Below are 45,112 nucleotides of genomic sequence, written 5' to 3' on the forward strand. Positions count from 1 at the left end.
CTAACTTGTTTCTTTGGTGGGGATAATTCATTTTCACCAACTTGATTAGTTCTGAAATATTAATAGAAACGTTCTTTTTGTAGAAGCTTGGAATATGTTTTTTCCAAACGTTATACAGGAAGGATACGCTTTCTTCCAATTCTCCAAGGTGATGATTGTGTCGAGACTTTGGACGTAGATTGGATTGATTTTTATGGTAGATTTCTAATGGTAATAGAATTTCTTGAATGAGTAAGTTATGTACCACTTCTCCAAATACATGTGTACTTATCCCTAATTTCGCTACACCTTCGTTATGCCACTTTTGAGGGATTTCACATACCTTGTCTCCCCTTCGATCATCGGAGTCCATATAGGACAAAATAAAACAAGCATCGATGTATATAGACGCTTGTCCAAAATGTTCATCTATGGCATCTTCATATGTCATTACAAACGACATAATCGGCTACCGTCCTTGTTTGTAGATGTCCACTAATTTTTTGCCAAAGGGAGAAGGTTTGGCTATTTTTTTCCGTAATTCGGCAAATGAAAGATCCTTATCCGGTTTGTTGGCCTGTTCAGTGTAAGACAGTGTCACCTTCATTTTCGTTTCCAAAGCGGAGGGCATATCGATCACCTCATTGATTCTCCTTTCTAAAAATTATAATGCTGGCCAGAAAAAGTGTACAGATTTTTCTTTTACTACTATACCCTTGTTCATGAAAACATAAACAGGGAGAGAATCTCCCCTAAAGGGGTAATGGCTGAAAGAGAAGGATGTTTGGGACGGAGAAGAACTCTTCTCTAAGCTCACGAGCAGATGATTTGAAAGCAATGATTGATGGTTGTTTTCCTGCGGCTTGTAGAAAAAGAAAATGGAAAAATACTACCCATCCTTGTTATGATGGTAACGGGTTTAGCCAACAAGGCTCTTTGCTTTCATGGTTTGGAGTGCCTCGTTTTGTAGGCAAAAAGGTTGTTGGCAGGTGAAAACAATGAGAGATTTTCTCTCCCGCTGGCTCCCCGTCATTCTCTGGTGCCTCGTCATTTACAGCTTCAGCGAGTCTTCTTGGTTCACTGGGGCGAATACGGCGCATGTGCTGCAGGTGATTTTATCGTACTTGCCGTTTGGCGGCGGGGATGAAGAGGGGCCGTCATGGTTGAATTTTTTGATCCGAAAAGCGGCGCATTTGACTGAGTTTGGCATTTTGGCGGTGCTTGTGTGGCGGGCGCTTTCGCCAAAACGGTTTGCGTATGCGGGCGCCTGGCTGTTTGCGACCGTGTATGCGGCAACCGACGAGTGGCATCAATCGTTTGAACCGGGGCGGACGGCGACGCCGAAAGACGTGGCGATTGACTCGTGCGGGGCGCTCATGGCGCTTTTGATTGTATGGGTTTGCCGCCGTTGGTTCAGGACAGAGCATCGGGCGGTCAAACGCGGCGTATAATAGAACAAGCTCTCCCAATGTATAGGTCTATATCTAAAAGGAAAGAATGACAAATAACCAGTTTGCGAGAAAAGGGAGAGAGGGCCATGGTCGCGTTTATTGCGGGAATGTTTGTCGGTTCATTCGTGATGCTTGTCATCATGAGCATGATGATGGCGGCGAAACGGGCGGATGAAGCAAGCGAACGGTGGAGGGAAGAGTGAGAATTTTGGAGAGGGACGTTAGGCAATGAACGAATGTCCTAAATTTTCCAAGACGTATTGGTTGCTAGAAACAAAAATGATAGAATAAAGATGCACGGTTTGATGCAGGGTGGGCAGTGGCGACTCCCTTGATGAAAGGGGGTGCTGCTGGATGATGACTGTTGCGGAGGCACTGACGTTAATGATTTCGTTTGCATCGCTGATCGTGGCAGTCATTGCGGTATCAAAAGAAAAGTAACCCACCCTGCTCGGCCTAGGTAAGGGTGGGTTACTCCTGCCTGCTTCTGGGCCGCTGCATTTCTTGCGGCCACCGTGCGTGTTGGTCAGGGCATTGGCCGTTGCCAATGTCCTGTTTTTTATCGTATGCCTTTCCATTCTTAATTATAACCATAATCGAGGGAAAATCACAATACGGCTTGCATGGAAAAGAGCGTACACATTCCTGAGGATGTGCTCAAAAAATTGCTTGATGGCGCACGAAAAATAGGATATACTATGTGTAACCGGTTACACATATACAGATAAAGAAGGAATCGAACATGGCAACAATTCGAGATGTAGCAAAGCGTGCAGGTGTATCCGTCGCCACCGTTTCGCGGGTGTTGAATCAAAATGGATATGTCAATGAAGAAACAGAAAAACGGGTCAGACAGGCGATGGAAGAACTGAATTACAAACCGAATGAGGTGGCGAGGGCGCTATTCAAAAAAACATCCAAAACGGTCGGGTTGATTGTCCCGGATATCACCAACCCGTTCTTTCCGGAGCTCGTTCGCGCGGTGGAAGATGTGATGAATATTTATGACTATACCGTCATTTTATGCAATTCGGATGAGAAAGCAGAAAAAGAACGAGAATATATCGAGGTGTTAAAGCAAAAATATGTGGACGGCGTCATTTTGACCACGAATCAGTTCGCGCCGGAAGAAGTCGAGGAATGGGATGTTCCGATTGTCGTGCTCGATCGTCCGCTGCATGAGCGTTATCCGTCGGTGGTCGCGGATAATTACGAGGGAGCTCGTTTAGCGACGCGTCATTTGTATGAAGTGGGCTGCCGGCGGATCGCCCATATTCAAGGGCCGACCCACGTGGTGAACGCCATAGAGCGTTTTCGCGGCTATCAAGATGAAATGAAGGCGCTGGGGTTGGGAGATCGGCAGCTCGTCATTCAAGGCAATTACCAGCTGAAGCAAGCGAAAGAAGCGGTGATGGCCGCGTTGGCCGACCATGAGATCGACGGGATTTTTGCCGGCAACGACGTGATGGCGGTCGGCGCATTGAAAGCGGTTCAGCAATGCGGGCTGCGGGTTCCCGAAGATATTGCGATTATCGGCTACGACGGCATCCCGCTGACGGAAATGACAACGCCTGAACTATCGACCGTGTCTCAGCCCATTTATGAAATGGGGGCCATGGCGGCGAGAATTTTAATTAAACAAATTGAGGGGAAGCCGCTTGAGAAGTTCCATTATCAACTTCCGGTTCAACTGATTGTGCGACAGTCGACGTCAAGGAGGAGATCAACATGAAAAAACCAACTATTACGGTCATCGGCAGCCTCAACATGGACTTGGTCACCGTGGCAGCGCGGTTTCCAAACCAAGGAGAGACGATCTTAGGCGAGCGGTTTCTTACCACTCCGGGCGGCAAAGGGGCGAACCAGGCGGTGGCCGCCGCCCGCCTCGGCGCCAATGTGCGGATGATGGGCGCTGTTGGCGATGACTCGTTCGGCAAGGAGCTCATCCGTTCGTTACAAAACGAAGGCATTTCCGTCGACTGTGTGAAACCGGTTACACATCAACATACAGGCATTGCTTCGATTACGATTTCTGAACAAGACAACCGGATTATCGTCGTGCCGGGAGCGAACCATGCCCTGACGATAGAGGATATTAACGAGTGCGAATCGGCGATCGCCGAAAGCGATGTTTGTTTATTGCAGCTGGAAATTCCCATTCCGGTCGTCGAGCGGGCGGTCGCCATCGCCCATCGCCATGGCGTGCGCATCATCGTCAACCCAGCTCCAGCCCAGCCGCTGCCGTCGTCGGTGCTCGAGCAAGCCAGTTTCTTGACGCCCAACGAACATGAGCGGGTCATTTTGTTTGCCGGGATGGACGAAGAAACGTTTGTCGATCGGCTCATCGTCACCGAAGGGGCAAAAGGGGTGCGCATTTGGCAAGAAGGACAAGAACGGCTCATTCCAAGTTTCCAAGTTCCAGTCGTCGATACGACGGGCGCGGGCGATACGTTTAACGGGGCGCTCGCGGTGGCGCTCGCGGAAGGGAATACGCTTGAGGAAGCGTGTCGGTTCGCCAATGCGGCCGCGGCTTTATCGGTAACGAAACTCGGGGCGCAGGCCGGGATGCCGAGACGGCAAGAGGTCGAGTCATTTTTGTCCAAACAGAGGGAGAGTCAGTGATGAAAAAACGCGGGATTTTGAATAAAGAATTGAACACGCTGCTTGCCTCGCTAGGGCACACCGATACGATCGTGATTGCCGATTGCGGGCTGCCGATTCCGAACGAAAATGCGCGCATCGACTTGTCTATCGTCAAAGGGTTCCCGCCCTTCTTATCCGTATTGGATGCGGTTGTTGATGAGCTGGAAATTGAGGAAATCGTACTAGCTGAGGAGATCAAGAGCGAGAATCCGGATCTATACGAAAGCATCAAGGCAAGAATGGGGGATGTGCCTGTCCAATTTGTCCCCCATGAAGATTTCAAAGAGATGACAAAGCAGGCGAAAGCGGTGATTCGCACTGGGGAGGCGACTCCCTATGCCAATATCATTCTGCGTTCTGGTGTGAGTTTTTCATAGAAAGATTTCTGAAGGAAAAGGAGGGCAGAAACGATGAGGCCCTTGATTGAAATGCGGTCGATTCAAAAATCGTTTGGCGACAATACTGTTCTCAATGGCGTTGATTTTGAGGTGCTCCCTGGAGAAGTGCATGCGTTGATGGGAGAGAACGGAGCGGGGAAATCAACGCTCATCAAAGTGTTGACTGGCATTTATGAGCGGGATGGGGGAACGATTGTTGTCAACGGGCGCGAAGTGCATTACCGCCATCCGAAAGAGGCGGAACGCGACGGCATTGTCGTGATTCATCAAGAGTTGAACGTCATTCCGACATTGACGGTGGCCGAAAACATTTTCCTTGGGCGCGAGCCGAAAATCGGGAGAACGGGTGTCATTCGCCATAAAGAAATGGAACAACAGGCAGCTTCCTATTTGCGGAGATTAGGAATGGACCTTAACCCACGAGAACTTGCCGGTCGGTTGTCCGTCGGCAAGCAGCAAATGATCGAAATTGCGCGGGCCATTTCCACGAATGCGAAGTGTCTCATTATGGATGAACCGACAGCGGCGCTTACCGAGCGGGAAATTCAGGCTTTATTTTCTGTCATTCGCACCTTGAAGCAACAAGGTGTGGCGATCGTGTACATTTCCCACCGAATGGAAGAGATTTTCACCATTTGCGACCGGATTTCGGTTCTCCGGGACGGCCAGTTTATCGGCACGAAACAAGTAAAGGAAACGAACTTCGAGGAAATTGTGCAAATGATGGTCGGTCGGCAAATCGGGGAGCGCTTTCCAAAGCGGAATGTCGCGATCGGGGAAGAACGACTGCGCGTCGAGCGGCTCACGAGAAAAGGGTTGTTTGAGAATGTATCGTTTTCCGTGCGAGCCGGTGAAGTGCTTGGTGTGGCGGGACTGATGGGATCGGGGCGAACCGAGATCATGGAAGCGATTTTCGGCGCCAGATCATTCGATGAAGGAAACATCTATATCGACGGGCGCCCTGTGCGCATCCGTTCTCCGCGCCAAGCCGTAGAACATGGCATCGCCATGATTACCGAAGACCGAAAGCAAAAAGGGCTCGTTCTCGACATGAGTGTCCATGAGAATTTGACTTTGCCGAAATTGGAACAATTGGCGGCAGCGGGATTCGTCCAGTCATCGAAAGAGCGGGACGTGGTGTTGACATACATCCATCTGTTGAATATTAAAGCCTCCTCCCCAGATTTGCCGGTGAAAGCATTGAGCGGCGGAAATCAACAAAAAGTCGTATTCGGCAAGTGGCTGGCGATGAGCCCGCGCATCCTCATTTTGGATGAACCAACCCGAGGGGTCGATGTCGGGGCAAAGAAGGAGATTTACGACATCATCAATGAATTGGCCGCTCAAGGTGTTGCCGTTATTATGGTGTCTTCCGAATTGCCGGAAGTATTAGGGATGAGCGACCGGGTCATGGTCATCCATGAAGGGAAAGTGCAGGCGATCTTGGAGAATGACGGCTTGGATCAAGAAACCGTCATGCGCGCAGCGACAGGGGGGAATATCTGATGGAAGCGAAGCGAAAATGGGATGTGAAAAAACTAGGGCCGTTGATCGGATTGTTTCTGCTATGCATCGTGCTTTCCATATTGAGCGATGACTTTTTGACAATGGACAACTGGCTCAATCTTCTGCGGCAAGTATCGATCAACGCGCTGATTGCGTTTGGGATGACGTTTGTCATTTTAACGGGGGGCATTGATTTATCAGTCGGTTCCGTGTTAGCGCTATCAAGCGCCATCACAGCGGGAATGATGGCGCAAGGGGTCAGCGGATTTGTCGCGATATTCATCGGCTTATTAGCAGGCACGGCCATGGGCGTCTTGAACGGAGTCTTGGTCACCAAAGGAAAAGTCGCCCCTTTTATCGCCACACTGGCGACGATGACCGCATTTCGCGGCTTGACTCTCGTTTACACGGACGGGCGTCCGATTACAGGGTTTGCGTCTGATGACATCATGTTTCAGATGATCGGCCGCGGTTATTTCTTCGGCATTCCCGTACCGATTATATTGATGCTCGTCGTCTATATCGTGTTGTATATCGTCCTGAAAAAGACGACCTTTGGCCGTCATACGTATGCGATTGGCGGGAACGAAGAAGCGAGCCGTCTATCAGGACTTCGCGTTGATCGGCTCAAAATGTATGTGTATGCGCTAACAGGGACGTTATCCGCTTTGGCGGGGCTCATTTTAACCTCCCGATTGAATTCCGCGCAGCCGACAGCGGGAACGGCGTACGAGTTGGATGCTATTGCTGCCGTTGTCTTGGGCGGCACTAGCTTGTCGGGAGGAAGAGGCTGGATTTTCGGCACGCTAGTCGGCGCTCTGATTATCGGTGTATTGAACAATGGATTGAATTTGCTCAATGTGTCATCGTTCTACCAGCAAGTCATTAAAGGAGCGGTCATTCTTCTTGCGGTGCTGTTAGACCGCCGCAAAGAAGCATGATACATTTTATCAAAAAACAAGGGGGAAATCAGAATGAGAAAAGCAGTCGGTTTATTGGCGGCATTGTGGCTTGCAGGCGGCGTGTTGGCTGGATGTTCGCTCGACCAGAACAACGCATCGAGCGACAAAGGGAAAACGAAACAGGATGGAGAAGTCAAAATCGGTTTATCCATTTCCACCTTGAACAACCCGTTCTTCGTCACTTTAAAAGAAGGTGCTGAAAAAGCCGCCAAGGACGAAGGGGCAAAATTGATTGTCGTCGATGCCCAAAATGACTCGGCGAAACAAATTAACGATATTGAAGACTTGATCCAACAACACGTCGATGTGCTTTTGGTCAACCCGACGGACTCAAGCGCCGTCACTTCTGCGATTGAATCAGCCAACAGCGCCAACATTCCGGTCATTACGGTCGACCGCAGTGCGGACGGCGGGAAAGTGGTCGCCCATATCGCCTCCGACAATGTGGCTGGAGGAAAAATGGCGGCGCAATTTATTGTCGACCACTTGAAAAACGGTGGAAACATTGTGGAATTGGAAGGGATTCCTGGTTCGTCAGCAGCCCGTGAACGCGGAGAAGGATTCCACCAAGTGATTGACAAAGCAGCCAATATGAAAGTCGTCGCCAAACAAGCGGCTGATTTTGACCGGGCCAAAGGATTGTCGGTCATGGAAAACATTTTGCAAAGCCATAAAGACATTCAAGCGGTCTTTGCCCATAACGACGAAATGGCCTTAGGGGCGTTGGAAGCCTTGCAAGCCCATGGAATGAACAACGTCCTTGTGGTCGGGTTCGATGCGACAGATGATGCGGTCAAAGCGGTGAAAGAAGGCAAAATGGCGGCCACAGTAGCGCAAAAGCCGGCATTAATTGGCGAAAAGGCTGTAGAAGCAGCCATTCGTGTTCATAAAGGGGAGAAAGTGGACAAATTTATCCCGGTTCCGCTTGAATTGGTTCAAGGGCAATAATATGGAATTTTATCCGGTGGTGCTAGTTGAGCTCTGATGCTCAACTAGCACCATGGGTTTTTTTATAATTTCCCAAATCCTTTCATACGGCAACATAAAATTTCCCCCAACAGATAAAAATAACTACTAATAGCATAACGTGATGAACGCTTGTCCGATAAGAGGAAGTCGTAAAGTAAATGTTTTTCATTCGTATTTAATGAAAAAATAGGAAAAAGGGGTCCGCCATGCTTCACAAACTCGACTGGATGACGTACATCATGATCATTTTAGCCAGCTACCGGTTCACCCATTTGATCGTCTTTGATAAGATCACTGAATTTATTCGCAATCCGTTTATGAAAAAAGAGGAAATTCAACACGAGGACGGGAGTACGGAAATCAAGAAAGTGCCGAAATCGAAATTTGGTTATTTGCTGAATTGTTATTGGTGCGCGGGTGTATGGAGTGCGATTTTTCTCGCGCTTGGGTATTTATTCATCCCGACAATTGCAATGCCGTTTATTTTTATTTTTTCGATCGCCGGGGCGCAGGCGATTTTGGAGACGTTTGTCGGGGTGGGGACGAAGGCGATCGATCTGTTGTCGGCGGCGAAAAAACGAATGGACTAGAGCGTGTTGGCGGCGGGCAGAGAGCAGGGAACATTTGCGGGCGTGCGGCGGAAAAATGCCGCACGCTCGCTTTTCTTGCTTTTGTAGGTATATCGTTATTGACTTATATAAGCATTTAATTATATACTGATTGACAGAAACAATTTCGTTGGTCGGCGTGACTGTTTCAATGATGTATGTTCGTTTTTTTATAAGCAAATAATTATATGATGATGAATGGAGGGGTTATATGCCGCAACTCGCAATGGAGATGGAAGCGACAGCCCGGGTGTTGAAGCTGCTCGGCGATCCGACGCGGCTGACGATTTTGGCCATTTTACACAAGCGGGAGTGCTGTGTGTGTGAGCTGATGGAAGTGTTTTCGTCAAGCCAGCCGGCGATCAGCCAGCATCTTCGCAAATTGAAAGATGCCGGGTTGCTCCAAGAGGAGCGGAGAGGGCAATGGGTGTATTATTCGCTCCGTCCGCAAAGCGAATACTACTCGCTGTTGCAAACGATATTGTCGTACGTTCCCGATCAAGACGAAAACATTCGCAAAATCGAGGAAGCGAATCCGGCGTCCCGCTGCGGGTGCTGATTTTTTCAAACGAGGTGAAACATGGTGGATTGCTGTGAGCCAAAACGGTTGTCGTTTTTAGATCGGTATTTGACGGTATGGATTTTTTTGGCGATGGCTTTCGGAATCGGTTTAGGGATTTGGTTTCCGCAGGTTGTTGGCGGGCTGAACCGCTTGCAAGTCGGAACAACCTCGATTCCGATTGCGATCGGGTTGATTTTGATGATGTATCCGCCGCTGGCGAAGGTTCGTTATGAGGAGATGGGGCGGGTATTTAAAGACGTCAAAGTGCTCGTTTTGTCTCTCGTGCAAAACTGGGTGATCGGTCCGATTCTTATGTTTTTGTTGGCGATTGTCTTTTTGCCGGATAAGCCGGAGTATATGATCGGCTTGATTTTAATCGGCCTCGCCCGCTGCATCGCCATGGTCATCGTCTGGAATGACTTGGCGCGCGGCGATGCGGAATATGCGGCAGGGCTTGTCGCCTTCAATTCGCTCTTTCAAGTGTTGTTTTTCTCGCTGTATGCGTATGTGTTTGTCACGGTGATTCCAGAGTGGATTGGACTTGAAGGGGCGATCGTGAATATCACGATGGCGGAAGTGGCAAAATCGGTGTTCCTGTACTTAGGGGTTCCGTTTTTGGCCGGCATGGCGACAAGGTTTGTGCTTGTGAAAGCGAAAGGGCGGCAATGGTATGAAACAGTGTTTGTGCCGAAAATCAGCCCGCTGACGCTCGTTGCGCTCTTGTTTACGATCGTCGTGATGTTTTCGCTCAAAGGAGACATGATCGTCAGCTTGCCGCTTGACGTCGTCCGGATTGCGATTCCGTTGTTGCTGTATTTTGTTTTGATGTTTTTCGTCTCCTTCTTTTTGGCGAAAAAATTGGGAGCCGGCTACCCGGTGTCGACGACGCTCGCGTTTACGGCAGGAAGCAACAACTTTGAGCTGGCCATTGCCGTCGCCGTTGGGGTGTTTGGCATTCATTCGGGCGCGGCGTTTGCGGCAGTTATCGGTCCGCTCATTGAAGTGCCGGTGATGCTGGCGCTTGTCAACGTAGCATTGGCGTTTCAGCGAAAGTATTTTTCTTCGGGCAATCCAACATCAACGTAAAGGTGGGAACCAGCGATGAAGAAAAAAGTCATATACTTTTTATGCACCGGCAACTCGTGCCGCAGTCAAATGGCAGAAGGCTGGGCGAAACAACTTCTTGGTGAGGAATGGGAGGTGTACAGCGCTGGCCTTGAAGCGCATGGCCTCAATCCGAACGCGGTGAAGGTGATGAAGGAAGTGGGCATCGATATCTCGAACCAAACGTCTGATGTCATCGACCCGGATCTTCTCCACCGCGCCGATTTGGTTGTGACGCTGTGCGGCCATGCGGCTGACCATTGCCCGGTCACCCCGCCGCACGTGAAGCGCGTCCATTGGGGATTCGACGATCCGGCGAAAGCGGAAGGGACGGAAGAGGAGAAGCTCGCTGTGTTCCGCCGCGTCCGCGATGAAATCGGCGCGCGCATCCGCCGGTTTGCCGAGACAGGGGAATAAAGGCGATATGGCAAGACTGCAATATTGACGAAAACGGGTGAAAGCGAGCGGCTAGGACGTTGGTGGACGAACACGAGGGGTTGCCCGGCGGCCGGAACGATGCGGGCAACCTGTTCCCGTCCCGCTGGCGGAAACCACGCCGCCCTGGATGTTCGGGAAACCGCTATTAGGCAAAAAGAAGGTTCCAACCGGCTTGGCTTGAGCCGGTGTGGAACCTTTTTTGCTTATCGTTGATCGGCTGGGAACACGATGCCGGTTTGCCGGCGCGCTTCGTCCATCAGCTCGATTGTCCAAAGCGAATGGCGGTGTGAGTTGATTGCCGATTCGCGTTCTCCGTTTTCGATCAAACGGATAAACTCTTCCGCTTCATAATACATCGGCGGTTTGTCTTGCGGCACGGTGATGTCCTCGACGCGCCCGTCGCGGTAGCAGATTTCCGCCTTTGCCGGTGTATGAATGGCGTCAATGATCATGCTTCCTTCTTCCCCTTGGATTTCCGCCGGCAAGTAGGAATTGGCGATTTTCGAGTAAAAGACGATCCCATCCATCTCTCCGTAGTCCACGACGATCGTTCCTTCGCCGTCCACCCCCGATTCGAGCTTGAGGCTTTGCGCTTTGAGGCTCTTCGGCTTGCCGAACAGGACAACCATCGGGTACAGACAGTAGACGCCGAGATCCATAAGCGCTCCGTTGGACAAAGCGGGGTTGAAGGCGTTGAGCACCGTTCCTTGCTTATAGGCGTCATAGCGCGATGAGTATTGGCAGTAGCTCGCTACATAGCGGCGGATGCGGCCGAGTTTATGTATGTGCTGGCGGATTGCTTCGAAGTTCGGCATGAGCGTTGATTTCATCGCTTCCATCAACACGACGCCGTTTTGTTCGGCCGATTCGATCATCGCCTTTACCTCTTTGGCGTTGGAGGCGAGCGGTTTTTCGCATAAGACGTGTTTGCCGTGATTCATGAGCCAAATCGCCTGTTCGGCATGAAATGCGTTCGGGCTCGCGATATAGACGGCATCGATGTCACGGCTTTCGGCCAGCTTTTGCAAGTCGGTAAATGTGCGCGGCGCCCCGACTTTGTCGGCAAATCGCTTCGCTGTCTCGTCCGTCCGCGAGTAGACGGCGGCGAGTTCGAACGAGTCGACCAACCGCGCGGCATCAATGAACGCCTCGGTGATCCAGTTTGTGCCGATCGTCGCAAATCGAACCATGATCATTCCCCTTTCGCTCTTGTCGCCCTTCATTTTAGCACAATTTATCGAGAGAGTATGGGTTTCTGTGTGCGGGATTGGATCACTGCCTTGTCAAAAAGCAGTGAAGGAAGGAGTTGCTGAAATCGGTGGGAAACGAAGAAAAAACAATTATGATCACTATCCAGCATATATCTCGTATTTATAAACTTCATAAATTAATTGGCGGTGGTCGTTATTAAGTTGTGTAGTGTAAATAGCTGTGCCGAGCTTGATAGTGATCGCAATCCTTTAGATATAAAAAAAGTCTTCACTCCACTTGATAAATATTGTATTGTTCATTGCGTTGTTTCAAATGTGCAAAAAACAGATAGATTTGTTGAAATGATATGGCATCACCCGCATGGAGAAGCGATTTTTGGAGTTAAGATAGAACTTGATCAGAAAAAAGCTATACAAAAAGTATTTTCAATTGTACATTTTTCTTTTTTTCTTCATTTAGAAAAACCAGATGGTATTTGGGCGGTTCATATTATGCCCTTTGACTTCAAGTGGGATTTAGAGATAAGGACGTTTGGTTTCCGAGATAATGGTACTTTATCTACTTATGATTTTAAAGTTTGAAAGAGGAGGTTCACTACCACAATATACCAGATGTTTTGTATAGACTTGTATCCAAAATGATCTTTACTTATGACGTAAGAAGGACAAGTTCTGACGCAGCCAAACCCAAACTTTTGGTGGAGAGCTAAAGAGGAAGTGGCTATGAAAAAAAATTACATTGCATTCTTTGCATTTCTTGTGTGTCTTTTGTGTATAAGTTGGTTTAAAGAAGGATGGAAAGGCATTTCCCTTCTTTTTTTGAAAGGCGTCGTTATTTTTATAACGATCTATGTTGTGGTGTTTGTTATTGTCTGGTCGACTATGAAGTTAGTTGGTTTTTTTAAAAGACGTCTATAGTGAGCGATCATTTGAATGAAATATTTCGAATGTTCTGGCCATCCCGTATGGGGTGGTTTTTTATAGATGCATATAGGCAAAGAAGATGGAACTCATATTTCGCAACCTTCTTCGGTGTAAAACCATTTCGACCGTTCATAGTCTGAACAAATGATGGCCATGTGATGAATGCGGGCAATACGCATGTCCATTTCCTCCTTAGTGATCTTTTGTTATTTTGCAATAATGTCGATGACCGCCGATGATTGTCGAAAAGAATGAAACAAGTTTGGCTTCCGTCGAGTTGACAGTGAGATGATATGTATACTATCATAAAATTTGTAGATTAAAAAATTTAGAATATTCATTTGTTTTTATAAAAAATGCGCTTTTGTAAGCGCTTCACCTCTGTTGTCTCCCATTTGGCACCATCAACGCAGGCATCGTTCAAGGCGTTCATCCATACATGAGAATACAAGGGGAAGGGGATATCACATGATCTACGAATTTAAATTGCCCGACATCGGCGAAGGGCTGCATGAAGCGGAAATCATCCGCTGGCTCATTCGCGAAGGGGATGTGGTCAAAGCCGACCAGCCGATCGCCGAAATTCAAACGGATAAGGCGATGGTCGAAATGACGACGCCGGTCGCTGGGAAAGTCGTGGCGCTCGCCGGGCCGGAAGGAGCGACGGTCAAGGTTGGGGAGCCGTTGATTGTGGTGGAAACCGAGGCGGCGGTCGCGGGGGAAGCAGCGTCGACCGACAATTCAGTTCGGGAGCCTGCGCCTGTCGCGTGTGGAGAAGCCCCGCGTCCAGCGGCGGCGCGCAAGCGGGCGATCGCCGCGCCGTCCGTGCGCAAGCGGGCGCGGGAGTTGGGCGTTCCGATCGATGAGGTGGAAGGAACGGGCGAAGGCGGCCGGGTGACGCTCGCCGACTTGGAGCGGTATGTCAGGGAGCGGGAAGCGGCCGCGGCGGTGGCGGCAAGGAGCGAAGCGAAGGGAGACGTCCTGTCGACCGGCAGCGCGGCCGGAGGGCGGCAGGCGAGTATAGCCGCATGGACGTCCATCGCGAGCTTGGATGCGGTGTTCGAAGAAGAAGAGCGCATCCCGCTTCGCGGCTTGCGCAAAAAGATCGCCGAAAAAATGGTGAAATCGGCATACACGGCGCCGCACGTGACCGGCATGGACGAAGTCGATGTGACGAAGCTCGTTGAGATTCGCAAGAGCCTTGCCAACGAGCTGGCCAAAGAGCAGATCAAGCTGACGTATTTGCCGTTTGTCATCAAAGCGGTGACAAGGGCGCTGAAGGAATATCCGATGTTTAACGCTTCGCTCGATGAAGAGACGAATGAAATCGTGCTGAAAAAGCGCTATCACATCGGCATCGCGACGGCGACGAAAGCTGGGCTCGTCGTCCCCGTCATCCGTGACGCCGATCAAAAATCGATCCGCGAGCTCGCCATCGAAATCGCCGAACTGTCAGAAAAAGCGCACCGCCAGGCGCTTCGCCTTGAGGAGCTGCAAGGAAGCACGTTTACGATCACGAGCACCGGCGCGGGCGGCGGCTGGTTTGCGACGCCGATCATCAACTACCCGGAAGTGGCGATTTTAGGGGTGCATGCCATCAAACGGCGCCCGGTCGTTGTGGAGGATGAAATCGTCATCCGCGATATGATGGGGATGTCGCTCACCTTTGACCACCGCGTCATTGACGGCGAGCCGGCCGGGCGGTTTATGCGGACGGTGGCGCACTATTTGGAAAATCCGGAAGTGCTGTTGTTGGACGTGCGGTGACCGGCGGGCGGTTAGGAGGCCATGTCTTCGTGTTGGAAGAGAGCGAGCGCCAAAGAGAAGCAGCTGGGCCGTGATGGAAAAAACGATGAGGAGGGAAACCCATGTTTGACCCGGACAAATTGCCGGTCGAGATCGTGCAAATTCTCGATGAAAACGGAAACGGCGACGAGAAGAAGTTGGCGGCCTTTTCCGATGAGTGGCTGCTTCGTGCCTATCGGGAAATGCGGCGGGCGCGCGTCATTGATGAGCGGCTGCTTCGCATGCAGCGGCAAGGGCGGATCGGGACGTATGCCCCGTTTAGCGGTCAAGAGGCGGCGCAAATTGGCAGCGCCCTTGCGCTTCGAAAAGACGACTGGATTTTCCCGAGCTACCGCGAAGTGGCGGTCTGCTTGATGCACGGCATGCCGCTTGAGCAGTTTTTCCACTACGTGCAGGGCCGCTTGTCGGGGAAACGGATGCCGGAAGGATTGAACATTTTCCCGACACAAATCATTATCGCGGCGCAGACGCTTCACGCGGTCGGCTGCGCGTGGGCGTCGAAATTGAAAGGCGAATCGCAAGTATCGGTTGCTTATTTTGGCGATGGCGCGACGTCAGAGGGCGATTTTCATGAAGCGATGAATTTTGCCGCGGTGTACAACGTGCCGGTCATCTTTTTCTGCCAAAACAACCAGTACGCCATTAGCGTCCCGTACCGGAAACAGACGGCAAGCCGGACGATCGCGCAAAAAGCGCTCGCTTACGGAATGAAAGGGGTGCTCGTTGACGGCAACGATGTGCTGGCGGTGTATGAAACGATGAAACAGGCGGTCGAAGCCGCCCGCCGCGGCGAGGGTCCCATGTTGATCGAGGCGCTCACCTATCGGCTTGGGCCGCACACGACGGCGGACGACCCGACGAAATACCGCCGGCCGGAAGAGGTTGAAACATGGCGGACGAAAGATCCGCTTCACCGTCTGCGAGTGCTTTTGGAACGGCGCGGATTATGGACGGAAGTGCAAGAAGAAGCGCTTGTCGCCCAAGTGAATGACGAAGTGACGGCGGCGTACGAGGCGGCCATCGCCAGCAAGGCCGGTTCGATTGTCGATGTATTCGATTACGTGTACAGCGAGGCGCCAACATTGCTTGCCGAGCAAAAAGAAGAAGTGATGCGGCGCAAACAACGGAGCGGGGTGAGATAAATGGCCGAGCTGACGATGATTGAAGCGATCAATGAAGCGATGCGCCAGGAGATGGAGCGCGATCCGCGCGTCATCGTGCTTGGCGAAGATGTCGGCGAAAACGGCGGCGTCTTCCGGGCGACGGACGGGTTGCTTGAGCAATTTGGCGACCAGCGTGTGTTTGATACGCCGCTTGCGGAATCGGGCATTATCGGCACGTCAATCGGTTTGGCGATCAACGGAATGCGGCCGATTGCCGAAATTCAGTTTCTTGGGTTTGTGTACCAGGCGATGGACCAGCTTGCGGCCCAGGCGGCACGCATCCGCTTCCGCTCCGCCGGACGGTTTGCATGCCCCATCGTTGTGCGCAGCCCGTACGGCGGCGGGGTGCGGACGCCCGAATTGCATTCGGATGCGCTCGAGGCGCTGTTTACCCATTCCCCGGGCTTAAAAGTGGTCATGCCGTCCAATCCGTACGATGCGAAAGGGCTATTGATTTCCGCCATTCGCGACGAAGACCCGGTTCTGTTTCTGGAGCCGATGAAGCTGTATCGGGCGTTTCGCATGGAGGTGCCGGAAGAACCGTACACGATTCCGCTCGGCCAAGCGCGGGTCGTCAAAGAAGGAGAAGATGTGACGATCATTGCGTGGGGGCCGACCGTGCCGCTTGTCGCCAACATCGCCGCCGAGATGCAGGCGAAAGGGGTCGATGCGGAGGTGATTGATCTTCGCTGCCTGCAGCCGCTTGATATCGACACGATCATCGCCTCGGTGGAAAAAACGGGGCGAGTCATGATCGTCCATGAGGCGGTGAAAACAGGCGGGTTTGGCGCCGAAGTGGCGGCGCTGATCAGCGAGCGGGCGCTATTCTCTCTCTCGGCCCCGATCGTGCGCATCGCCGGTTACGACACGCCATACCCCGTGCCGTCGGTCGAGGATGACTGGCTGCCGAATCCCGCCCGCATTGCGGAAGGGATCGAAACGTTGATGCGATACTAGAAGGGACGGTGAAGAGCGGCTGTTTGACTCCCTTCGCTCCCTTTCGTTTGAAGAAAACAGGAGAGGCTGGGCGGATCGAGTGGCGACACAGCGTTTGCGGCTGTTCCACGCCATCGCCATCTCTTGCTGGAAGGCGGAGAATGAAAACAGACATTGCGGCGTAAAGAGAAAACGTTGGTTAGGGAAAAAAGGGTGCGTTTGTACGAACGTAACTGCAAGACCGGGCGGCGCATGGGCGGATCGCGCCGCTTGATCCGATCGGGTGAGGGGGAGAACGATGAATCTATATGAATCATTGCTTGCGTTGATCGGCGACCGCGAGCGGGTGAGCGTCAACGAAACGGTGCTTGAACACCATAGCAAAGGCATCGCCTACCATGCGCCGCATGCGCCTGATGTCGTCGTCTTTCCGAAGACAGCAGAGGAAGTGAGCCGGGTGATGGCGTTTGCCAACGAACACCGCATTCCCGTTACGCCGTTTGGCGCCGGCACGAGCTTGGAAGGGCATGTCATTCCGGTTGCGGGCGGCATCAGCTTGGATTTGACGCTCATGAACCGTATCATCGATATTCGCCCGGACGATTTTCTCGCCATCGTCGAGCCGGGAGTGACGCGGTTGCAACTGAATGAGGCGCTGAAGCGATATGGGTTGTTTTTTCCGGTCGATCCGGGGGCGGACGCGACGATCGGCGGCATGGCGGCGACGAATGCGAGCGGCACGAACTGCGTGAAATACGGCGTCATGCGCGATCAAGTGCTCGGATTAGAGGTGGTGCTCGCTGACGGTTCAGTCATGCAGACGGGCAGCTTGGCGGTGAAATCGTCGGCCGGATATGACTTGACCGGCTTGTTCGTCGGATCGGAAGGGACGCTTGGCGTGTTCACCCGCCTCATCGTCCGCCTGCACGGCATTCCGGAAGCGACGAACGCTATCAAAGTGTGCTTTCCATCGCTTGAGGCGGCGGCGCAAGCAGCGTTTGCGGTGTTGAAGGCCGGCGTCGGCCCAGGGAAAATCGAGCTCGTTGACGAAGCGACGATCGCAGCGGTCAATGCGTACAAAAAAACCGATTATCCGGTGAAGCCGACGTTGTTTATTGAACTGAGCGGCAGCCCATCAAGCGTCGAGGACGGAACAGAGCTTGTCAACGAATTGTGTGAAGCGGAGGGTGCTGTTTCATTCACGGTTGAAACCGACTCGCTCGCCCGCGCGAAGCTATGGGAAGCGCGCCATCATGCGGCGTTCGCCATTCAAGCGGCGTATCCAGGCAAGGCGATGCTGTCGACCGATGTGTGCGTCCCCCTGTCAGAACTGCCAGGGGCGATCGCCGATACGCGCCGGCTCGTTGACGAGCAGAATATGATTGCCGCCATTTTCGGCCATGTCGGCGACGGCAACTACCATACGGTGCTTGCCTTTGACCCGAACGATGCGGAGGAGATGGCGCGGATCGAACAGGTGCATACCCATATCGTCCGCTATGCCTTATCGCGCGGCGGCACGTGCACGGGAGAGCACGGCATCGGCATCGGCAAGCGGGCGTTTTTGCGCGAAGAAAAAGGAGACGCCGTCGTTTGGATGAAACGGTTGAAACAGCTGTTTGACCCGAACGGCATTCTCAATCCGGGGAAAATTTTTTGATCATAGCGGATCGCTCTGCATCCCTGCCTGTTGGCGGGGATTTTTCTGTTGATCGGCGGGCGGTGCCAAGGAGAAATCCGTGTAACACAGTGTTACAACATAGAAACAATTGTTTTTCGTTTTCCTTTTGTTACAACAGGACGCCATCTCCTTTACTTTTGCCATCAGGCGCGGTTTAGTAATAGTAGATGGGGCAACAGCAAGGTGATGGTGTTGCCGCGATCAGCGGAGCTGGGCTCAAACGGTTGGGCTACCGTCCTTTCCGATCGTTTCCGTCTTCCGTCCGCCCCAGCAGCCGATACATTTCTTTCGCTAACCGCTCAAGCAAATAGACGACCGGAAGCTGGGTCGTTACATCGGTCTGTCCGATTCGCTCGGCTGTCGCATAATACGTCAAGTTGTAGTCCGAGATGTTCGCGAGCGTGCACTGCTTCCGGTTCGTGATGCTGATGATCGTGCTGCCGTTTTCCTTGAATCGGTGCACTTGGGCGAGCGTGTAAGATGTTTCTCCAGACACCGATAAGGCGATGACGGCACAGTTGTGGAAATAATGGCCGTAAATTGGGAAAAACGGGTCCTTTTTGTCAGAAGAGGTGTTTACGGATGTAGCAATCGGCGAAAAACACCGCGTGGATCTATTGGTCGAAACGAAGTTGAAGGGGGAAGACGGGGTGATCATCGTCCATATCGAACACCAAAGCTACACGCAGCAGACGTTTCCCGAGCGCATGTTCATTTATGTCAGCCGTTTGTTTCAAAAATACCGCCGCCGCATTCTTCCCATTGCCATCTTCAGCTATGATGAACACCGCGATGAACCGTCCTCGTTCACTATCAAGTTTCCGTTCCTAACCGTTGTCGATTTCCGCTTTCTTACTGTTGAACTTCGCAAACTGCCATGGCGCGAGTACATTCGCCACGACAACCCGGTTGCCGCCGCCTTGTTAAGCAAAATGGGGTATAATGAAAGCGAAAAGGTCGAAGTGAAAAAAGAATTTTTGCGCCTGCTCGTCCGCCTGGAGCTTGACGAGGCGAGGCAGCGGCTGTTGTTTCGGTTTTTCGAGACGTATTTGACGCTGTCCGAACAAGAGGAAATCCAATTGCGAAACGAGGTGAACGAAATGGAGGCGAAGGAAGCGAAAAAAGTGAACGATCTCCTGATCTCATACGAGCGGCGGGGAATGGAAAAAGGGAAAAAGGACGTGGCTAAGCGGATGTTGGCGAAAGGATATGATGTGCCAACGATCTGTGAACTAACTGGGCTGCCAGCCGAGGCGGTGGAAAAGCTGAAAGAGTAAAAAGATGGAGGAGACGCCGTTCCGATGTAGCGAGCCTGTTTCGGAACGGCGTTTTTTTGCTCGCTCTGCGCTTGATGATGGGTATGGCCATCGCCGCATGCCGGATGATGCCGGCCGGACTGATCCCTATTTGTATTTCATATAGATGCAATTTGAAGTTTTACCATTTGCAGCTTTTATCGACTGTCGGGCGACCGAACAACGCCGCTTCCAGACCCATATATGGGCCTGTGAAGCAGGTGGTCGTTCGGTCTTCCGTCACGCTTTGGCGCGACGGGGCAAGCCTGTGGCTTGCCTTCGACAGTCGAAAATGGACAAACCGCTTTTCCGTCAAGGATATGTTAAACTTCTTCGTTGCATCTATACAGCTTTTGCTGCCATCGAGAAGCAGAGGAGAACGATGTGCGGCGCTTCAGGCGGGAAGGAGGGAGAGAAACGGCATCCATTTTCTTTTGTCTAGGCTAGCGCCCCGACATTCATGTACAATGGCGGTAGGAGGGATCAAGATGCGCGATTGGTGGAAACGGCTGTTTTACGGCGGCGGCATCGCCGCGCTGCTTGCAAGCGCTTCCTTCACCGCCTATTGCGCTTGGAACGTGTATGCGTATCCGGAGTCAGAGAAGGAGCGGGTTCCGGCAAAAGCAAAAGAGGCATACCATTTCGTGCTTGTGCCGGAGGAACTCGATAATGATTACTGGCGGCTCGTGGAAAAAGGAGCGAAAGCGGCGGCGAAAGAGCTAGGGATTGACCTCGAGTATATCGGGCCGCGGCAGGCGAATATTGATGAACATTTGCGCATTTTAAAAAAAGCGGCGGCAGCGAAAGTAGATGGGATCATCACACAAGGGTTGACGGAAGCGGAATTTGTCCCGGTGATTAACGAAATCGCGGACAAGAATATTCCCGTGGTGACGATCGATACCGATGCCCCGACGAGCCGACGTGTCGCCTATGTGGGAACGGATAATTATTATGCCGGTTTTCTCGCGGGACGGGCGCTAGCCGAGGATACGAAGGGCAAGGCGACGGTCGCGATTATTACCGGCAGTTTGACGGCGGCGCACCAACAGTTGCGAGTGCGCGGATTTGAAGATGCGGTGAGACAGGAAAAAGGCATCCGCATCGTCGCCATTGAAGAGTCGCACATTACGCGTGTGCAAGCCGCGGAAAAGGCGTATACGATTTTGAAAAAACACCCGGATGTAAATGCGTTTTACGGCACGAGCGCGCTTGATGCGATCGGCATCGCCAAGGTGGTCGAGCAGTTCCACCGGGAGCGTCAAACGTATATTATCGGGTTTGATACGCTGCCGGAGACGATCCGGTACTTGCAAAAGGGGACGATCGCGGCGACGGTCGTGCAGGAGCCGTATGAGATGGGATATCGAGCCGTGAACATGATGGCCGAGATCGTTGCCGGGAGAGACGTGCCGGCGGTGACGAATACGGAGACGAAAGTCATTCGGAAAAAAGACTTGCCGCTGCGCCCGGCGCGCAATTATGAGGTCAAGACGCCATAAAGGCGGCTGCCGTGTCCCCCGTAGGACAGGGGCTGAAAGCGAAGAAGGGTGGACGTGCCGCCAAAGCGATGGGGACATACCATGAGAGATGGCTGTCCTTGGCGTTCGGACACGTTCGGCTTGAAGCGTTAGAAGGCCGGTGAAAAACAATGATTCCCTTGAACATCAAAGACCGGTTTCATAAAGGTTTCTCCGTTTCAGAAATTCCCCTGTTTAACCGGGTTTCCGATTAAATCACCTGACTTTTAGAGCGACGCAGGCGACAAAGCGCCGGTGACAGCGGGGTGGAATGAAGATGAACATTCGGACGAAGATGCTGCTTTGTTTTACCGTTTTTTTGCTTTTGCTCAACGGAGCGGTGTTTCTTTTATACCAGACGAGCGAAGAGATGATGAGCGATTATGATCAACGGATGCGCCGATTGTTGCTGCTGAATGAAATTTCGCAAAGGACGAATCGGTTGACCGAGCAGTTGAACGCGTATGTGTCCGAAAAAGAGGGGCGATATGCGCGCGCGTATGAGCAAGAATACCGCTGGCTGCAACAGCACCGCCGGCAGCTCGGCGCCATCTTGCCAGTGCTGTCCGACCGGCTGGCGGCGGAAAACTATGAGCATATGATTGAAAGTTTGCTGGAGGAGGCGGCGCTGACGGTCTATCATTTTCAAGCTGGAAATATTGGCTTGTACTCGTCCCACTTGCATGAAACGATGAACATTGCGTCCTTTTTGCAAGAGGAAACGTTAAACTTGATTGACGATGAGCTGACGGCCTACCAACGGCGGTACGATGAAGTGGAGCGGCGCAACCGCTATTTCCGCTATATGGGAATGGGATTGTTTGTCACAACCTTGCTGCTTGGCGTCTTGCTGGCGGCGTTCTTTTCCGGCCACTTGACGAAGCCGATCATTCTTCTCTCGCGCGCTGCCCGATCCATCGCTGACGGGCGGCTGGACGGGCCGGACATTGAGCCGATGACCAACGATGAGCTGCGGCTGTTGACGATTACGTTTAATGACATGCGCCGCAATTTAAAGCAATTGATTGCAGAAATGAAGCAAAAAGCCGAACTTGACCGGCTCGTCAAAGAGTTTGAGCTGAAAAGCTTGCAAAGCCAAATCAATCCGCATTTTTTGTTCAATACGCTGAACACGGTCGCGAAGATGGCGTACTTGGAGGACGCCCAGCAAACGTCGCGGCTGATTGAAGCGGTGGCGGCCATTTTGCGCTACAACTTGGGCGATTTGCAGCGGACGGTGACGCTTGCCGATGAGGTGCGCATCGCCCGTGAATATTTCTTCATCCAGCAGACGCGGTTTTTTGATCGGATCAAGTTTTCGTTAGAGGCGGAACCATCTTGCCTCGATCAACCGCTTCCGCCGCTCACGTTGCAGCCGCTGATTGAAAATGCGTTCATCCATGGCATTGAGACGTACGAGCAGGGAGCCGAGCTGGCCGTGTCCGTTTTCGTCGAAAACGAGCGGGTCGTTGTGGAAGTGCGCGACAATGGCGTGGGCATGGATGAGCAGGTGAAAGCGGAGCTTGACGCGTTGATCCGCGGCGAAGAACCGCCGGCGCGCCGCGAACAAGGGCGCGGCCATTCGACCGGCATCGGCTTGCGCAATGTCATTCGCCGGCTGCAGCTGTTTTACGGAGTGATGGATGTGGCCGAAATCGAGTCTGCACCAGGAAAAGGAACGACGGTGCGGTTATGGCTGCCAAGATGGCAAGGGGGGGATGAACGGTGAAAGTGGCGATCGTCGATGATGAGGCGTTGGAGCGCAAAGCGTTGCGCAAAATGATCAACGACCACCTTCCGGACATCGAGGTGGTCGCCGAGGGCGCCAACGGGCGCGAGGCCATTGACATTGCCAAGCAATATTGTCCGGATGTGATGCTCATTGACATCAAAATGCCCGGCCTTGACGGGCTGCAAGCGATCGAAGCGATTCGCCAAGACGGCCTCGATCTGGAGTTCATTATTGTGTCGGCGTTTGATTTGTTCGACTATGCGAAACAAGCGATGCGGTTTGGCGTCAAGGAATATTTATTGAAACCGAGCCGGAAGGAGGAGGTCATTTCGGCTTTGGAACGGGTCAGCCAAGAAGTGGCGGCCAAGCGGCAACACGAGGAGAGCAGCCGCCAGCTGCAGGAGCAGATTCGCCGGTTGCAGACGCTTGTGGAAAGCGAATGGCTGTCCGTCCTCATGACAGAAGACGTATCGGCTGATGAGTGGGAGCGGTGGAAGGAGCTGCTGCCGTTTTCGATTGCGTCGGGGATGTTCCTCGTCATTCAGTTCCCGGATGCAGGGGTGGCTGACGAATGGAAATCATGGCTGGACAAGCAGCTCAGCGGGCAGGCGCCAACGCGCTATCTGATCGGGCGGATGGCGAACCGGCGCCTGCCGGTCTTGTTTTTCCGCAGCCCAAACGATGGCGATCCGGCCTGGAAGCCCGTCATCCAGGCATTGGCGCTCGATTTGGCGCGGCAGTTTTCGGCCCGGTACGGCGCTGCGCTGTATATCGGGCTCGGCTCCCCGTTTTCGCGCCTTGACCAACTTCGTTCCTCGTACTATGAGGCGCTGTCGGCTGCACATTATTACGCCGAACGGCAAAAAGCACAAGTGGGGTTTCTGCCGGCGGAAGCGACGCGCGCCGGCGGGGAAGCGGAACGGGATAAACAGCTGTTTGAAGCGCTGCGCCTTGGCGACATCGAGCAGGCCCGGCTGATCTGTCTGACGTATATAGAGGAACTGGCCTCTTCTCATTCACTGCCGGCCGCTGGTCGCAAAGCGGAAGAGACCTTTGTGTGGCTCGGGCGTCTTCTATCAGAGCTGGGCATTCGTTACGAGCGGCTCGCTTCCTTTGCTTCCTGCCGGTCGGCGGCAGAATTGAAGCGGGCGGCGCTTGATGAACTGGACCGCATCGCCGCTGATCTCGAGGTTTGGCGCCAGCAGCAAGCGTATGGCAAACTCGGCAAGGCGAAAGACTACATTGACCGTCATTACGCCGAACCGCTGACGCTTGAGGAAGTGGCTGAACAAGCGGGCATCAGTCCGTACTACTTCAGCAAACTGTTCAAAGAGCATTTTGGCATCACCTTTATCGACTACGTGACGAACGTGCGCATCGAGCGGGCGAAAGAAGCGCTGGCTGAGACTGATCAAAGCTTAAAAGAAATTTGTTTTCTCGTCGGCTACAACGACCCAAACTATTTCAGCCGCGTCTTTAAAAAGCAGACCGGCCTGTCGCCGAGCGAATACCGGAAAAAAGTACAGGCGCGCTGACAAGGGGAGTGCTGTCTCCAACAAGGAAGGTGGATGGCGAGTCAAAAGGAGAACGGGCAAGTCCCGCAAACGAAGCGGGTTGCCCCGCCCTCTTCCGGCGCCCGAAACGAAGCCCGCCCCCTGATGGGGAGACGGGCTTCTTTCGCGCCATTGAAGCGAAATGGCCGCTAGCTGGTACCAGAGAGCCTTTCGTTTGCCCGACAGGAGAACGGAAAACAAAAAAGTGAAGAAAAACGCAAAAAAGTGAAGAAATCAAGCCGCAGTTTGATGAGCGGCGCATGGTACACTCAACATTGAAAGGGGTTTCAGAAAAAGAGCAAAGGGGGAGAATCATGAGAAAGAAAGCATCCGCATGGCTCGCGCTTGCGCTTGGAATTGGGATGGCGCTTTCGGGCTGCAGCAGCTCGAACTCTTCATCCGATAACGCCAAACAAGGCAGCCAAAAAGCGGGAGAGAAGCTCGAGATTTTCAGCTGGTGGACCGGAGCCGGTGAGGAAGACGGCTTAAAAGCGCTCATCAAACTGTTCCAAGAAAAATATCCGGATATTGAAGTCGAAAACGCAGCGGTCGCTGGCGGGGCGGGGACGAACGCCAAGGCGGTCTTAGCGAGCCGCATGCAAGGGAACGATCCGCCATCGACGTTCCAAGTGCACGGCGGAGCAGAACTCAATGAAGGTTGGGTGGCCGCCGGCAAAATGGAGCCGCTGAACGATTTATATGAAAAAGAAGGCTGGATGGACAAATTCCCGAAAGCGCTCATCGATATGGTAAGCAAAGACGGCAACATTTACTCCGTGCCCGTCAACATTCACCGCGGCAACGTGCTGTGGTACAACAAAAAAATCTTTGCTGACAACGGACTACAGCCGCCGAAAACGTTCGACGAGTTTTTCCAAGTGGCGGACAAACTGAAAGCGAAAGGCATCACGCCGCTCGCCTTGGGCGACAAAGAGCCGTGGGCCGCAACGCACTTGTTTGAAAACGTGCTGCTTGGCACGCTCGGAACGGAAAACTACAAGAAGCTTTGGACGGGCGAATTGTCGTTTAACGATCCACAAGTGAAACAAGCCGTTGAGACGTTTAAGAAAATGCTCAACTATATTAACGAAGACCATAGCTCTCGCAACTGGCAAGACGCCGCCCAGCTCGTTGCCGAAGGAAAAGCGGCCATGTACGTGATGGGAGACTGGGTGAAAGGCTATTTTGTCAACGATTTGAAATTGAAGGTGAACGAAGACTTCGGCTATGTGCCGGTGCCGAATACGGAAGGCAAGTTTATGGTCATCACCGATACGTTCGGCCTGCCGAAAGGCGTGAAAAACCCGGACGATGTGAAGAAATTTTTAGCGGTGCTTGGTTCGGTGGAAGGACAAGATGCGTTCAATCCGCTGAAAGGCTCCATCCCGGCCCGCATCGACGCCGATCCGTCCAAGTACGATGAATACGGCAAACAAACGATGCAAGATTTCAAAACGGCGGAGCTGGCGCCAAGCTTAGCGCACGGTTCAGCAGCGCCGGAAGGCTTTGTCACGAAGGTCAATCAGGCCGTCAACATTTTCGTGACGCAAAAAGATGTGAAAACGTTCATCGACACGTTGGCATCGGCCGCAACAGAACTGAAGAAATAATCAGGAAAAGGGGACGGGAGCCATTCTCTTCCCCTTTTCGTCATCATGAGGAGGGATCCTAGTGGAAACGGTCAACATCACGCCGGCCGAGAAGACAGCGGCTGTTCCAGCCGTCCGGAAAAAGCGAAAATGGACGGCCGACCATTGGCTGGCAGCAGCGTTTTTAGCGCCATCGGTCATTCTGATTTTCTTGTTTGTCTACGGGTTTATCGCTTGGACAGGGTATGTGTCCTTGAGCAACTGGAATTCGCTCGTGCCGGATTGGTCGTTTGCCGGGTTGAAAAACTATTTGTATTTGTTTCATGATTTCCGCTTCCAAGCCGATTTGCGCAATACGCTTGTGTTTACGGTGTTGTTTATCGCCGCTGTCATTGTGCTCGGACAGTTGCTTGCCATTTTGCTTGATCAAAAGCTGCGCGGCGAGTCGCTGTTCCGCAACATTTTCTTCTTCCCGATGGCCTTGTCATTTGTCGTCACCGGGGTCGTGTGGCAATGGCTGTTCAACCCGTCAACCGGCGTCAACTTGTTTTTAAAGCCGCTCGGCTTGGACTCCAAATGGTATACCGACACCACAATTCTCGGCGGATTTCATTGGGGCAAAATTGAATTCGGCATCCCGGTGGCCATCATTGCCGTCGTGGTTGCCGCCGTCTGGCAAATGACGGGATTTGCGGTTGCGATGTATCTCGCCGGCCTGCGCGCCATTCCGGATGAAGTGCGGGAAGCGGCGCGGATGGACGGAGCGACCGAGTTTCAATTGTATTGGAAAATCATTTTGCCGCTGTTGCGGCCGATTACTGTGAGCGTCATCATCATCATGGCCCATATTTCGCTGAAAATTTTCGACTTGATTTACGCCATGACCGGGCCGGGAGCGAACTTTGTCACCGATGTGCCGGGAGTGTACATGTTTGAAACGACGTTCCGCGGCAACTATTATGCGAACGGCGCGGCGATCGCGATCGTGATGCTGCTGTCGGTCGCCATCTTTATCGTTCCGTATCTCATCTCAAGCCGCAAGGGGGGATCGTGATGGCGAGATCCGTGTGGGCGCGGCCGTTTTTGTATTTATTGGCCCTCGCCATGAGCGTGTTTTTCCTGTTGCCGGTGTATGTCATGATCGCAACGAGCTTGAAGCCGCTCGATGAAGTGACATTGGCCGACATGTGGAAGCTGCCGTCAACGATTGACTGGAGCAGCTACGCGACGGCGTTTGACAAGCTTGCCCCGAACTTTTGGAATTCGATTTTGCTCGTCGTGCCAGCGACGTTGTTATCCGCGCTGCTTGGGGCGCTCAACGGCTACGTGCTGTCGAAATGGAAGTTTAAAGGAGCGGATACGCTCTTTACGCTTATTTTGTTCGGCATGTTCATCCCGTATCAAAGCATTCTTATTCCGCTCATCCAGTTTTTGCGTGAAATCGGGCTGTACAACACGATCCCGGGGCTCGTGTTCGTCCATGTCGTCTACGGCATTCCGATTACGACGCTCATGTTCCGCAATTTTTACGCCGCGATACCGGATGAGATGATCGAATCAGCGAAAATCGACGGCGCTGGGTTTGTCCGCATTTTTCGTTATATTATGCTGCCGCTGTCGATCACCGGCTTTGTCGTCGTCGCCATTTGGCAGTTTACAAACATTTGGAACGAGTTTTTGTTCGCGGTGACGATCACGACATCGGACAAACAGCCGATCATGGTCGCCCTGCAAAACTTATCCGGCAGCCAAATCGTGCAATGGAACGTGCAAATGGCAGGCGCCTTGCTCGCTGCGCTGCCGACATTGCTCGTATACATCTTCCTCGGCAAATATTTTGTCCGCGGCTTGCTTGCCGGTTCGGTGAAGGGGTAATGAAAGCGAGAAGGTTGAAGTGAAAAAGGAATTTTTGCGCATGCTCGTCCGCCTCGAACTTGCCGAAGCGAGGCAGCGTCTGTTGGTTGGAAGCGTGGAAAGAGTGGGATTGGACGAATCATTTCCACAGCGCGTAAGACAAGCCAAGCTTCCCTTGCCTATTGTCGTCGACCCCCAATCGTGCAAAAAACCTAGGGGATCGACGACAATCTTTTTATGCGCCTAAAGCTTACAGACATCACGGACGAACAGTATTGACAGAATTTTTAAAACGTTGTATTCTGAAGATGCCCCTAAAGGGAAAGCTTGATATTGCGCGCATTGTTTGGGGGTTTTTATCGTACCTATGAGGGATTGAAACACAAGCGGCACGGCGTCCGGCGCTGTATCTTTCCCGTTTTTATCGTACCTATGAGGGATTGAAACAAAATTGCAGATGCTACGATTACAGATGCTAAAATTGGTTTTTATCGTACCTATGAGGGATTGAAACTTGGTCTTGGCAAAATTCTCGGCTTTTCTTGGGAAGAGTTTTTATCGTACCTATGAGGGATTGAAACGTAAACGTGTCAGTTCAGGTGTTTGTTTGTAAAGGGGTTTTTATCGTACCTATGAGGGATTGAAACTTCGATAATTAAAGGAGATAGTGGCAAATGATTCGTTTTTATCGTACCTATGAGGGATTGAAACTAAAATGCCTTCTCAAGAATACGATAAAATGTCGACGTTTTTATCGTACCTATGAGGGATTGAAACTTTCCAACAATTACCAAGTTCCTTGTATGACTTTCCGTTTTTATCGTACCTATGAGGGATTGAAACCTGGACAATTGCTACCGTTTCATTGCTTGTGAAGTCGTTTTTATCGTACCTATGAGGGATTGAAACGTGTTTGATTCGGATTGGAGCCAATAGGGCTTCGACATGTTTTTATCGTACCTATGAGGGATTGAAACGCGGGTAAATCGTCACGTTTTGCACAAATGGGGGGAGTTTTTATCGTACCTATGAGGGATTGAAACTGATCATGGCGGCGGCCGGTGCTATATCACTGTTGGTTTTTATCGTACCTATGAGGGATTGAAACGTTGAAGATGTTACGGATTTACAAGCAGATGCAAAAGTTTTTATCGTACCTATGAGGGATTGAAACACAAAGCGAAAGATATCGCTCTCGATTTTTGGTCTTAGTTTTTATCGTACCTATGAGGGATTGAAACATCGATTTCGCTTCCGATATATTCCCAATCCACGCCCGTTTTTATCGTACCTATGAGGGATTGAAACTTCGATTTCAATACTAAAAATCCAGCGGCGCGGCCGTTTTTATCGTACCTATGAGGGATTGAAACATCCTTGATATTTGAAGCCTTTGATTTCAAAGCTTGTTTTTATCGTACCTATGAGGGATTGAAACCTGTCAGCCCGTCAAAGGCGATGTTTCGGAACAAGTTTTTATCGTACCTATGAGGGATTGAAACTTTGATGTATGAAACTTATTGAAAAATGAGGCGAAGTTTTTATCGTACCTATGAGGGATTGAAACCTGTCAGCCCGTCAAAGGCGATGTTTCGGAACAAGTTTTTATCGTACCTATGAGGGATTGAAACTTTTAAAAAGCCGTATACTACTCCTCCTACTGTTTTGTTTTTATCGTACCTATGAGGGATTGAAACAATGTCATCGTTTCTGGTTCGAGACCTTCAGCTAACGTTTTTATCGTACCTATGAGGGATTGAAACTTTTTGGCATTGGATTGGGAATATATCGGAAGCGAAGGTTTTTATCGTACCTATGAGGGATTGAAACGATCTTCGAGTGGTCTGTAACCAACTGGCAATATAGTTTTTATCGTACCTATGAGGGATTGGAACCCAAGCGTACGTCGACGCGGCGCTGACGATCCTAGTCCGTTTTTATCGTACCTATGAGGGATTGAAACACAAAAGGAGTAGACTACACAGCGTCATTCAATAACCAGTTTTTATCGTACCTATGTGTTAAAGTTGTCCGAGACGAGTTTTTATCGTACCTATGAGGTGTAAATGATCACCTTTTATTTCAGCACAAAACGGTCATTTTTTTTTTTTTTGCACATTTTTTCAGAACGTCTTCTCTTTCTGAAAGAATGTGCTATGTTTTTTGTGTGCGTTTTCGGATAAGCCGCTCCATTCACTGAAGAGAGATGTGACGCTATGTTTTAGCATCAACATCCAAAGCGGGAAAGCGAATGATGGCCGTTCAGCGAAAACGCGTCTTTCTTCTCACCTGCGTGTGTATGGGATGGAGGGCGCTTGGCATTGCCGTCGGGCTGTTGGGTTCTTTTCTCCGAAAACGTGGTAAGATAACATAAAACATACTATTAATATTTATTTTCTATGAATTAGAGGCGGATGAAAGGGGAGAGAGCCATTGATTCGATTCCAGTATATTGAGAGCGGAGAAGAACGTTTGGCGGTTTCAATTCATGATCCAGCGGTGTCGGCTGATCGTGGGGATGCGCCGGTGGTGGTCATTTGTCACGGGTTTATCGGCACGAGAATCGGCCATTGATGAAGCAAAAAGTGAATCCATTTTTCCGATGCACTCCTTTAACATCGTTCCGAAAGAAGTCTCCCACTTCTAAACGAAGTGAAAGTGGGAGATGAATTTCGGTTAGGCGCAGACAAAGGTGATGGTTGAACCGTGAGACACACGGGGATCGCTCGGTCAACTTCCCATCATCAGTTGGGATTACCCGAGAAGCTCCCACATCTAAGCGTTAGCGTAGGTGGTGGGAGTATGTCACTGGATTCAAAATTGACTCTTCTCAAGTTAAAATCTTCGTAAAACCGCCTTTTCTTTTCCAGCTAAAAACCATTGGCGAGCGTAATCATTTTTCATTGGTTTTTTCGAAGCAAAGAACATTAAAATAAAAAAAGGAATCGAATATAGAGAAGGAAGGGGACACATATGATTCTCGGAGCCATTGAAGCGGGGGGGACGAAATTTGTCTGCGCCATCGGCGATGAACATGGGAACATCTATGAGCGGGCGGTGTTTCCCACCACGATGCCGGAAGAGACGATGGCGCACGTCATCGACTTTTTCCGCCCGCACCGCATCGAGGCGATCGGGATCGGGTCGTTCGGCCCGATCGATTTGCGCCCGGACAGCCCGACGTACGGGTACATTACGAGCACGCCGAAACAGGCGTGGGCAAATTTCGATTTTGTCGGCGCGATGAAGCAGCATTTTCCTGTGCCAATCGGCTTTGACACCGACGTGAACGCGGCCGCGCTTGGCGAACAGCGCTGGGGGGCGGCGCGGGGGCTTGACAGCTGCCTGTACATGACGGTCGGCACCGGCATCGGCGTTGGGGCGGTCGTCGAAGGCCGCTTGCTGCATGGGCTCCTTCACCCGGAGATGGGCCACATTTTGGTCCGCCGCCATCCGGATGATGCGTTCGCCGGCGTTTGCCCGTACCATGGCGACTGCTTGGAAGGCATGGCGTCTGGTCCCGCGATTGAGCGGCGCTGGGGGAAAAAGGGGGCGGAGCTGACCGACCAGTCGGAAGTGTGGGAGCTTGAGGCGTTTTATTTGGCACAGGCGGTCGCCAACTACATCCTCATTTTATCGCCGGAAAAGGTGATCATCGGTGGGGGCGTCATGAAGCAGACGCATGTGTTGCCGCTTGTGCGCCGCCATGTGCAGGAATTGCTGAATGGCTACATTCAACATGAGGCGGTGCTCGAAACCATTGATGAGTACATCGTCCTTCCGGGCCTTGGCGACAACGCCGGCATCTCGGGCGCCTTGGCGCTCGCTGCCCAAGCAAGAAAATAGCAGGGACGGCTGTCTATGGTTTTTAACAACAGAGCCATAGACAGCTATTTTTTTGACTAATCGTTCGACAGATATAGGTTTAATAATGACCGTTTAGTCAAAAATATTGTTTTTTAGTTGAATAATTTTATAATCGTGGTTTATAATAATCTTGACTATTTGGTCATAGAACGTATGGAGGCGAGGACAATGGCCGATGTTCGAAGACTAGTCGAATGGCTCCGGCAGCGCGGTGTGCGGGCCGATTTTGTAAAGCCGCGCGCGTTGTTGGCGTCTTACCCGCAATGGCTAGCGGCGAACGGGAAAGGGATGAGCCGCTGCCATGGATGAACGGCGCGTTCGCTTTATCGAAACGGCGATGAAGCTGTTTGCGGAAAAAGGATATCACGCCACCTCGATTCAAGATTTGGTCGAGGCGTGGGGCATTTCGAAAGGAGCGTTTTACCACCACTTCGCTTCGAAAGAAGAGTTGCTCTTGGCGGTGCTCCGCTACTACAGTGAAAAAATGGTGGCCGATTTCATGGCGGATGGCGGGGAAGGGACGGAAAAAGAGCGGTTCACTCGACAGCTCGCCGCCCATTTCTCCCATATTCGCGAATACAAAGACTTTTTGCGCATGATGATGTCGGAGCAATTGCCGAAAGTCAATCCGGAAGTGGAGCGGTACATGTTCCGCCAGCACGGCCGCCTTTTTTTATGGTATTGCGCGCGCTTGGCGGAGGTGTATGGGGAGGCGGTGAAGCCGTATGTGTATGATGTCGCCATGATGACGAACGGCATGATCCGGCAATATTTGTTTTACTTCTTTTTTCGCGAGGAGGCGTTTGATGCGGACGAGGCGGCCCGTTTTCTCATGCGCCGCATTGATGCCATTGTCGCCAGCTTTGCGGCTGGCGAGCGTCCGTTGTTGACCGAGGAGGCGCTCGCGCCATGGATGGAACTCGAAGAGCGCGAGCGTGAGCGCCGCCGGGAGCGGTTGGCTTCGGCGTTTGCGGCCGTCCGGGAGGCCGCCAAAGGGCTCGATCCGAAGCGGGCGAACGATGTGCTTGAGGCCGCGGCGGCGCTTGAGAAGGAATTGCTTGGGAGCGACGAGCCGCCGCGAGCCTATATGGTCGAAGCGCTGCTGTTGTATTTGCGGCATCAGCAGGCGCCTTCGCTGGCGGATGCCTTGACCGCTCTCAGCGAAGAAATAGAAAATCATCAACGATTGAATCGATGGGAGAGAGAAACATGGACAAAGCGTTAACGGTGTCAACGTCGACGATCCGCCATCGCCCGATGCTCATCGCCGGACTTATCATTGCGATGTTGTTTGCGGCGCTTGATGGAACGATCGTTGGCACGGCGATGCCGCGCATTGTCGGGGAACTCGGCGGGCTCGGCGTCATGACGTGGCTGACGACGGCATATATGTTGACGTCAACGACTGTTGTGCCGATCGCTGGCAAGCTCGCCGACTTATTGGGCCGTCGGCTTGTGTATGTGAGCGGGCTTGTCATTTTTATGGCCGGATCGGCGCTGTGCGGCATGGCGAACGATATGACTGAGCTCATCATTTACCGCGGCATTCAAGGACTAGGCGGCGGGATTATGATGCCGATGGCGATGATTGTCATTGGGGATGTGTTCACCGGCAAAGAGCGGGCGAAATGGCAAGGGGTGTTTGGCGGCTTGTACGGCCTCGCCTCTGTGCTCGGTCCGCAAATCGGCGGCTTTATCGTCGACCATTTGAACTGGCGCTGGGTGTTTTACATCAACTTGCCGGTGGGAATTGTTGCGACGGTGTTGATTGCGATGGGATTAAGCAAATATAAAGCCGAGGGTCCAGTCAAATTTGACCTTGCCGGCATGGCGACGTTGACCGTGGGCGTCGTCAGCTTGCTTTTGGGGCTGACGTTTGGCGGCGACCGATATCCGTGGGGGTCGTGGCAAATCCTCTCGCTGTTTGCGGCGGCGGCGGTCTTTTTCGTCTTGTTTGTCTTAGCGGAAAAACGGGCGGAGGAGCCGATCCTCCCGCTTTGGCTGTTTCGCAGCCGGGCGTTTACGCTCTTAAATGCGATCGGCTTTTTCATGAGCGTGGGCATGTTTGGCGCGATTATGTTTGTGCCGTTTTTTATGCAAGGCATCATCGGCGTGAGCGCCACCCAATCCGGGACGATTATGACCCCGATGATGATCACGATGATTATCGGCAGCATCCTTGGCGGCCGCTTGGTGTACCGGATCGGGGTGAAAACGCAATTGATCGCTGGCATGGCCATTATGGCCGCGGCGTTTGGCTTGCTTAGCACGATGGATGTCGATACGTCAAAATGGATGGCGACGTTCTATATGATTATTCTGGGGCTTGGCACTGGTTTGGTCATGCCGATTTTGACGCTCGCTTTGCAAGAAAGCTTCCCGAAATCAGAGCTTGGCGTTGTCACCTCTTCGAGCCAGTTTTTCCGCTCGATCGGTGGGACGTTCGGCATGACAGTGCTCGGCGCCATCATGAACCATCGCTCCAGCACCTTGCTTGATGAAAGGCTTATGCCGAAGCTTGAAGCGCTGCCGGAGCAGGCGAAGGGGCTTGTCGACCGCTTTGCCGATATGATTCATACCGACCCGCAAGGCTTGTATTCCGTCTTGCTCAGTCCGGACGCGATGGCCAAGATTCCAGCGCCGCTGCGCGACATGTTCGTGCCGGTGCTGAAGCAGTCGCTTGTCGACTCGCTGCAATCCGTCTTTTTGTTCGGGCTCGTGTTTATCGCGGTGGGCTTGTTGTTGGTGTTCGGTTTGAAAAGGATCACCTTGTCTGATCGGACCGAGGCGATGAAGCAGTTGAAGCAGGCAGAGGAGAAGGCCTAGCGGCATGCGAATGAAGAAAAGAAAACGGCGGACCGCGCCTCATTCGCTCAGGCGGCGGGCCGCCTTTCTTTTTGGCGGCGACGAACAAAACTCCCCCGGAGCGATGAGGCATCCGGGGGTGAGGTGCCAATGGAAGCCGGCGGCTCGCTCCGTGCGGCCCATTTCGCCAGGCGGTTTCGCATCGACGTGATGCCCGGCGCATGGCGGTTTCACGGTGACGATCCGCAATGGCTGGTTACGTTGCGCCCGCATCCGCGCTTTGGCCGAAGACGCGCGAGCGGGTGAGAAAGCGGACGCCTTCCGGGCCTTCGAGCGAAAACATGCCGCCGCGCCCGGGGACGACGTCAATGATGAGCTGCGTATGCTTCCAATATTCGTATTGCGCCTTAGAGATGTAAAACGGGCAGCCGCCGATTTCGCCAAGCAAAACATCGGAATCGCCGACGATCAACTCGCCGAGCGGGTAGCACATCGGCGAGCTGCCGTCGCAGCAGCCGCCGGATTGGTGGAACATGAGCGGACCGTATTTCGCCTTTAATTTTTCAATCAATTCTAACGCTGCTTCGGTGGCGATGACTTTCGGTTCATCAGGCATCGGATGCACCTCCTTTCGCATCATGGCCAAAGACAGGCTCCTAGAGCAGCTCTGCTGGATTCGTCGAATGGAACGGTTGCTGCGTCGTTTTCCATTCCATCATCAAAAGGCGTTTGCGTGGTTTTGGCGGTGACGGATGCAACAGTGGGCAAAAGGCAGCGCGTCGGCGCTGCCTTTTGCCCGTATGAAGAGCGGGTGGGCCAATGTTAGAACAACCCGAGTTTTTTCGGAGAGTAGCTAACAAGCAAGTTTTTCGTTTGTTGGTAATGGTCGAGCATCATTTTGTGCGTTTCGCGGCCGATGCCGGACATTTTGTAGCCGCCAAACGCCGCGTGGGCCGGATAGACGTGATAGCAGTTCGTCCAGACGCGGCCGGCTTGGATGCCGCGGCCGAAGCGGTACGCGGTGTTGATGTCGCGCGTCCAGACGCCGGCGCCAAGGCCGTACAGCGTTTCATTGGCGATTGAAAGCGCTTCGTCGTGATCTTTAAACGTCGTGACCGCGAGCACTGGGCCGAAAATTTCTTCTTGGAAAATGCGCATTTTGTTATGCCCTTTGAAAACGGTCGGCTTGACGTAATAGCCGCCGGCGAGTTCCCCTTCAAGCATGTTCCGCTCGCCGCCGATCAAGAGCTCAGCGCCTTCTTGTTTGCCGATATCAATATATGACAAAATTTTCTCGAGCTGTTCGGAGGAGGCTTGGGCGCCGATCATCGTTTCCGTATCGAGCGGATTGCCTTGCTTGATTTGCTTGACGCGCTCAAGCGCCCGTTCCATAAAGGCGTCGTAAATCGACTCATGGATGAGGGCGCGCGACGGGCATGTGCACACTTCGCCTTGGTTTAAGGCGAACATCGTAAAGCCTTCGAGCGCTTTATCGAGAAACTCGTCGTCTTTGTCCATCACATCAGCGAAGAAAATGTTCGGGGACTTGCCGCCAAGCTCCAAGGTGACCGGCACGATGTTTTGCGAGGCGTACTGCATGATGAGCCGTCCGGTCGTCGTTTCACCGGTGAACGCCACTTTCGCCACGCGCGGGTTCGAGGCGAGCGGCTTGCCGGCTTCTAAGCCAAAGCCGTTGACGATGTTGACGACGCCAGGTGGAAGCAAATCCTCGATGAGTTCGATGAGAACGAGGATCGACGTCGGCGTTTGCTCCGCCGGTTTCAAGACGACGCAGTTGCCGGCCGCGAGCGCTGGAGCGAGTTTCCAGGCCGCCATTAAAATCGGGAAGTTCCACGGGATGATTTGCCCGACGACGCCGAGCGGTTCTTTGAAATGATAGGCGACCGTGTCGTGATCGATTTCCGAAATCGTGCCTTCTTGCGCGCGAATGCAGCTGGCGAAGTAGCGGAAATGGTCGATGGCAAGCGGGATGTCAGCCGCCAACGTTTCGCGGATCGGCTTGCCGTTTTCCCATGTTTCCGCAACGGCCAGCATTTCCAAGTTTTCTTCCATCCGATCGGCGATTTTGTTCAGCAAACGGGCGCGCTCCGCTGGAGACGTGCGTCCCCATGCGTCTTTTGCCGCATGGGCGGCGTCAAGCGCCAGTTCGATGTCCGCCGCTTTTGAGCGCGGCACTTCGCAATACGGCTGCCCGGTGATCGGCGTAATGTTTTCAAAATACTCGCCGTCAACCGGCGGCACCCATTTGCCGCCAATGAAGTTTTCGTAGCGCTTTTTGAACGTGACAAGCGCGCCTGGCTGGCCTGGTTGTGCGTAGATCATTTCTCCCCGATTCCTCCCCCATTTTGATTTTGAATCCGCTTACAATGGAAAGAATATTAGAAAAATTCCTTCCAATGATTACATTAGCATGGCTAGACAATATTGTCAAACAGGAAATGTTGCTGTAGCAGAAACCGTCCAAAAACAAGGTGTTTTTGCCGGGAAGCCATCCGGCGCCCGCGCGCGCCGCCTTCACGCTTTGAACGCCGCCATATGAGCGTCTTCGAAACGCTGGAACGCGCGGCCGCCTGCCCTTACGCGTTTTTGACCGCCGCGGCCAGTTTTTCTGATTGTTCGCGCCAAGTCCTGCCCGCGGGCTTCACGTGCCCCGGCATGCGCCCGCATACATATACAGCCAATGGGGCGAGGGCAAGTTCCTGAGCCGGTTCGCATGCACATGGCCAACCGGCTGATTTCGAGCCGCACGCGTCAGCGCCAATCCGGTTGACTTCAAATTCTCTGCCGATGCTCACGCGCACGCCATCAGTCGACCTCAAGCCCTTCAATCCAGCGGCTCGCGTAGACGCTGCAAAGATGATGGAACACTTCGATCGCCTCGTTCGGATCGGCGGCGAAAAAGGCACTCGCTGCCGCTTCGTTTTCTTCGCGGACGAACTCGAGCAAAAAATCGGTGGCGATCCGGTTGAACAAAAGAAGCGCGCCGTAGGAGCGCTCAAGGCGGCGTTTCCGCTCAGCCGGGTCGTCGATGGACAAAAATGGGCGTTCATAGCGGGCGACAAGCTCCGCCAGCCGGCGGTGGATCGCGCGCTGGGCGTCAGCGAGCATTGCCTCGATCGTGCTTGGCGACAAAAACGTTTGCTCGCGAAGCATATAGCCCCAAATTTGCTTTAGCGCATGGGCTGATTCGCTTGCAAAGGCGATGTTGCTGAGCAGATCGGCAGCGTATTGTTTGTCGTCACCGGCTTGAATGCGCAGCTTCATAATGATTTCAAGCACGTCGGAATGAATTTTTTCTTTCCGCCATGATTTTGTCAGCTCATAAAGCAAGATGGAAAGCGAGCGGGCGGCTTCTTCTTTTGTCATCATCAGCCAGTCCTTTCCTAGCAAAGTCGTTCCCTTTCATTGTACCATGACGGCTGTCTATTTGAACGCTCTCCCACTTACGCAAACGCTGAGAGGTGAGAGATTCTTGGGAACACCTGCCCCACGGCAGGTTGTTGACCAAGCCATCCCCATGCGTCCCACGGTTCTGCTGTTCTCACTTGCGCTGATCGCGTGGAAGTGGGGGTCTTCTCGGTTAGAGATGATAAATACAAGCAGGAACGTTTTGCATAGCGTTGGTCCAAAAGCGTGTCATCTATTTTTTTCTCTTCGGAGGTAAGCCAAGGCGTGAAACCAATCGCTTTACAGACGTGCATGGGCCTAAAAGCGGTGTTGTTCGCTCTCTCGATGGTCGAAAAAATGTGGCAGTTTATGTTTCGATTGCTGAATGACAGGAGTTGACGTATGATGGAGGCAAAGACGATCGAAACGATGGAGGCGGGGCGGCATATGCTTGAAGAGAAAAAAGAAAGGGGAGAGAAGATGAAACCGGTGCGTTTGCGCGGCCATCATTTGCTTTGTGTGCATGGATTTCGCGGCATGGGCTACAGCCCGTCGTTTGTTGAAAAAATGTGGGAGATCGTGGCTCGCATTCGCGATGAAAACGACGATTTTCCGATTGAAGTCGTCGCGGCGCTCGACGAGGCGTGCCTCGCCTGTCCACACCATGGGGAAACGGCGTGTGAAGCCGGCCCGGATTCCGATGCCCATGTCCGCTCGCTTGATGGGAACGTTATTCGCCATTTAGGATTGGAACCGGGCACCGTATATTGGAAGTCTGAACTGATCCGGCGGACGGCGGAACGGGTCAAGCCGGACGATTTGGATGAATTGTGCCGCCACTGTTCGTGGCTGCCATACGGCGTCTGCAAAGAAGGGATCGCCAACGTCCGCCGCGGCAATGTGGCGCAAACGTGAGGGGGCGGACGTTTTCGGAATCAAGAGAGGCTTGGAAGAAAGAAGCCACCCTTTCACATCGCCTGTCCGTAAGGTTGGAGAAGCCTGTTGCAGCGCCGTCTTTTCATTGGCGAAACATGGCGCCATCTGTCTTGAAGGAAGCCATTGCGGGCGCTGGCGGCGGTTTCGGCCATTCGCGGAAATTTCTAAAAAATGAATGATTTCAAGAACGGAAAAATGTGATATGATAAACAATTATAGAGACTTTCGACAGAAAGGGTCATGGAAGATGAAAGTAGCCAAATTCGGTGGAAGTTCGGTGGCGAGCGCCGCGCAATTCCGCAAAGTGGCCGACATCATCCGCTCGGATATCGAGCGCCGCATCGTCGTCGTATCGGCGCCAGGGAAACGGTACAAAGACGACGTGAAAGTGACCGATATGCTCATCCGGCTGGCGGAACAAGTCATCGCCGGGGAGTCTTATGAGGAAACGATGGAAGCGATCGTAAAGCGGTACGCTGACATCGCCAATGAGCTGGAGTTGGAAGCTGACAGCTTTTTGGCCGAGCTCATTGATGACTTGCAGTCGAAAATCAGCGCCTATCGAAGCGAGCCGCCTCGGCTGTTTGACGCCATTAAAGCGAGCGGCGAAGACCATAATGCAAGGCTTATGGCGCTCTATTTGCAAGATTGTGTGCTCGAGGCGAGCTACGTCAGCCCGCTCGAAGCCGGCATCATCGTCACCGATGAGCCGGGCAACGCCCAAGTGCTTCCGGAGTCGTACGACAAGCTGAAGCAGCTGCGCGAACGGCGCGGCGTTTTGGTCATCCCGGGCTTTTTTGGTTATTCCCGATCCGGCCATATCGTCACGTTCCCGCGCGGCGGGTCGGATATCACGGGCTCGATCGTCGCCGCCGGCGTCAAAGCAGACGTGTACGAAAACTTTACCGACGTCGATTCGATTTATTGTGTCAACCCGTCGATCGTCGCCGATGCCCGCAAGCTGAAAGAAATCACGTACCGCGAGATGCGCGAGCTGTCGTATTCCGGATTTTCCGTCTTTCATGACGAGGCGCTCGAGCCGGTCTACCGCGCCGGCATTCCGGTTTGCGTGAAAAACACGAACAACCCGGCCGCTCCAGGGACGTGGATCGTCGCCAAGCGCAACCATATCGACGAACCGGTCGCCGGCATCGCGAGCGACACCGGCTTTTGCAGCATCAACATCAGCAAATACTTAATGAACCGCGAGATTGGCTTTGGCCGGCGCGTGCTGCAAATTTTAGAAGATGAAGGCATCTCCTACGAACATACGCCGTCGGGCATCGACAACATGTCGATCATTTTGCGCGCGAATCAGCTGTCGGATGGAAAAGATGAGCGCATCCTCGCCCGCATCCGCGAGGAGCTGGCGGTCGATGAGGTGACGATTGAGTACGGCTTGGCGCTCATTATGGTCGTCGGCGAAGGGATGGAAAAAACGATCGGGATGGCGGCGAAAGCCACCACCGCGCTCGCCAACGCCAACATCAACCTAGAGATGATCAACCAAGGTTCATCTGAAGTGAGCATGATGTTCGGCGTGAAGGAAGAAGTCGTCAACGAGGCGGTTCGCGCCTTGTACAACGCCTACTTCCAGCAAGCTGCTGTCAGCCAGCCGTCATAACGCGGAACAGTGGCTGTCTCAAAAGGTGGTTCTTTGTTCAACATAGAGCAACATATCGTGTTCCCGCAGTTGTTTTCTGCGTATATATGGCAATCAAAGAAGGTGTCCCGACTTTTTTGGGACACCTTCTTTTCGTGATGGCGCCGCAGATCGGGCTTCTTCTTTTTTCTCCGCCATAGGTGGGCGTACATCTCACATTTCGCACCCTGAATAAAAATTCAAAATAAGCCTGATTTGAGCGAATAAAAATTAGTTGTTTGTATAAAAATTTATTTTTATGCGAATATTTGGGTTATTTTTTTGTATATTATGCAAAGGTTGCGAAATATGAGGTACATAAGAACAGCTTGTTCGGAAAATACTACCAATGTACATCAAAGAAAGCGGAAGGGAGGAAGAATGAATGCGGCAATGGCTAGGAATGGCTGTGCTTGTCGTCGTTTTGGCTTCGTTTCCGGCCGAGGCGGCGGCCATCAGCCGAAGCGAGCTTGAGCAGTACGCCGAGAGCGTCGGCTGGACGGTAAGCGACCTGTTGGCTTATTTGGACCAATACGGCTTGACGATCGCCGATTTCCGCACGATGGATGAACTAAAACAATGGCTTGGCACGCCCATCACCGATGAGCGGCTTCACGCCGTCCTGCGCCGGCATGGACTGACGGTCGAGGAGCTCGAGGCGCTGCTTGGCCAGTTTGGCGAAACGGTGCAAGACTACACATTTGTTGAAGACTTAGACCGGGCCATCCGCTTTTACTCACAGCATAACGCCGCCATGCAGCAAATCAACGACTTGCTCGGGGCGCTTGGGATGACGGAACAGGAAGTGCGCGCCTTCACCCGCCATATCGCCTCGATTGACGACCCGCAATTGGCTGGACGGCTGGCGGCGCTTCGCGAGCGGCTGCGCCCGTTTACGGAGACGGAAGGGCCGTGGACGGATGAAGAGCGCCGCCAACTGTGGGCGATATGGGAAGAGGGGCTTCGCCTGCTCGAGCTTAAGGCGAACCTTCCATCTGACGGGTCGGGCATAAAGGAGGCAGGGGCGGAACCGATCCGCGTCCGACTGTACAACCGCCGAGGCGAGGAGGTCGCCGATATCGCCATCACAAGGGAAATGTTGACATCGGGCTACATCGTCCGCGCTGGGGAGAAAGGCATTGACGCCGGTTTGCTCGCTGTAGAGATGAAAGGAAAGATGTATGGGGAAAAACTGCCGGAGACGGCGTCGCCATATTTGACCCATACATTGGCCGGGCTGCTGCTCGCTTCCGCCGGTTTCCTTCTTTACCGGCGGGTCGGGCGGCTGAAAGGGTGAAGGAAAGTGGAGCGCAAGCTAGCGCGGTTTTCGTGGAAGCGCCGGGCCGCCCAATGGGCGGCGCTGGCGGCGATCGTCATCGGGGCGGCGGCGGCCGGCTGGAACGGTTATTGGTACACCGTCGGCCGGATGGCGGTCAAGCGGGATGCCCCTGCGCCTTCCTCACCGCCGACCGCAAGCCTTCCAGCGGAACGTTCGGGGCAAAAAGACGCGCCGCTTGGCGTCTACCTTGGCGAACTCGCCATTCCGAAGCTCGGGGCGGCGATTCCGGTGTATGAAGGCGTCCGCGAACAAGAATTGCGCCGTGGTGTCGGCCATTATCCGGCGAGCGATTGGCCGGGGGAAAAAGGGCATGTCGTGTTATCCGGGCACCGCGATACCGTGTTCCGCCGCTTTGGCGAGCTCGAGATCGGCGATGCGCTCATCATCCGGACGAACCGCGCTGCCATTCATTACCGCATCGTCAACATCCGCATCGTCGATGACGACGACCGAACCGTTTTGGTCGACAAAGCGCGCCCGACGCTGACGGTGACGACGTGCTACCCGTTTCGCCTCATCGGCCGCGCCCCGAAGCGCTGCATCGTCATCGCCCGCCCGGTCCGGGTGGATGCCCTGGCGTTTCCAAGAGGATGATCCACTTGCCTGCAGGAAGGCAAACAAAAAGGCTGGAAAGCGCGCTCTCCAGCCTTTTACCTTTTTCGTTCATGCGGCGCCTTGGCGTCGATTCGCTCATGCATTTGCTGGCGAAACTCTTGAAGCAGCGCCTCGCCTTGCAGCCCTTTCTCCACAAGGCCGGCCAGCACGGCTTCCGCCAAATGGGTGCGCCGCGGGATCATGAGCCCTTCCATCAAGACGCTGATATGGCCATTCATTTTCGTGATCGAACGGACGGCGACGAGCATGTTGGCCGGGTCGTTGCTCGTGTGGGTGATCGTCACTTGCAATTGAAACTCCGGCCGCCGCTGCAGGCTCACAAACATCGGCTCATAGTCGTCATCCAAATACGCCTCCACGAGCCAGCGGTTTTGCCCGTCTTCTTTGTTGATGATCAGCCCGTCAATAAACGGGATGTCTTGGCGGTGCATCTCCTCGTCAATGACCGAGAGCCCGACAAGCTTGAACGTTTTCATCTCGTCCACCTCGTTACCGTTGTCTTATCCAAGATTATAGCACAGGCGGACGGGGGAAGAAAAACGGGATGCCGCCTCTGCTGCTGAAAAACGATCTGCATTTTTCCGTCGGATGGCAAAAACGCCATTTTGCTCCGCCATTGTCGACGGAGATTTCGCCTTTTTCGCTGGATTGTATCCATAGAGTGCGTAAAAAATGCAAAAATCGCGATTTTACGACCCAAAACGAGATTCGTTATCATAAAGGTGCGGTGGAGGAAAGGGGGGATGCGCCAACACATGATCAACCAAGTCGTATTGGTCGGCCGTTTGACGAAAGATCCCGAGCTTCGCTACACGGCCGAAGGAGCCGCCGTCGCGACCGTCACGCTGGCGGTGGCGAGAAATTTCCGCAACGCGGAAGGAGGGATTGATGCCGATTTCGTTCCGTGCGTTTTATGGCGGAAAACGGCGGAGCATACCGCCAATTATTGCCGAAAAGGCTCGATGGTGGCGGTGACGGGGAGAATTCAGACGCGCCGCTACGATAAAAAAGACGGTCAACGCGTCTATGTCACCGAAGTCGTCGCAGAGTCCGTCCAATTTCTCCACTCCGGAAAGAAACCAGAATGGCCGGAGCACGTATAGTCGTTTCCCCATACACGCCTTTCAAAGCGAATCCCCAAGAGAAAGAACGTGTCCCCAAATACTCCCCAACTGATGGCGCTAGCACATCGTTGTTAGCGCTTTTTTCAGCATTGGGGAGCTAAATGAGCTCGGAGCACTCTTTCACGATCGTCACGATCATCGTTTCGACATGTTTCCGCTTTTTATCCGGCAGCTTCGCGAGCGCGTACACCGCTTCGCTCATCTCCCGGCTCCGGAGCAAGTAGTCCAACGCCGCGAGTGCCGTTTCGTGCACGTCCGCCGTTCCGTACACGTCCGTCACTTCGCGAAGCAGCTCGCGCTGGCGCGTTTCGCCGCCAAGCAAAAAATCGGCGCTGACGTCAAACAACTGGCATAGCTTCTCAAGCGACTGCACATCCGGAAGCAAGCTGCCGTTTTCCCATTTGCTGATTTGCGAACGCGACACGTTCAGCTGCTCGGCCAGCTCTTCCTGTGTCCAGCGCCGTTGTTTCCGCAATCGTTTGAGCGTCTCCCCAAGGTTTGTCATCGTTCGTCACCACGCTTTTCATCATTACTCTTTAAAGATAGAAAAGCATGGAGCCAATAACTGTTCCTTTTTAGACCGTTTATCTTTTTGTTTCCAAATCAGAACGAATTTGTCGGTTATTCCGTCGTTCGGCATCTTTTTTGTCCAGGAAGGACATAGTACAATTAGTTAAAAATGGGAAATTTATAAGCAAAAAGAGGGGGTCAAGGTGAACATTTATCTTGCCGATTTTGTCATTTGTGAACGAAACGGGCAGAAGCATACGCAAAAAATGTACCATATCTATATTAAGGAAATGAAAAATCCGTTTTCCGTTCGGCTGAAAACAATCGCCCCGGCCAGTTTCACCGATTCACTCCGCTCGCTGAAAAACGAAGGTGGACGGATGCGATTTTCGTCTGAAGGCGAGGCGCTGTTTCGCACGATCACGTGCTCGTCCGAAGCTCAGCTCTATTTTGTGTTTAAATGCACGAGCCAGTTGTACATGTTTATCGTCAAGCTCGACCTTCGCCAAAAAAAGTTTACCGTCGCCCTCTACGAGTGGAACGAACCGAAGCAAAAATACATCCCGATCCGCGTTGACGAATGGCTGGCGATGGAAAAACAGCTCATTTATGAAGTGCTGCAGTCGATTTACCTTGTGGATGATCGGCGTGTGTCGTATTTGTTCACGTACCCGTCGCGCCCGAAACGAAAAATATAACATCCCGGCGTCTAGCAACCCCTCCCTTGTTTTTTCCAAGTAGAAAAAACGTTTCCTTTCGCGGTAAATGTTCGCTATACTTAAAATTAAGAACATTGTCGTTTTTTGCCGTGGGCTGGCCATGCAGACGATTCGAAACAGGAAAAGCTAGGATGAAAAAGAAACAGAACGATGAAGGGAGAGGGTGCAACCGTGAAACCGAGCCATATCATTTTCACCGCTGCGATGGCTTCAGCGTTCTTTTTGGCGCCGGATGACAGCCAAGCGGCGGAATGGAAAAAAGG

42 protein-coding genes, 4 pseudogenes and 1 CRISPR repeat array are annotated in these 45,112 nt (G+C 52.7%); of the genes and pseudogenes, 36 read left to right on the forward strand and 10 right to left on the reverse strand.

Annotated elements, in window-relative coordinates; all coding sequences use genetic code 11:
• Nucleotides 1-442: pseudogene (locus GJ1_RS18860) on the reverse strand (hypothetical protein); the annotation flags it as partial.
• A 6-nt stretch (nt 443-448) separates the two neighbouring features.
• Nucleotides 449-619 (reverse strand): hypothetical protein, encoded by a 171-nt coding sequence (locus tag GJ1_RS18340; RefSeq protein WP_157068373.1) that lies wholly within the window; start codon nt 617-619, stop codon nt 449-451.
• 358 nt (nt 620-977) lie between these two features.
• On the opposite strand from GJ1_RS18340, the gene GJ1_RS09645 reads away from it, so the two are divergent.
• Together GJ1_RS09645 and GJ1_RS19050 are read left to right on the forward strand one after the other, a co-directional pair.
• Nucleotides 978-1,430, forward strand: a complete 453-nt coding sequence (locus tag GJ1_RS09645; RefSeq protein WP_066231597.1) for a VanZ family protein — start codon at nt 978-980, stop codon at nt 1,428-1,430.
• A gap of 86 nt (nt 1,431-1,516) precedes the next feature.
• A complete protein-coding gene (locus GJ1_RS19050; RefSeq protein WP_245629371.1) occupies nt 1,517-1,633 on the forward strand; it encodes a DUF3789 domain-containing protein in 117 nt (38 codons plus the stop codon).
• 18 nt (nt 1,634-1,651) lie between these two features.
• Here the strand turns inward: GJ1_RS19050 and GJ1_RS19480 are convergent, their stop codons facing one another.
• The gene (locus GJ1_RS19480; protein WP_167346107.1) at nt 1,652-2,008 is read right to left on the reverse strand and encodes a hypothetical protein; all 357 of its coding nucleotides are present in this window, start codon (nt 2,006-2,008) and stop codon (nt 1,652-1,654) included.
• 164 nt (nt 2,009-2,172) lie between these two features.
• On the opposite strand from GJ1_RS19480, the gene GJ1_RS09650 reads away from it, so the two are divergent.
• The 10 genes from GJ1_RS09650 to arsC all read left to right on the forward strand — a co-directional run bounded on the left by GJ1_RS09650 (nt 2,173) and on the right by arsC (nt 10,599).
• A complete protein-coding gene (locus GJ1_RS09650; protein ID WP_066231599.1) occupies nt 2,173-3,162 on the forward strand; it encodes a LacI family DNA-binding transcriptional regulator in 990 nt (329 codons plus the stop codon).
• Nucleotides 3,159-4,052, forward strand: a complete 894-nt coding sequence (gene rbsK, locus GJ1_RS09655; protein ID WP_066231601.1) for a ribokinase — start codon at nt 3,159-3,161, stop codon at nt 4,050-4,052. Before GJ1_RS09650 ends, rbsK begins: the two co-directional genes overlap by 4 nt.
• The gene (rbsD, locus tag GJ1_RS09660) at nt 4,052-4,450 is read left to right on the forward strand and encodes a D-ribose pyranase (RefSeq protein WP_044736254.1); all 399 of its coding nucleotides are present in this window, start codon (nt 4,052-4,054) and stop codon (nt 4,448-4,450) included. Before rbsK ends, rbsD begins: the two co-directional genes overlap by 1 nt.
• A gap of 33 nt (nt 4,451-4,483) precedes the next feature.
• A complete protein-coding gene (locus GJ1_RS09665) occupies nt 4,484-5,977 on the forward strand; it encodes a sugar ABC transporter ATP-binding protein (protein ID WP_066231603.1) in 1,494 nt (497 codons plus the stop codon).
• The gene (gene rbsC / locus GJ1_RS09670; RefSeq protein ID WP_066231605.1) at nt 5,974-6,918 is read left to right on the forward strand and encodes a ribose ABC transporter permease; all 945 of its coding nucleotides are present in this window, start codon (nt 5,974-5,976) and stop codon (nt 6,916-6,918) included. The genes GJ1_RS09665 and rbsC overlap by 4 nt, the downstream gene beginning before the upstream one ends.
• 33 nt (nt 6,919-6,951) lie before the next feature.
• A complete protein-coding gene (rbsB, locus tag GJ1_RS09675) occupies nt 6,952-7,887 on the forward strand; it encodes a ribose ABC transporter substrate-binding protein RbsB (RefSeq protein ID WP_066231608.1) in 936 nt (311 codons plus the stop codon).
• 227 nt (nt 7,888-8,114) lie between these two features.
• Nucleotides 8,115-8,498: a DUF1360 domain-containing protein gene (locus GJ1_RS09680; protein ID WP_066231611.1), complete on the forward strand. Its 384-nt coding sequence runs from the start codon at nt 8,115-8,117 to the stop codon at nt 8,496-8,498.
• A 229-nt stretch (nt 8,499-8,727) separates the two neighbouring features.
• A complete protein-coding gene (locus GJ1_RS09685) occupies nt 8,728-9,075 on the forward strand; it encodes an ArsR/SmtB family transcription factor (RefSeq protein WP_066231613.1) in 348 nt (115 codons plus the stop codon).
• 21 nt (nt 9,076-9,096) lie between these two features.
• Nucleotides 9,097-10,164 carry an ACR3 family arsenite efflux transporter gene (gene arsB / locus GJ1_RS09690; RefSeq protein ID WP_157068375.1) on the forward strand — a complete coding sequence of 356 codons (1,068 nt, stop codon included), beginning with the start codon at nt 9,097-9,099 and terminating at the stop codon, nt 10,162-10,164.
• Nucleotides 10,165-10,179: 15 nt separating this feature from the next.
• Nucleotides 10,180-10,599, forward strand: coding sequence for an arsenate reductase (thioredoxin) (arsC, locus tag GJ1_RS09695; RefSeq protein ID WP_020961338.1), 420 nt, complete (start codon nt 10,180-10,182; stop codon nt 10,597-10,599).
• A gap of 224 nt (nt 10,600-10,823) precedes the next feature.
• Here arsC and GJ1_RS09700 read toward each other — a convergent pair whose 3' ends face one another.
• On the reverse strand, nt 10,824-11,810 hold the full coding sequence (locus tag GJ1_RS09700; RefSeq protein ID WP_066231614.1) for a Gfo/Idh/MocA family protein: 987 nt from the start codon (nt 11,808-11,810) through the stop codon (nt 10,824-10,826).
• Between the two features lie 222 nt (nt 11,811-12,032).
• On the opposite strand from GJ1_RS09700, the gene GJ1_RS18350 reads away from it, so the two are divergent.
• From GJ1_RS18350 to GJ1_RS09725, 5 genes are all read left to right on the forward strand, one after another.
• A complete protein-coding gene (locus tag GJ1_RS18350) occupies nt 12,033-12,413 on the forward strand; it encodes a hypothetical protein (RefSeq protein WP_156133423.1) in 381 nt (126 codons plus the stop codon).
• Nucleotides 12,414-13,223: 810 nt separating this feature from the next.
• Nucleotides 13,224-14,522, forward strand: a complete 1,299-nt coding sequence (locus tag GJ1_RS09710) for a dihydrolipoamide acetyltransferase family protein (protein ID WP_066231618.1) — start codon at nt 13,224-13,226, stop codon at nt 14,520-14,522.
• A gap of 101 nt (nt 14,523-14,623) precedes the next feature.
• Nucleotides 14,624-15,703 (forward strand): pyruvate dehydrogenase (acetyl-transferring) E1 component subunit alpha, encoded by a 1,080-nt coding sequence (pdhA, locus tag GJ1_RS09715; protein ID WP_066231621.1) that lies wholly within the window; start codon nt 14,624-14,626, stop codon nt 15,701-15,703.
• Nucleotides 15,704-16,681, forward strand: a complete 978-nt coding sequence (locus GJ1_RS09720; RefSeq protein ID WP_066231624.1) for an alpha-ketoacid dehydrogenase subunit beta — start codon at nt 15,704-15,706, stop codon at nt 16,679-16,681.
• Nucleotides 16,682-16,958: 277 nt separating this feature from the next.
• Complete coding sequence (locus GJ1_RS09725; protein WP_066231627.1) at nt 16,959-18,320, forward strand: FAD-binding oxidoreductase; 1,362 nt, start codon at nt 16,959-16,961, stop codon at nt 18,318-18,320.
• Between the two features lie 250 nt (nt 18,321-18,570).
• Here the strand turns inward: GJ1_RS09725 and GJ1_RS09730 are convergent.
• Nucleotides 18,571-18,900 (reverse strand): annotated as a pseudogene (locus GJ1_RS09730) (SIS domain-containing protein); the annotation flags it as partial.
• Here GJ1_RS09730 and GJ1_RS09735 point away from each other — a divergent pair.
• From GJ1_RS09735 to GJ1_RS09785, 13 genes and pseudogenes are all read left to right on the forward strand, one after another.
• Nucleotides 18,896-19,618, forward strand: a pseudogene (locus tag GJ1_RS09735) (Rpn family recombination-promoting nuclease/putative transposase); the annotation flags it as partial. The pseudogenes GJ1_RS09730 and GJ1_RS09735 sit on opposite strands and share 5 nt — an antisense overlap.
• A gap of 506 nt (nt 19,619-20,124) precedes the next feature.
• Nucleotides 20,125-21,138, forward strand: a complete 1,014-nt coding sequence (locus GJ1_RS09740) for a sugar-binding protein (protein WP_066231630.1) — start codon at nt 20,125-20,127, stop codon at nt 21,136-21,138.
• A gap of 295 nt (nt 21,139-21,433) precedes the next feature.
• Nucleotides 21,434-22,885 carry a sensor histidine kinase gene (locus tag GJ1_RS09745; RefSeq protein WP_066231632.1) on the forward strand — a complete coding sequence of 484 codons (1,452 nt, stop codon included), beginning with the start codon at nt 21,434-21,436 and terminating at the stop codon, nt 22,883-22,885.
• Entirely contained in the window at nt 22,882-24,423 is a 1,542-nt protein-coding gene (locus tag GJ1_RS09750; RefSeq protein ID WP_066231634.1) for a response regulator transcription factor, read from the forward strand. Before GJ1_RS09745 ends, GJ1_RS09750 begins: the two co-directional genes overlap by 4 nt.
• A 332-nt stretch (nt 24,424-24,755) precedes the next feature.
• Entirely contained in the window at nt 24,756-26,051 is a 1,296-nt protein-coding gene (locus GJ1_RS09755; protein WP_066231638.1) for an ABC transporter substrate-binding protein, read from the forward strand.
• Nucleotides 26,052-26,112: 61 nt separating this feature from the next.
• Nucleotides 26,113-27,084, forward strand: a complete 972-nt coding sequence (locus GJ1_RS09760) for a carbohydrate ABC transporter permease (RefSeq protein WP_066231641.1) — start codon at nt 26,113-26,115, stop codon at nt 27,082-27,084.
• Nucleotides 27,084-27,905 carry a carbohydrate ABC transporter permease gene (locus GJ1_RS09765; RefSeq protein ID WP_044732732.1) on the forward strand — a complete coding sequence of 274 codons (822 nt, stop codon included), beginning with the start codon at nt 27,084-27,086 and terminating at the stop codon, nt 27,903-27,905. Before GJ1_RS09760 ends, GJ1_RS09765 begins: the two co-directional genes overlap by 1 nt.
• Nucleotides 27,904-28,005, forward strand: a pseudogene (locus GJ1_RS19060) (DUF4351 domain-containing protein); the annotation flags it as partial. The gene GJ1_RS09765 and the pseudogene GJ1_RS19060, both read left to right, overlap by 2 nt.
• Before the next feature lie 231 nt (nt 28,006-28,236).
• Nucleotides 28,237-29,847: a CRISPR direct-repeat array (repeat unit 30 nt; unit sequence GTTTTTATCGTACCTATGAGGGATTGAAAC).
• A gap of 470 nt (nt 29,848-30,317) precedes the next feature.
• A complete protein-coding gene (locus tag GJ1_RS18355; RefSeq protein WP_245629373.1) occupies nt 30,318-30,458 on the forward strand; it encodes a hypothetical protein in 141 nt (46 codons plus the stop codon).
• Between the two features lie 399 nt (nt 30,459-30,857).
• Nucleotides 30,858-31,730 (forward strand): ROK family protein, encoded by an 873-nt coding sequence (locus GJ1_RS09775; protein ID WP_066231646.1) that lies wholly within the window; start codon nt 30,858-30,860, stop codon nt 31,728-31,730.
• Between the two features lie 189 nt (nt 31,731-31,919).
• Nucleotides 31,920-32,060 carry a hypothetical protein gene (locus GJ1_RS18670; protein WP_044732730.1) on the forward strand — a complete coding sequence of 47 codons (141 nt, stop codon included), beginning with the start codon at nt 31,920-31,922 and terminating at the stop codon, nt 32,058-32,060.
• Nucleotides 32,053-32,976 carry a TetR/AcrR family transcriptional regulator gene (locus tag GJ1_RS09780; protein WP_066231648.1) on the forward strand — a complete coding sequence of 308 codons (924 nt, stop codon included), beginning with the start codon at nt 32,053-32,055 and terminating at the stop codon, nt 32,974-32,976. Before GJ1_RS18670 ends, GJ1_RS09780 begins: the two co-directional genes overlap by 8 nt.
• Nucleotides 32,961-34,577 (forward strand): MDR family MFS transporter, encoded by a 1,617-nt coding sequence (locus GJ1_RS09785; protein ID WP_066231650.1) that lies wholly within the window; start codon nt 32,961-32,963, stop codon nt 34,575-34,577. The genes GJ1_RS09780 and GJ1_RS09785 overlap by 16 nt, the downstream gene beginning before the upstream one ends.
• Nucleotides 34,578-34,812: 235 nt before the next feature.
• Here GJ1_RS09785 and GJ1_RS09795 read toward each other — a convergent pair whose 3' ends face one another.
• The 3 genes from GJ1_RS09795 to GJ1_RS09805 all read right to left on the reverse strand — a co-directional run bounded on the left by GJ1_RS09795 (nt 34,813) and on the right by GJ1_RS09805 (nt 37,946).
• Nucleotides 34,813-35,172 (reverse strand): DUF779 domain-containing protein, encoded by a 360-nt coding sequence (locus GJ1_RS09795; protein WP_011232669.1) that lies wholly within the window; start codon nt 35,170-35,172, stop codon nt 34,813-34,815.
• Nucleotides 35,173-35,378: 206 nt separating this feature from the next.
• Nucleotides 35,379-36,899: an aldehyde dehydrogenase gene (adh, locus tag GJ1_RS09800; protein WP_021322697.1), complete on the reverse strand. Its 1,521-nt coding sequence runs from the start codon at nt 36,897-36,899 to the stop codon at nt 35,379-35,381.
• Between the two features lie 483 nt (nt 36,900-37,382).
• Nucleotides 37,383-37,946: a hypothetical protein gene (locus GJ1_RS09805; protein ID WP_083509983.1), complete on the reverse strand. Its 564-nt coding sequence runs from the start codon at nt 37,944-37,946 to the stop codon at nt 37,383-37,385.
• Nucleotides 37,947-38,444: 498 nt separating this feature from the next.
• Between GJ1_RS09805 and GJ1_RS09810 the strand changes: the two genes are divergently transcribed.
• The 4 genes from GJ1_RS09810 (at nt 38,445) to srtD (ending at nt 42,475) form a co-directional block, all read left to right on the forward strand.
• Nucleotides 38,445-38,879 carry a DUF1284 domain-containing protein gene (locus GJ1_RS09810; RefSeq protein WP_066231678.1) on the forward strand — a complete coding sequence of 145 codons (435 nt, stop codon included), beginning with the start codon at nt 38,445-38,447 and terminating at the stop codon, nt 38,877-38,879.
• Between the two features lie 268 nt (nt 38,880-39,147).
• Nucleotides 39,148-40,524, forward strand: a complete 1,377-nt coding sequence (locus GJ1_RS09815) for an aspartate kinase (RefSeq protein ID WP_066231655.1) — start codon at nt 39,148-39,150, stop codon at nt 40,522-40,524.
• A 403-nt stretch (nt 40,525-40,927) separates the two neighbouring features.
• Nucleotides 40,928-41,839 (forward strand): processed acidic surface protein, encoded by a 912-nt coding sequence (locus GJ1_RS09820; protein WP_066231658.1) that lies wholly within the window; start codon nt 40,928-40,930, stop codon nt 41,837-41,839.
• A gap of 6 nt (nt 41,840-41,845) precedes the next feature.
• Nucleotides 41,846-42,475: a class D sortase, LPxTATN-specific gene (srtD, locus tag GJ1_RS09825; RefSeq protein WP_066231660.1), complete on the forward strand. Its 630-nt coding sequence runs from the start codon at nt 41,846-41,848 to the stop codon at nt 42,473-42,475.
• A gap of 56 nt (nt 42,476-42,531) precedes the next feature.
• Here the strand turns inward: srtD and GJ1_RS09830 are convergent, their stop codons facing one another.
• Nucleotides 42,532-42,972 carry a YwpF-like family protein gene (locus GJ1_RS09830; protein ID WP_066231664.1) on the reverse strand — a complete coding sequence of 147 codons (441 nt, stop codon included), beginning with the start codon at nt 42,970-42,972 and terminating at the stop codon, nt 42,532-42,534.
• 267 nt (nt 42,973-43,239) lie between these two features.
• On the opposite strand from GJ1_RS09830, the gene ssb reads away from it, so the two are divergent.
• A complete protein-coding gene (gene ssb / locus GJ1_RS09835) occupies nt 43,240-43,599 on the forward strand; it encodes a single-stranded DNA-binding protein (RefSeq protein WP_011232661.1) in 360 nt (119 codons plus the stop codon).
• 118 nt (nt 43,600-43,717) lie between these two features.
• On the opposite strand, the gene GJ1_RS09840 is transcribed toward ssb, so the two are convergent.
• Nucleotides 43,718-44,125 carry a helix-turn-helix domain-containing protein gene (locus tag GJ1_RS09840; RefSeq protein ID WP_066231667.1) on the reverse strand — a complete coding sequence of 136 codons (408 nt, stop codon included), beginning with the start codon at nt 44,123-44,125 and terminating at the stop codon, nt 43,718-43,720.
• A gap of 208 nt (nt 44,126-44,333) precedes the next feature.
• On the opposite strand from GJ1_RS09840, the gene GJ1_RS09845 reads away from it, so the two are divergent.
• Nucleotides 44,334-44,828, forward strand: a complete 495-nt coding sequence (locus GJ1_RS09845) for a hypothetical protein (protein ID WP_066231669.1) — start codon at nt 44,334-44,336, stop codon at nt 44,826-44,828.
• The last annotated feature ends 284 nt before the right edge of the window (nt 44,829-45,112 follow it).

Origin of the sequence: Geobacillus jurassicus NBRC 107829, from assembly GCF_001544315.1 — a bacterium.
Lineage (GTDB): Bacteria > Bacillota > Bacilli > Bacillales > Anoxybacillaceae > Geobacillus > Geobacillus jurassicus.

Coding starts and splice junctions, on each gene's coding strand:
- arsB (WP_157068375.1), top strand. CDS start 9,097: ATGGTGGATTGCTGTGAGCCAAAACGGTTGTCGTTTTTAGATCGGTAT.
- GJ1_RS09685 (WP_066231613.1), top strand. CDS start 8,728: ATGCCGCAACTCGCAATGGAGATGGAAGCGACAGCCCGGGTGTTGAAG.
- GJ1_RS09710 (WP_066231618.1), top strand. CDS start 13,224: ATGATCTACGAATTTAAATTGCCCGACATCGGCGAAGGGCTGCATGAA.
- adh (WP_021322697.1), bottom strand. CDS start 36,899: ATGATCTACGCACAACCAGGCCAGCCAGGCGCGCTTGTCACGTTCAAA.
- pdhA (WP_066231621.1), top strand. CDS start 14,624: ATGTTTGACCCGGACAAATTGCCGGTCGAGATCGTGCAAATTCTCGAT.
- GJ1_RS09785 (WP_066231650.1), top strand. CDS start 32,961: ATGGACAAAGCGTTAACGGTGTCAACGTCGACGATCCGCCATCGCCCG.
- GJ1_RS09650 (WP_066231599.1), top strand. CDS start 2,173: ATGGCAACAATTCGAGATGTAGCAAAGCGTGCAGGTGTATCCGTCGCC.
- GJ1_RS09795 (WP_011232669.1), bottom strand. CDS start 35,172: ATGCCTGATGAACCGAAAGTCATCGCCACCGAAGCAGCGTTAGAATTG.
- GJ1_RS09680 (WP_066231611.1), top strand. CDS start 8,115: ATGCTTCACAAACTCGACTGGATGACGTACATCATGATCATTTTAGCC.
- GJ1_RS18670 (WP_044732730.1), top strand. CDS start 31,920: ATGGCCGATGTTCGAAGACTAGTCGAATGGCTCCGGCAGCGCGGTGTG.
- rbsK (WP_066231601.1), top strand. CDS start 3,159: ATGAAAAAACCAACTATTACGGTCATCGGCAGCCTCAACATGGACTTG.
- GJ1_RS19050 (WP_245629371.1), top strand. CDS start 1,517: ATGGTCGCGTTTATTGCGGGAATGTTTGTCGGTTCATTCGTGATGCTT.
- GJ1_RS09755 (WP_066231638.1), top strand. CDS start 24,756: ATGAGAAAGAAAGCATCCGCATGGCTCGCGCTTGCGCTTGGAATTGGG.
- GJ1_RS19480 (WP_167346107.1), bottom strand. CDS start 2,008: ATGGAAAGGCATACGATAAAAAACAGGACATTGGCAACGGCCAATGCC.
- GJ1_RS09815 (WP_066231655.1), top strand. CDS start 39,148: ATGAAAGTAGCCAAATTCGGTGGAAGTTCGGTGGCGAGCGCCGCGCAA.
- GJ1_RS09765 (WP_044732732.1), top strand. CDS start 27,084: ATGGCGAGATCCGTGTGGGCGCGGCCGTTTTTGTATTTATTGGCCCTC.
- GJ1_RS09645 (WP_066231597.1), top strand. CDS start 978: ATGAGAGATTTTCTCTCCCGCTGGCTCCCCGTCATTCTCTGGTGCCTC.
- arsC (WP_020961338.1), top strand. CDS start 10,180: ATGAAGAAAAAAGTCATATACTTTTTATGCACCGGCAACTCGTGCCGC.
- GJ1_RS09725 (WP_066231627.1), top strand. CDS start 16,959: ATGAATCTATATGAATCATTGCTTGCGTTGATCGGCGACCGCGAGCGG.
- GJ1_RS09665 (WP_066231603.1), top strand. CDS start 4,484: ATGAGGCCCTTGATTGAAATGCGGTCGATTCAAAAATCGTTTGGCGAC.
- GJ1_RS09775 (WP_066231646.1), top strand. CDS start 30,858: ATGATTCTCGGAGCCATTGAAGCGGGGGGGACGAAATTTGTCTGCGCC.
- GJ1_RS09740 (WP_066231630.1), top strand. CDS start 20,125: ATGCGCGATTGGTGGAAACGGCTGTTTTACGGCGGCGGCATCGCCGCG.
- GJ1_RS09780 (WP_066231648.1), top strand. CDS start 32,053: ATGGATGAACGGCGCGTTCGCTTTATCGAAACGGCGATGAAGCTGTTT.
- GJ1_RS09745 (WP_066231632.1), top strand. CDS start 21,434: ATGAACATTCGGACGAAGATGCTGCTTTGTTTTACCGTTTTTTTGCTT.
- rbsD (WP_044736254.1), top strand. CDS start 4,052: ATGAAAAAACGCGGGATTTTGAATAAAGAATTGAACACGCTGCTTGCC.
- GJ1_RS09720 (WP_066231624.1), top strand. CDS start 15,704: ATGGCCGAGCTGACGATGATTGAAGCGATCAATGAAGCGATGCGCCAG.
- rbsB (WP_066231608.1), top strand. CDS start 6,952: ATGAGAAAAGCAGTCGGTTTATTGGCGGCATTGTGGCTTGCAGGCGGC.
- GJ1_RS09830 (WP_066231664.1), bottom strand. CDS start 42,972: ATGAAAACGTTCAAGCTTGTCGGGCTCTCGGTCATTGACGAGGAGATG.
- GJ1_RS09840 (WP_066231667.1), bottom strand. CDS start 44,125: ATGACAAACCTTGGGGAGACGCTCAAACGATTGCGGAAACAACGGCGC.
- GJ1_RS09810 (WP_066231678.1), top strand. CDS start 38,445: ATGAAACCGGTGCGTTTGCGCGGCCATCATTTGCTTTGTGTGCATGGA.
- GJ1_RS09805 (WP_083509983.1), bottom strand. CDS start 37,946: ATGATGACAAAAGAAGAAGCCGCCCGCTCGCTTTCCATCTTGCTTTAT.
- ssb (WP_011232661.1), top strand. CDS start 43,240: ATGCGCCAACACATGATCAACCAAGTCGTATTGGTCGGCCGTTTGACG.
- GJ1_RS09820 (WP_066231658.1), top strand. CDS start 40,928: ATGCGGCAATGGCTAGGAATGGCTGTGCTTGTCGTCGTTTTGGCTTCG.
- GJ1_RS09700 (WP_066231614.1), bottom strand. CDS start 11,810: ATGGTTCGATTTGCGACGATCGGCACAAACTGGATCACCGAGGCGTTC.